At 70.2% G+C, this 55,023-nt stretch carries 59 protein-coding genes, 1 tRNA gene and 1 riboswitch (1 of these 61 only partly in view); of the genes, 27 read left to right on the plus strand and 33 right to left on the minus strand.

Going from position 1 to position 55,023, the window contains the following annotated elements:
- Together CEP50_RS12970 and CEP50_RS12975 are read left to right on the plus strand one after the other, a co-directional pair.
- On the plus strand, positions 1 to 1,800 hold a 1,800-nt coding region (locus CEP50_RS12970), incomplete at its 5' end, for a fumarate reductase/succinate dehydrogenase flavoprotein subunit (protein ID WP_106114216.1).
- 50 nt (positions 1,801 to 1,850) lie between these two features.
- Complete coding sequence (locus CEP50_RS12975) at positions 1,851 to 2,612, plus strand: succinate dehydrogenase/fumarate reductase iron-sulfur subunit (RefSeq protein ID WP_106114270.1); 762 nt, start codon at positions 1,851 to 1,853, stop codon at positions 2,610 to 2,612.
- Between the two features lie 38 nt (positions 2,613 to 2,650).
- Here the strand turns inward: CEP50_RS12975 and CEP50_RS12980 are convergent, their stop codons facing one another.
- The 3 genes from CEP50_RS12980 to CEP50_RS12990 all read right to left on the minus strand — a co-directional run bounded on the left by CEP50_RS12980 (position 2,651) and on the right by CEP50_RS12990 (position 5,284).
- Positions 2,651 to 3,526 (minus strand): SDR family oxidoreductase, encoded by an 876-nt coding sequence (locus tag CEP50_RS12980; RefSeq protein ID WP_219905465.1) that lies wholly within the window; start codon positions 3,524 to 3,526, stop codon positions 2,651 to 2,653.
- Between the two features lie 242 nt (positions 3,527 to 3,768).
- Positions 3,769 to 4,455, minus strand: coding sequence for an HAD family hydrolase (locus tag CEP50_RS12985; protein ID WP_106114271.1), 687 nt, complete (start codon positions 4,453 to 4,455; stop codon positions 3,769 to 3,771).
- A gap of 202 nt (positions 4,456 to 4,657) precedes the next feature.
- Complete coding sequence (locus CEP50_RS12990; RefSeq protein ID WP_106114218.1) at positions 4,658 to 5,284, minus strand: DUF305 domain-containing protein; 627 nt, start codon at positions 5,282 to 5,284, stop codon at positions 4,658 to 4,660.
- Positions 5,285 to 5,666: 382 nt separating this feature from the next.
- Between CEP50_RS12990 and ctaD the strand changes: the two genes are divergently transcribed.
- The 4 genes from ctaD to CEP50_RS13010 all read left to right on the plus strand — a co-directional run bounded on the left by ctaD (position 5,667) and on the right by CEP50_RS13010 (position 10,397).
- Entirely contained in the window at positions 5,667 to 7,430 is a 1,764-nt protein-coding gene (ctaD, locus tag CEP50_RS12995) for an aa3-type cytochrome oxidase subunit I (protein WP_106114219.1), read from the plus strand.
- Between the two features lie 168 nt (positions 7,431 to 7,598).
- Positions 7,599 to 8,834: a phosphoserine phosphatase SerB gene (serB, locus tag CEP50_RS13000; protein ID WP_019853367.1), complete on the plus strand. Its 1,236-nt coding sequence runs from the start codon at positions 7,599 to 7,601 to the stop codon at positions 8,832 to 8,834.
- Between the two features lie 17 nt (positions 8,835 to 8,851).
- A complete protein-coding gene (locus tag CEP50_RS13005) occupies positions 8,852 to 9,493 on the plus strand; it encodes a Pr6Pr family membrane protein (RefSeq protein ID WP_106114220.1) in 642 nt (213 codons plus the stop codon).
- 91 nt (positions 9,494 to 9,584) lie between these two features.
- A complete protein-coding gene (locus CEP50_RS13010) occupies positions 9,585 to 10,397 on the plus strand; it encodes a peptidyl-tRNA hydrolase (protein WP_106114221.1) in 813 nt (270 codons plus the stop codon).
- Positions 10,398 to 10,409: 12 nt separating this feature from the next.
- Here CEP50_RS13010 and CEP50_RS13015 read toward each other — a convergent pair whose 3' ends face one another.
- Entirely contained in the window at positions 10,410 to 11,210 is an 801-nt protein-coding gene (locus CEP50_RS13015; RefSeq protein ID WP_106114222.1) for an SDR family oxidoreductase, read from the minus strand.
- 121 nt (positions 11,211 to 11,331) lie between these two features.
- Positions 11,332 to 12,225, minus strand: coding sequence for a LysR family transcriptional regulator (locus CEP50_RS13020; RefSeq protein WP_106114223.1), 894 nt, complete (start codon positions 12,223 to 12,225; stop codon positions 11,332 to 11,334).
- A gap of 98 nt (positions 12,226 to 12,323) precedes the next feature.
- On the opposite strand from CEP50_RS13020, the gene CEP50_RS13025 reads away from it, so the two are divergent.
- On the plus strand, positions 12,324 to 13,337 hold the full coding sequence (locus CEP50_RS13025) for an aldo/keto reductase (RefSeq protein WP_106114224.1): 1,014 nt from the start codon (positions 12,324 to 12,326) through the stop codon (positions 13,335 to 13,337).
- A gap of 36 nt (positions 13,338 to 13,373) precedes the next feature.
- Here CEP50_RS13025 and CEP50_RS13030 read toward each other — a convergent pair whose 3' ends face one another.
- The 5 genes from CEP50_RS13030 to CEP50_RS13050 all read right to left on the minus strand — a co-directional run bounded on the left by CEP50_RS13030 (position 13,374) and on the right by CEP50_RS13050 (position 17,885).
- On the minus strand, positions 13,374 to 14,012 hold the full coding sequence (locus CEP50_RS13030; protein ID WP_106114225.1) for an energy-coupling factor transporter transmembrane component T family protein: 639 nt from the start codon (positions 14,010 to 14,012) through the stop codon (positions 13,374 to 13,376).
- The gene (locus tag CEP50_RS13035; protein WP_106114226.1) at positions 14,009 to 14,683 is read right to left on the minus strand and encodes an energy-coupling factor ABC transporter ATP-binding protein; all 675 of its coding nucleotides are present in this window, start codon (positions 14,681 to 14,683) and stop codon (positions 14,009 to 14,011) included. The genes CEP50_RS13030 and CEP50_RS13035 overlap by 4 nt, the downstream gene beginning before the upstream one ends.
- Before the next feature lie 72 nt (positions 14,684 to 14,755).
- Positions 14,756 to 15,892, minus strand: coding sequence for a thiolase family protein (locus CEP50_RS13040; RefSeq protein ID WP_106114227.1), 1,137 nt, complete (start codon positions 15,890 to 15,892; stop codon positions 14,756 to 14,758).
- The gene (locus CEP50_RS13045; RefSeq protein WP_106114228.1) at positions 15,889 to 17,292 is read right to left on the minus strand and encodes a class I adenylate-forming enzyme family protein; all 1,404 of its coding nucleotides are present in this window, start codon (positions 17,290 to 17,292) and stop codon (positions 15,889 to 15,891) included. Before CEP50_RS13045 ends, CEP50_RS13040 begins: the two co-directional genes overlap by 4 nt.
- A complete protein-coding gene (locus CEP50_RS13050) occupies positions 17,289 to 17,885 on the minus strand; it encodes a biotin transporter BioY (protein ID WP_106114229.1) in 597 nt (198 codons plus the stop codon). The genes CEP50_RS13045 and CEP50_RS13050 overlap by 4 nt, the downstream gene beginning before the upstream one ends.
- A gap of 331 nt (positions 17,886 to 18,216) precedes the next feature.
- Here CEP50_RS13050 and CEP50_RS13055 point away from each other — a divergent pair, with 331 nt between their 5' ends.
- Together CEP50_RS13055 and CEP50_RS13060 are read left to right on the plus strand one after the other, a co-directional pair.
- A complete protein-coding gene (locus CEP50_RS13055; protein ID WP_146134807.1) occupies positions 18,217 to 18,558 on the plus strand; it encodes a hypothetical protein in 342 nt (113 codons plus the stop codon).
- Positions 18,559 to 18,777: 219 nt separating this feature from the next.
- A complete protein-coding gene (locus tag CEP50_RS13060; protein WP_106114231.1) occupies positions 18,778 to 19,062 on the plus strand; it encodes a hypothetical protein in 285 nt (94 codons plus the stop codon).
- 73 nt (positions 19,063 to 19,135) lie between these two features.
- Here CEP50_RS13060 and CEP50_RS13065 read toward each other — a convergent pair whose 3' ends face one another.
- From CEP50_RS13065 to CEP50_RS13075, 3 genes are all read right to left on the minus strand, one after another.
- Entirely contained in the window at positions 19,136 to 21,076 is a 1,941-nt protein-coding gene (locus CEP50_RS13065; RefSeq protein ID WP_374957097.1) for an ATP-dependent DNA helicase, read from the minus strand.
- 303 nt (positions 21,077 to 21,379) lie between these two features.
- Positions 21,380 to 21,940 carry an isochorismatase family protein gene (locus CEP50_RS13070; protein WP_106114233.1) on the minus strand — a complete coding sequence of 187 codons (561 nt, stop codon included), beginning with the start codon at positions 21,938 to 21,940 and terminating at the stop codon, positions 21,380 to 21,382.
- Positions 21,941 to 22,021: 81 nt separating this feature from the next.
- Positions 22,022 to 23,323 (minus strand): nicotinate phosphoribosyltransferase, encoded by a 1,302-nt coding sequence (locus CEP50_RS13075; protein ID WP_106114234.1) that lies wholly within the window; start codon positions 23,321 to 23,323, stop codon positions 22,022 to 22,024.
- Positions 23,324 to 23,394: 71 nt separating this feature from the next.
- Here CEP50_RS13075 and clpS point away from each other — a divergent pair, with 71 nt between their 5' ends.
- The 12 genes from clpS (at position 23,395) to rdgB (ending at position 31,679) form a co-directional block, all read left to right on the plus strand.
- Positions 23,395 to 23,688 carry an ATP-dependent Clp protease adapter ClpS gene (clpS, locus tag CEP50_RS13080; RefSeq protein WP_019853383.1) on the plus strand — a complete coding sequence of 98 codons (294 nt, stop codon included), beginning with the start codon at positions 23,395 to 23,397 and terminating at the stop codon, positions 23,686 to 23,688.
- A 16-nt stretch (positions 23,689 to 23,704) separates the two neighbouring features.
- Complete coding sequence (locus tag CEP50_RS13085) at positions 23,705 to 24,268, plus strand: DUF2017 domain-containing protein (protein WP_106114235.1); 564 nt, start codon at positions 23,705 to 23,707, stop codon at positions 24,266 to 24,268.
- Between the two features lie 56 nt (positions 24,269 to 24,324).
- Positions 24,325 to 25,386 carry a P1 family peptidase gene (locus tag CEP50_RS13090; RefSeq protein WP_106114236.1) on the plus strand — a complete coding sequence of 354 codons (1,062 nt, stop codon included), beginning with the start codon at positions 24,325 to 24,327 and terminating at the stop codon, positions 25,384 to 25,386.
- An 83-nt stretch (positions 25,387 to 25,469) separates the two neighbouring features.
- A complete protein-coding gene (locus CEP50_RS13095) occupies positions 25,470 to 25,934 on the plus strand; it encodes a Mov34/MPN/PAD-1 family protein (protein ID WP_181188375.1) in 465 nt (154 codons plus the stop codon).
- A gap of 87 nt (positions 25,935 to 26,021) precedes the next feature.
- A complete protein-coding gene (locus tag CEP50_RS13100; RefSeq protein ID WP_106114237.1) occupies positions 26,022 to 26,300 on the plus strand; it encodes a MoaD/ThiS family protein in 279 nt (92 codons plus the stop codon).
- Between the two features lie 121 nt (positions 26,301 to 26,421).
- A complete protein-coding gene (locus tag CEP50_RS13105; RefSeq protein ID WP_106114238.1) occupies positions 26,422 to 27,372 on the plus strand; it encodes a PLP-dependent cysteine synthase family protein in 951 nt (316 codons plus the stop codon).
- A gap of 134 nt (positions 27,373 to 27,506) precedes the next feature.
- A complete protein-coding gene (locus CEP50_RS13110) occupies positions 27,507 to 28,145 on the plus strand; it encodes a rhomboid family intramembrane serine protease (protein WP_106114239.1) in 639 nt (212 codons plus the stop codon).
- The gene (gene murI, locus CEP50_RS13115; RefSeq protein WP_106114240.1) at positions 28,142 to 28,963 is read left to right on the plus strand and encodes a glutamate racemase; all 822 of its coding nucleotides are present in this window, start codon (positions 28,142 to 28,144) and stop codon (positions 28,961 to 28,963) included. The genes CEP50_RS13110 and murI overlap by 4 nt, the downstream gene beginning before the upstream one ends.
- Positions 28,960 to 29,730 (plus strand): MBL fold metallo-hydrolase, encoded by a 771-nt coding sequence (locus CEP50_RS13120; protein ID WP_106114241.1) that lies wholly within the window; start codon positions 28,960 to 28,962, stop codon positions 29,728 to 29,730. The genes murI and CEP50_RS13120 overlap by 4 nt, the downstream gene beginning before the upstream one ends.
- A gap of 44 nt (positions 29,731 to 29,774) precedes the next feature.
- Positions 29,775 to 30,266, plus strand: coding sequence for an Imm1 family immunity protein (locus CEP50_RS13125; protein ID WP_258175211.1), 492 nt, complete (start codon positions 29,775 to 29,777; stop codon positions 30,264 to 30,266).
- A gap of 55 nt (positions 30,267 to 30,321) precedes the next feature.
- Positions 30,322 to 31,077: a ribonuclease PH gene (gene rph / locus CEP50_RS13130; protein WP_106114242.1), complete on the plus strand. Its 756-nt coding sequence runs from the start codon at positions 30,322 to 30,324 to the stop codon at positions 31,075 to 31,077.
- The gene (rdgB, locus tag CEP50_RS13135; RefSeq protein WP_106114243.1) at positions 31,074 to 31,679 is read left to right on the plus strand and encodes an RdgB/HAM1 family non-canonical purine NTP pyrophosphatase; all 606 of its coding nucleotides are present in this window, start codon (positions 31,074 to 31,076) and stop codon (positions 31,677 to 31,679) included. The genes rph and rdgB overlap by 4 nt, the downstream gene beginning before the upstream one ends.
- A gap of 132 nt (positions 31,680 to 31,811) precedes the next feature.
- On the opposite strand, the gene CEP50_RS13140 is transcribed toward rdgB, so the two are convergent.
- Positions 31,812 to 32,255 (minus strand): hypothetical protein, encoded by a 444-nt coding sequence (locus CEP50_RS13140; protein ID WP_106114244.1) that lies wholly within the window; start codon positions 32,253 to 32,255, stop codon positions 31,812 to 31,814.
- 79 nt (positions 32,256 to 32,334) lie between these two features.
- Positions 32,335 to 32,730, minus strand: coding sequence for a YbaB/EbfC family nucleoid-associated protein (locus tag CEP50_RS13145; RefSeq protein ID WP_146134808.1), 396 nt, complete (start codon positions 32,728 to 32,730; stop codon positions 32,335 to 32,337).
- 134 nt (positions 32,731 to 32,864) lie between these two features.
- On the opposite strand from CEP50_RS13145, the gene CEP50_RS13150 reads away from it, so the two are divergent.
- Positions 32,865 to 33,623 (plus strand): sulfite exporter TauE/SafE family protein, encoded by a 759-nt coding sequence (locus CEP50_RS13150; protein WP_106114246.1) that lies wholly within the window; start codon positions 32,865 to 32,867, stop codon positions 33,621 to 33,623.
- A gap of 184 nt (positions 33,624 to 33,807) precedes the next feature.
- Here CEP50_RS13150 and bcp read toward each other — a convergent pair whose 3' ends face one another.
- Together bcp and CEP50_RS20155 are read right to left on the minus strand one after the other, a co-directional pair.
- Positions 33,808 to 34,275, minus strand: a complete 468-nt coding sequence (gene bcp, locus CEP50_RS13155) for a thioredoxin-dependent thiol peroxidase (protein ID WP_106114247.1) — start codon at positions 34,273 to 34,275, stop codon at positions 33,808 to 33,810.
- Between the two features lie 28 nt (positions 34,276 to 34,303).
- Positions 34,304 to 34,474 carry a hypothetical protein gene (locus CEP50_RS20155; protein ID WP_181188376.1) on the minus strand — a complete coding sequence of 57 codons (171 nt, stop codon included), beginning with the start codon at positions 34,472 to 34,474 and terminating at the stop codon, positions 34,304 to 34,306.
- 237 nt (positions 34,475 to 34,711) lie between these two features.
- Here CEP50_RS20155 and CEP50_RS13160 point away from each other — a divergent pair, with 237 nt between their 5' ends.
- From CEP50_RS13160 to CEP50_RS13170, 3 genes are all read left to right on the plus strand, one after another.
- On the plus strand, positions 34,712 to 36,445 hold the full coding sequence (locus tag CEP50_RS13160; RefSeq protein WP_106114248.1) for a pyruvate dehydrogenase: 1,734 nt from the start codon (positions 34,712 to 34,714) through the stop codon (positions 36,443 to 36,445).
- Between the two features lie 112 nt (positions 36,446 to 36,557).
- Positions 36,558 to 37,406 (plus strand): helix-turn-helix domain-containing protein, encoded by an 849-nt coding sequence (locus tag CEP50_RS13165; protein WP_181188377.1) that lies wholly within the window; start codon positions 36,558 to 36,560, stop codon positions 37,404 to 37,406.
- Entirely contained in the window at positions 37,407 to 37,625 is a 219-nt protein-coding gene (locus CEP50_RS13170) for a DUF397 domain-containing protein (RefSeq protein WP_106114250.1), read from the plus strand.
- A gap of 50 nt (positions 37,626 to 37,675) precedes the next feature.
- Here the strand turns inward: CEP50_RS13170 and CEP50_RS13175 are convergent, their stop codons facing one another.
- The 5 genes from CEP50_RS13175 to CEP50_RS13195 all read right to left on the minus strand — a co-directional run bounded on the left by CEP50_RS13175 (position 37,676) and on the right by CEP50_RS13195 (position 42,928).
- Entirely contained in the window at positions 37,676 to 39,313 is a 1,638-nt protein-coding gene (locus CEP50_RS13175; RefSeq protein ID WP_106114251.1) for a PH domain-containing protein, read from the minus strand.
- Positions 39,310 to 39,819, minus strand: coding sequence for a PH domain-containing protein (locus tag CEP50_RS13180; protein WP_106114252.1), 510 nt, complete (start codon positions 39,817 to 39,819; stop codon positions 39,310 to 39,312). Before CEP50_RS13180 ends, CEP50_RS13175 begins: the two co-directional genes overlap by 4 nt.
- 87 nt (positions 39,820 to 39,906) lie before the next feature.
- A complete protein-coding gene (locus CEP50_RS13185; protein WP_106114253.1) occupies positions 39,907 to 40,929 on the minus strand; it encodes an ABC transporter substrate-binding protein in 1,023 nt (340 codons plus the stop codon).
- Positions 40,926 to 41,720, minus strand: a complete 795-nt coding sequence (locus CEP50_RS13190; protein WP_106114254.1) for an ABC transporter ATP-binding protein — start codon at positions 41,718 to 41,720, stop codon at positions 40,926 to 40,928. The genes CEP50_RS13185 and CEP50_RS13190 overlap by 4 nt, the downstream gene beginning before the upstream one ends.
- Positions 41,720 to 42,928: a FecCD family ABC transporter permease gene (locus tag CEP50_RS13195; protein ID WP_106114255.1), complete on the minus strand. Its 1,209-nt coding sequence runs from the start codon at positions 42,926 to 42,928 to the stop codon at positions 41,720 to 41,722. The genes CEP50_RS13190 and CEP50_RS13195 overlap by 1 nt, the downstream gene beginning before the upstream one ends.
- A 115-nt stretch (positions 42,929 to 43,043) precedes the next feature.
- A riboswitch (cobalamin riboswitch) is annotated at positions 43,044 to 43,154 on the minus strand.
- 93 nt (positions 43,155 to 43,247) lie between these two features.
- On the opposite strand from CEP50_RS13195, the gene CEP50_RS13200 reads away from it, so the two are divergent.
- Positions 43,248 to 43,805, plus strand: coding sequence for a GNAT family N-acetyltransferase (locus CEP50_RS13200; RefSeq protein ID WP_106114256.1), 558 nt, complete (start codon positions 43,248 to 43,250; stop codon positions 43,803 to 43,805).
- A 112-nt stretch (positions 43,806 to 43,917) separates the two neighbouring features.
- Here the strand turns inward: CEP50_RS13200 and CEP50_RS13205 are convergent.
- A tRNA-Leu gene (locus CEP50_RS13205) sits at positions 43,918 to 43,991 on the minus strand.
- A gap of 215 nt (positions 43,992 to 44,206) precedes the next feature.
- Here CEP50_RS13205 and CEP50_RS13210 point away from each other — a divergent pair.
- The gene (locus tag CEP50_RS13210; RefSeq protein WP_026448855.1) at positions 44,207 to 44,428 is read left to right on the plus strand and encodes a DUF3618 domain-containing protein; all 222 of its coding nucleotides are present in this window, start codon (positions 44,207 to 44,209) and stop codon (positions 44,426 to 44,428) included.
- Between the two features lie 50 nt (positions 44,429 to 44,478).
- Here the strand turns inward: CEP50_RS13210 and CEP50_RS13215 are convergent, their stop codons facing one another.
- From CEP50_RS13215 to CEP50_RS13260, 10 genes are all read right to left on the minus strand, one after another.
- Positions 44,479 to 45,135, minus strand: coding sequence for a TetR/AcrR family transcriptional regulator (locus CEP50_RS13215; protein WP_106114257.1), 657 nt, complete (start codon positions 45,133 to 45,135; stop codon positions 44,479 to 44,481).
- 129 nt (positions 45,136 to 45,264) lie between these two features.
- Positions 45,265 to 45,594 (minus strand): hypothetical protein, encoded by a 330-nt coding sequence (locus tag CEP50_RS13220; protein WP_019853414.1) that lies wholly within the window; start codon positions 45,592 to 45,594, stop codon positions 45,265 to 45,267.
- A gap of 118 nt (positions 45,595 to 45,712) precedes the next feature.
- Positions 45,713 to 46,297 carry a nucleotidyltransferase family protein gene (locus CEP50_RS13225; protein ID WP_106114259.1) on the minus strand — a complete coding sequence of 195 codons (585 nt, stop codon included), beginning with the start codon at positions 46,295 to 46,297 and terminating at the stop codon, positions 45,713 to 45,715.
- The gene (locus CEP50_RS13230) at positions 46,290 to 47,402 is read right to left on the minus strand and encodes an XdhC family protein (RefSeq protein WP_106114260.1); all 1,113 of its coding nucleotides are present in this window, start codon (positions 47,400 to 47,402) and stop codon (positions 46,290 to 46,292) included. Before CEP50_RS13230 ends, CEP50_RS13225 begins: the two co-directional genes overlap by 8 nt.
- A 77-nt stretch (positions 47,403 to 47,479) precedes the next feature.
- Entirely contained in the window at positions 47,480 to 48,949 is a 1,470-nt protein-coding gene (locus tag CEP50_RS13235) for an NCS2 family permease (protein WP_106114261.1), read from the minus strand.
- A 361-nt stretch (positions 48,950 to 49,310) separates the two neighbouring features.
- Positions 49,311 to 49,811, minus strand: coding sequence for a nucleoside deaminase (locus CEP50_RS13240; protein WP_258175212.1), 501 nt, complete (start codon positions 49,809 to 49,811; stop codon positions 49,311 to 49,313).
- Between the two features lie 70 nt (positions 49,812 to 49,881).
- Entirely contained in the window at positions 49,882 to 52,203 is a 2,322-nt protein-coding gene (pucD, locus tag CEP50_RS13245) for a xanthine dehydrogenase subunit D (RefSeq protein WP_106114275.1), read from the minus strand.
- 62 nt (positions 52,204 to 52,265) lie between these two features.
- Entirely contained in the window at positions 52,266 to 53,675 is a 1,410-nt protein-coding gene (locus CEP50_RS13250; protein WP_106114262.1) for an 8-oxoguanine deaminase, read from the minus strand.
- The gene (locus tag CEP50_RS13255; RefSeq protein ID WP_106114263.1) at positions 53,672 to 54,163 is read right to left on the minus strand and encodes a (2Fe-2S)-binding protein; all 492 of its coding nucleotides are present in this window, start codon (positions 54,161 to 54,163) and stop codon (positions 53,672 to 53,674) included. The genes CEP50_RS13250 and CEP50_RS13255 overlap by 4 nt, the downstream gene beginning before the upstream one ends.
- Positions 54,154 to 55,023: the 3' portion of an FAD binding domain-containing protein gene (locus CEP50_RS13260; protein ID WP_106114264.1), read on the minus strand. It continues 39 nt past the right edge of the window; the window shows 870 of its 909 coding nt (coding positions 40–909); its start codon lies beyond the right edge, outside the window; the stop codon is at positions 54,154 to 54,156. Before CEP50_RS13260 ends, CEP50_RS13255 begins: the two co-directional genes overlap by 10 nt.

The raw sequence follows: 55,023 nt of genomic DNA on the forward strand, positions 1-55,023 counted from the left end.
GTGTTGTGCAAGTCGCTGTTCGGCAAGGCACACACCGTCATGGCCGAGGGCGGGATCGCCGCGGCCATGGGCAACGTCAACGCGGGTGACGACTGGCGGGTGCACTTCCGCGACACGATGCGCGGGGGCAAGTTCCTCAACAACTGGAGGATGGCCGAGCTGCACGCCCTTGAGGCACCCCAGCGGGTGTGGGAGCTGGAGACCTACGGCGCGCTGTTCGACCGCACCCCGGACGGACGAGTGAGCCAGCGTAACTTCGGCGGTCACGAGTACCCGCGCCTGGCGCACGTGGGGGACCGTACCGGGCTGGAACTGATCCGCACCCTGCAACAGCGGATCGTCTCGCTGCAACAGCGGGACCACGCCGAACACGGGGACTACGAGGCGGGGCTGCGGGTGTTCGCCGAGTTCACGGTCACCGACCTGCTCCGGGAGGGGGAGCGGGTGGCCGGGGTGGTCGGGTACTGGCGGGAGAGCGGCAGGTTCGCGGTGCTGCGGGCCCCCGCGGTCGTGTTGGCCACCGGAGGGATCGGCAAGTCCTTCAAGGTCACCTCCAACTCCTGGGAGTACACCGGGGACGGACACGCCCTGGCGCTGCGCGCCGGGGCACGGCTGATCAACATGGAGTTCGTCCAGTTCCACCCGACCGGGATGGTGTGGCCGCCCAGCGTGAAGGGGATCCTGGTCACCGAATCGGTGCGTGGCGACGGAGGTGTGCTGCGCGACGCGCACGGGCGGCGGTTCATGTTCGACTACGTCCCCGAGGTCTTCAAGGAGTCCTACGCGGACTCCCCCGAGGAGGCCGACCGCTGGTACACGGACCCGGACCGCAACCGCAGACCCCCCGAACTGTTGCCCCGCGACGAGGTCGCCCGCGCGATCAACAACGAGGTCAAGGAGGGCCGGGGCAGCCCGCACGGAGGGGTTTACCTGGACGTGGCCAGCAGGCTCTCCACGGAGGAGATACTGCGCAGGCTGCCCTCGATGCACCACCAGTTCAAGGAACTGGCCGATGTGGACATCACGGCCCGGAGCATGGAGGTGGGGCCCACCTGCCACTACGTGATGGGCGGGGTCGAGGTGGACCCCGACTCGGCCGCCTCGGCCGTGCCCGGCCTGTTCGCCGCAGGCGAGGTGGCCGGGGGGATGCACGGTTCCAACCGGTTGGGTGGGAACTCGCTGTCGGATCTGCTGGTCTTCGGCAGACGCGCCGGGATCGGGGCGGCCGAGTACGTCGTGGGACTGGTCCGACGTCCCGAGGTCTCCGCCGGGCAGGTGGACGAGGCCGTGCACACCGCCCTGGAGCCCTTCGACGCGGCGGGGGTCCGGGGCGGGGAGAACCCCTACGCCCTGCACGCGGAGTTGCAGCAGGTGATGAACCGGCTGGTCGGCATCATCCGGGACGGCGGGGAGATGTGCTCGGCCCTGGAGCAGCTGACCGAGATCCGGCAGCGCGCGGGCCGGATGACCGTCCCCGAGGGGAACCGACAGTTCAATCCCGGCTGGCACCTGGCCCTGGACGTGCGCAACATGCTGCTGGTCAGCGAGTGTGTCGCCGCGGCGGCCCTGCGGCGTACCGAGAGCAGGGGCGGGCACACCAGGGAGGACCATCCCCGGATGGACCCCAACTGGCGCAACCGACTGTTGAGCTGCGCGTTGCGCGGGGGTGAGCTGGAGCTCTCCGAGCAGCCGCAGGAACCGATGCGCCCGGACCTGATGCGTCTGTTCTCCCGGGAGGAACTGGAGAAGTACTTCACCGCCGAGGAGCTGGGCGTGCTCGGGGAACCGTCCCGACAGTGATGACAGCCACGGTCGGGAACGTGGAGTCGCTGCGTGGAAGGAACGGTGCGATGGGACAACGGGTGCGGCTGCGGGTCTGGCGCGGCAGCGGAGACGAGGGAGAGCTGCGGGACTACGAGGTGGAGGCCGAGGAGGGGGAGGTGGTGCTGGACCTGCTGCACCGCCTGCAGGCCACCCACTGCCCCGATCTCGCGGTGCGGTGGAACTGCAAGGCGGGCAAGTGCGGTTCGTGCTCGGCGGAGGTCAACGGCAGGCCCCGGCTGACCTGCATGACGAGGATGTCGCTGTTCGACCCGGAGGAGACCGTCACCGTCACTCCGATGCGGACCTTCCCGGTGATCAAGGACCTCGTCTGCGACGTCTCCTACAACTACGTGAAGGCCCGCGAGGTTCCGGGTTTCACCCCTCCGGCTGGGGTGGAACCCGGCCAGTACCGGATGTGGCAGCGGGACGTGGAGCGTTCCCAGGAGTTCCGCAAGTGCATCGAGTGCTTCCTGTGCCAGGACACCTGTCACGTGATCCGGGATCACGAGGAGAACAAGGAGGCCTTCTCCGGCCCCCGTTTCCTGATGCGGGTGGCCGAGCTGGAGATGCACCCGCTGGACGACCACGACGGGGACCGTGCTGAGGAGGCCCGTGGTGAGCACGGCCTGGGGCTCTGCAACATCACGAAGTGCTGCACCGAGGTGTGCCCGGAGCACATCCGGATCACCGACAACGCGCTGATCCCGCTCAAGGAGCGCCTGGCCGACAGGCGTTACGACCCGATCCCGTGGTTGTTCCGGCGCCGTGGACAGGACCCTCCCCGGTGAGAGGGCCCCGGGGCACGGTGACCCGACTTCCGCCGGGGTCAGTCTCCGGACTGGAGTTTCTGGTTGCGTGCGCTGAAGCCCCGCCCCAGCCGGGCCACTTCCTGCTCCATCTGGGGAAGCAGCCTGCGCACCACCGGCTTCATCAGCAGTTCGACCAGCCGGGAGGAGGGCAGGTTGCGCAGCCAGTGCATCAGCATGACCGAGCGGGGGACGTAGATCCGACGGGCCCGCCGTTCGATTCCCGCGGTGATCGCACGGGCGCAGTCCTCGACCGTGGTGGTCGAGTGCATCGGCCACGGCAACTTCGCCCGCATCGCGCGGAAGCTCGGCAGGTCGGCCGAGGCGTCGCGCACCAGGTCGGTGTCGATCCAGGAGGGATGGGCGCTTCCCACCGCGACCCCCAGGTGCGAGGTCTCGGAGCTGAGCGCGCTGGCCAGGGCCTCCGATCCGGCCTTGCTGGCCGTGTAGGCGGCCATCCCCCCGATGGGGGTGAAGGCGGACAGGGAGGAGATCACCAGCAGGTAGCCGTGGCGTTCGACCAGGTGGGGCATGGCCGCTTGGGCGGTGTGGAACACCCCGTTGAGGTTCACGTCGATGGTCTTGGTGAAGGCCTTCGGGTCGTGGTGGCGGACGGTGCCGAAGGGGGCGATTCCGGCGTTGGCGACCACCACGTCGATGCCGCCCAGCTGTTGTGCGGTCTTCTCGATCGCGGTGCCGATGGACTCCGGGTCGGTGACATCGGCCTCGAACCACACGTGCCCGTCGCCGAGTTCGGCGGCCACGGCGGCGAGTTCGTCCGGTTCCAGCCCGATGAGCGCCAGTCGCGCTCCTCGGCGGGCGAGTTCCCGGGCGGTCTGGGCGCCGATCCCCCGGGCTGCGCCCGTGATGGCAACGACTTTGCCGGACATCGACATGGGCATGGGCCCTCCCTGCACTCGGTGAGCTGGCTACGGCGGTGGCCGGACCGGCTACGGACCGGCTGGGTTACCCATAGTAGGTTACTGGCTCGTAAAGTAAAGGGGTGTGTCGGTGGTCACTTCGTGTGTCACCGCACGGGCCCAGCCCTGACAGGGCCGGAGGGCGACACCCTTCCCGAGGGCCCGGACCCGACGGCGCAAACCGAGAGCCCCGGAAACCGAGCCGGGCTGGGCCTCGCCTAGAAGTGCTCGCCGAGCTCGGCGAAACGTTCGACCACCCGGAACCCCTCCCGCCGCTCGGGAAGCTCGCGCCGCTCCAGCGACCAGGTCTGCGGATGCGGCACGAGCACCGCGTTCAGCCCCGCGTCCAGCGCGGGCCACACGTCCGAGCCCGGGGAGTTGCCGATCATCCAGGTGACCGTGGGGTCCAGGTCGTGCTCGACGACGAAGTGCTTGTAGGTCTCCGGTTCCTTCTCGGCGACGATCCCGACGCCGGTGAACAGCTCCCGCAGCCCGGAGGACTCGATCTTTCCGCTCTGCTCCGTGTGGTCACCCTTGGTGAGCAGGTACAGGTCGTGGCGGGTGGCCAGCTCCCGCAGGGTCTCGGCGACCCCGTCGATCAGCTCGACCCGCCGCTGTCGGATGGGGGCACAGGCCCTGCTCAGCTCGGCGCGGTCGAACTCGGTGACCCCCTGTCCGTCCCGCAGCCGCGCCAGGCACTCGACGAGACTGCGTTCGAAACTGTCCACCCCGTAACCGTGGATCCGGCAGTTCACCCGTTCCACCTCGTCCAAGTGGGAGCGCACCTGCTCGCGGGAGAGGGTCGGGTGGGCGAGGTGGTCGATGAAGGCTTCGACGGCACGTTCGAACAGGACGTTGTTCTCCCACAGCGTGTCGTCGGCGTCGAACACCAGACTCCGGCGCATCACCGCACATCCCATCAGGTTCGGGGACACGACCGCACGGAACCTACCGAGGAGGGCGGGGAGAAGGAAAGCGCCTCCGGGCGACTCTCGCCCGGAAGGCGGCACGCCCGGGACGTGGGGAATCCGGACGGCGAAAAACCGGGCGGCGCCGTTCACAGTGGAACGAACGCCGCCCGGTCCCGTCCGAGTTCCGTAGCGGAACTCACAGCTGCTCGCGCAGCTGCTTGAGCTCGTCCAGCTCCTGTTGCCTGGAGTCGCGGATCTGTCGGGCGATCGACCGCAGTTGCTGGTCGGAACCCCGTTCGATCTCGGTGTCGGTCATCTCGAGCACGGCGTCGTGGTGGTCGATCATGGCCTTGACCCAGAGCGTGGCGAACTCCCCGCGCGGGGCCTCCTCCAGCTCGGTGATCTCGCCGGCCACGTCGGCCTCCGGCATCCAGGTGTGCTGCTCCCCGGAGTCCGCTTCGCCCTCCTGCCGCTCGGCGAGCCACTCGTCGATCCGGTCGAGGTACTGCCCGTGCTCTTCGAGCTGCTCGGCGAACTCGGTGACACGCTGCTGAGCGGAGTTGTTCAGCGCGACCTCCACGAGCTGCTCCTCGGCACGGTGGTAGGCCTTCATCTGCCGGGCGAACTCCAGGTCGGTGTCGGCCTCGGCCTTCTCCGCGCCGTTGGCGGGGACGATCGCGCTCGGCGGCGGCGGAGTCCCCGGAGCTGGAGACTGCTCGCTGGCTTCTTCGTAGTTCGGCGAGCAGCCGGTCAGTGCCAGGACCGCGGCCCCCAGGACGCCGATGATCGTGCTTGTGCGCACCGTTGCTTCGCCTCCGGACATGCTGATCCTCCCCGGGCAGGTCGAGTGCCGGACACGTCGACACGCCTGCGGAGCCCTTCGTACCGCTGTTGCGTGCCACCGTCACGGGTGGTCCCAGTCAGCTTAAGGGGTCGCCTCGGCAGCGCCTGCCCGGGTGGTCGGGTGTCGGATGGATCTCAACGGGATGCTCGGCGAGTTCGTGATGAATAGGGTGACTACGGCCCGGACGTAGCGGAGCTGAACGACAGAGCTAATATCCGCAGATGGCAGTGGCTCAGTGGTGGGACGGCGAACCTCGCCGGCACCGTTGTGCTCCTGCCAACCAGGGTTAACCGGCCCGGGAGGGGCCGGGCGGTCCCGTGATCGGGGCCGACAACGTCTTCGAGGCAGTGCAGGAGGCACCGTGACGGCCGTCGCGCCAGAGCCGATCACTTCGCGCCCCTATCCGGTGCGAAAGACGTCCAAGGGATCCACACTGCTGGGACTGCTGCGCACCACCGATCCCAAGCAGCTCGGCATTCTCTATCTGACCACCTCGATAGGCTTCTTCCTGGTCGGCGGTCTGATGGCCATGCTGATCCGCGGCGAGCTCGCGGTGCCGGGCATGCAGTTCCTGTCGCAGGAGCAGTACAACCAGCTGTTCACCATGCACGGCACGATCATGCTGCTGCTGTACGCGACACCGGTGCTGTTCGGCTTCGCCAACTACATCCTGCCGCTGCAGATCGGCGCTCCCGACGTGGCCTTCCCCCGGCTGAACTCGTTCTCCTACTGGCTGTACCTCTTCGGTGGGCTGATCGTGGTCAGCGGGTTCCTCGCCCCCAACGGGGCCGCCGACTTCGGGTGGTTCGCCTACACCCCGCTGTCCAACCCGGTCCACTCCCCGGGCATCGGGGCGGACCTGTGGATCTCCGGGCTGCTCGTCTCCGGACTCGGCACCATCCTCGGCGGGGTCAACATGGTGACCACCGTGGTGTGCATGCGCGCCCCGGGCATGACCATGTGGCGGATGCCGATCTTCACCTGGAACATCCTGGTCACCAGCGTGCTGATCCTGATGGCCTTCCCGATCCTCACGGCCGCCCTGATGGGGCTGCTGGCCGACCGGCACATGGGCGCGCACGTGTTCGATCCCGCCAACGGCGGCGTGATCCTGTGGCAGCACCTGTTCTGGTTCTTCGGCCACCCCGAGGTCTACATCGTCGCGCTGCCCTTCTTCGGCATCGTCACCGAGATCTTCCCGGTGTTCTCCCGCAAGCCGCTGTTCGGCTACACCGGACTGGTCTACGCGACCATCGGCATCGCCGCGCTGTCGGTCGTGGTCTGGGCGCACCACATGTACGCCACCGGCGCGGTGCTGCTGCCGTTCTTCGCCTTCACCACCTTCCTGATCGCGGTGCCCACCGGGATGAAGTTCTTCAACTGGATCGGCACCATGTGGAAGGGCCAGATCACCTTCGAGACCCCGATGATCTTCAGCGTCGGGTTCCTGGTGACCTTCCTGTTCGGCGGGCTGACCGGTGTGCTGCTGGCCTCGCCTCCGATCGACTTCCACGTCTCGGACACCTACTTCGTGGTGGCCCACTTCCACTACGTGCTCTACGGCACGATCGTGTTCGCCACCTTCGCCGGCATCTACTTCTGGTTCCCGAAGATGACCGGCCGGATGATGGACGAGCGCCTGGGCAAGTTGCACTTCTGGCTGACCTTCATCGGCTTCCACGCCACGTTCCTGGTGCAGCACTGGCTCGGCAACGAGGGGATGCCCCGCCGCTACGCCGACTACCTGCCCGGTGACGGCTTCACCACGTTGAACACCATCTCCACGGCGGGAGCGTTCCTGCTCGGCGCGTCGATGCTGCCGTTCCTGTACAACGTGTTCAAGAGCTACCGCTACGGGGAGGTCGCCGAGGTCGACGACCCGTGGGGCCACGGCAACTCGCTGGAGTGGGCCACCTCCTGCCCGCCGCCGCGGCACAACTTCACCGAGCTGCCGCGCATCCGTTCCGAGCGGCCCGCCTTCGAGCTGCACTACCCGCACATGAGCGAGCGGATGAGGCTGGAGAGCCACGTGGGGCTGTCCGGCAAGCCGCTGGCGCACGCGGGCGCCGGCAACTCCTCCGAGGTGGAAGGCTCCTCGGCGGGGCACAACAGCGACGGGAAGTGACGTTCGACCTAACGACATCCTTCACGGGTGTGTCACGGTGAACCCGCTCGACGGGGAGCCCCGGCCGGTCGGCCGCCGACCGGTCCGGGGCTCTGTGTCGTTCGGGACGGTTTCCCGAACCCCGTAGGGTGGACCGTAGAGCCGAATATCGAGGGAGTGTCGTCAGTCGTGACCACGTCGAATCCCACCACCGTGCTGATGACCGTGACCGGCCAGGACCGGCCGGGCGTGACGTCGGTGCTGTTCGCGGCGCTGACCAGGCACGGGGTGGACGTGCTCGATGTCGAGCAGGTCGTGATCCGCGGACGACTGGTCCTCGGAGTACTCGTTTCCACCGAGCAGGATCCCGAGCAGCTCCAGGAGTCCATCGAGCAGGCGATGGCGACCGTGGGGATGGCTGTCGAGGTGGAGATCGACGCCGAGGACGGTCAGGCCGACAAACTCGGTTCGACCCACGTCGTCACGGTGCTCGGCCAGCCGGTCACCGCGCGCAGCTTCTCGGAAGTGGCCCGCAAACTGGCCGAGATCAACGTCAACATAGACTCCATCCAGCGGGTGGCCGACTACCCGGTCACCGGACTACAGCTGCACGTGACCTCGGAGGAGACGGGAGAACGGGCCGACGAGCGGCTCACCTCCGAGATGTCCGACCTGTCCGAGGACATCGGCGTCGACGTCGCCGTGGAACGCACCGGCTTGTCCCGCCGCGCCAAGCGACTCGTGGTGTTCGACGTCGACTCGACTCTGGTCCAGGGCGAGGTCATCGAGATGCTGGCCGCCAAGGCCGGGCGCGAGGAGGAGGTCCGCAGGGTCACCGAGCAGGCCATGCGCGGCGAGGTGGACTTCGCCGAGTCCCTGCGGCGCAGGGTGGCGGTGCTGGAGGGTCTGCCCGCCTCGGTGCTGGATGAGGTCGGCAAGGAGCTCCGCCTGACCCCCGGCGCGCGGACCACGGTGCGCACCCTGCGCAGGCTCGGATACCACACCGGTGTGGTCTCCGGCGGTTTCACCAGGATCATCGACTACCTCGTCGACGATCTCGGTCTCGACTTCAGCGCGGCCAACGACCTGGAGATCGTCGACGGTAAACTCACGGGCCGTGTCGTCGGCGAGATCGTCGACCGCGGAGGCAAGGCTCGTGCGTTGCGACGTTTCGCCGAGTCCTACAACGTGCCGCTCTCGCAGTGCGTGGCGGTCGGTGACGGTGCCAACGACATGGACATGCTCGCCACGGCCGGACTGGGCGTGGCGTTCAACGCCAAGCCCGCGCTGCGGGAGATCGCGGACACCGCGCTGTCCCACCCCTTCCTCGACGCGGTGCTGTTCGTGCTCGGGGTGACCAGGGCCGAGGTGGAGGCCGCCGACGCGGAGGACGGGTTCGTGGCGCGTGTGCCGCTGGAAACGTGACGTGAGGTGACCGGTAGATGGTGTCCAGCGGGGGCTGGTTCGTGCGCCTGGCGCGGGTGCTGCTCGGGGCGTTGGCGATCGTCGCCGTGGGCAGACAGTTCTTCGTCGAGGTGGGGTTGCCCGGTTTCTCGCCGGTGAACTTCTTCAGCTACTTCACGATCCTCAGCAACATCGCCGCCGGGCTGCTGCTGGTGCGGCTCGGAGTCGCGCCGGGCCTGGGCAACCGGGTCTGGCTGGAGTGGCTGCGCGGAGGCATGACCGTCTACATGGCGACCACCGGGATCGTGTTCGCCCTGCTGCTGGACGACGGGGACCTCGGGCTGACGTTGCCGTGGGTCAACACCGTGATGCACCGGGTGGTTCCCGTGGTGATGTTCCTGGACTGGCTGCTGGTCCGACCGCGTGCGCGGGTGGGCTACGGTCGGGCGCTGTCCTGGCTGTTCGTGCCCTTGGCCTACGTGACCTACGCGCTGGTGCGGGGCGCGGTGACCGGATGGTTCCCGTACCCCTTCCTGCGTCCGGAGGCGGTCGGCGGTATCGACGGGGTGCTGCTGCACCTGCTGTTCATGGCCCTGGGCATCGCCGCGGCGGCGGTGCTGGTGGCCTGGCTCGGCAACGTGCGCGTGGGCGAGCGCAGCGAGGAACGCGTGCCGGTCTGAGCGGCGGTGCGGGTTCCCTCCGGCGGTGCCGGTGCGGAACCCGCAGGCGGCCCGACGGCCTCGGTGGCGGGTGGTGCCGGACAATGGGGGCGTGAGTGATCCCGCCGCTGTGCTGCACCCGCTGACCGAGCGTTACGCCTCCTGGCTGGCGTTGCCGGACCACCTCACGGCCGACACCTCGGACGAGGACCCCGAGGACGTGGTGCTGATGCCGGTGGTGTTGCGCATCGAACGCGGCACCCCGCCGGCGCGCACCGCGTTGCTGGAGGCCGCCGCCGTCTCCGCGCTGTCCGTCTGTCTGGACGAGCGCAGCGCGCCGGAGGGTCCGTGGCACGCGGCCGTCTCCGAGTGGGTCGCCGGGCGGATCCGCAAGGTCACCCGCCGGGCCCGCGGGTCGCACTGGCGGGCGGTGGAGGACTTCGCCGGCGTCACGGTCTCCGTCGGTGGAGCCGAGGCACGTGCGCTGCTGCCCACCAGACTCTCCGAGATGCCCCGCGAGCTGACCAGGTTACAGATCTCGGGCAGCGAGTTGCCGCACGACGACCCCGGGGAACCGCCCGCCGGTGTCCCGGTGCTGTGGCTGAACCCCGAGGTCGACATGAGCGCGGGCAAGGCCGCGGCCCAGGTGGGACACGCGACGATGATCCTGGCCGCCCTGTTGCACGGCGACGTGTGCACCGGAGGGCAACGGTCCGCCCGGGCCGACCGGGAACTGCGCGGGTGGGTCGACGACGGCTTCCGCTGTGCGGTCCGCACCCCCTCACCGGAACAGTGGAGGGAACTCCTCCCCACGGAGGACCCGGCGACGGCGTGGCACCGGCGGGGAGTCGCGGCCGTGCGCGACGCGGGGTTCACCGAGATCGACCCCGGCACGGTCACCGTGCTCGCCCAGTGGCCCCGTTAGGAACAGCTCCCCTCAGTGCAGCACCTGCCCCACCTCGGGGTGGGGAATGTCGTGGCGGTAGGGCTGGACGGACTTGCCGCCGTCGACCACCAGCGTGGTTCCCGTGATCAACTTCGCCTCGTCCGAGGCCAGAAAAGCGATGGCACGCGCCACGTCCTCCGGGGCCGACTCACGTCCCAGGGGGTAGGAGGAGTCGATCCGTTCCCGGGGGATGCGTTGCAGATACGTGGCGAACTCGGTGTCCACGAAAGCCGGGGCCACGCTGTTGACCCGCACTCCGGGGGCGAGCTGGTCGGCCAGGCTGCGGCACAGTGACTCCAGGGCGGCCTTGGTCATCGAGTAGGCGGGCACACGGATGTTGGCGGAACCGGCCACGGAACTGAGCAGCACCACCGTGCCGCCGTGCTCCTCCATACTCGCCCGGTGGGCCAGCTTCACGTACTCCAGGGCGGAGATCACGTTCAGGTCGTACTCCTTGAGCATGACCTCGGGATCCAGGTCCAGGACCGGGGCGTTCTTGGAGACGTTGGTGGCGGTGTTGTGGACCAGCACGTCCAGTCTCCCGAACTCCGCCACGGCCCGGTCCACCGTGCTCTCGCGCTGTTCGGCCTTCCTGGCGTGTCCGGTCAGGGCGAGCACCTTCGCCCCGGTCCGCTCGCCGATCGTGCGGGCCGCCTGCTCCAGCGTGCTCTCGTCCCTGCCCGTGATCGCCACGTTGCCGCCCTCGCGGGCGAGCTGCTCTGCGGTGGCGTAGCCGATTCCCCGGGAACCCCCCACCACCAGTGCCGCCTTGTCCGTGAAGCGTCCGGTCACCGTTGCTCCCCCGTTCTTCTCGCTCGGGTCGGTTCAGCGCGGAAACTAGGTGACGGAACTGACACGGTGCTGACACGGGACTGACGCCGTGCCGTGGTGGGCTGTTCCGCGCGGAACCGGGTCAGTCGGTTCCGGACAGCAGCACGCGGCGGAACTCGGTGACCAGGGGGCGGAGGTCGATGTGGTGCCACGCCGCCCACAGCCGCACCGGGGAGGGGTGCCAGGCGATCTCGCGAAGTCTCACCTCGGGAGGGGCGCTGTCCCGCATGCTGCGCTGGATCAGCGCCAGGCCCAGGCCGGAGGCGACCAGCCCCAGCGCGGCGAGCGGTTCCGGGGCGGTGGTGCGGATGCGCGGGGTGAACCCGGCCGCCGCGCAGGAGGACAGGAAGCTCTCGGAGCCACCGGGCGGATCGCCGTCGGCCACGGTGATCCAGGACTGCCCGTCCACGTCCTCGGGGCGGATGTCGGTGCGCTCGGCCAGCGGATGCCGGTCCGGAACCGCCAGCATGAGCGGGTCCTCCAGCACCAGCGCTGATTCGAGCAGCGGGTCGTCGCTGTCCGGGGGCGTGTCCACCAGGGCGATGTCCAGACCGCGCCGCCGCAGTCCCTCCAGCTGTTCGGCCGGGGGCTGGTTGTACAGCGCCACGTGCACCTCCGGGCGCTCCTGGCGCAGGGAACGCAGTGCGCGGGGCAGTACCCCGGCGTGCAGGGCGTGGCCCACGTAGCCCAGGCACAGTCCTCCGGTCTCACCGCGCCCCAGACGTTGTCCGAGGGACTCCAGCCTCTCGGCGTGCCGCAGCAGCGCCTGGGCCTCGGTGCGGAACACCCGGCCGTCGGCGGTGAGACGGAGACGTTGCCGGTCGCGTTCGAACAGGGTGCAGCCCAGCTGTTTCTCCAGGTCCGCGATCCGGCGACTCAACGGGGACTGGGAGACGTGCAGTGCCTCGGCCGCCCGGCCCACGTGTTCGGTCTCGGCCACGGCCACGAAGTAGTGGAGTTGGCGCAGATCCAGCATGTTCAGACCTTCGTGGAAACACGTTTCGCCCAGCGAGTCTTAGACAGTCTCACGAACTCACCCTAGCGTCGTAGTGGACGACGTGGAGAGGAGTACGCATGAGCATCCGCTCGTTAGTGGCCGAGCACACCCTCGGTTTCGGCGCGGCCCCGCTGGGCAACATGTTCCGTGCCGTGCCGGAGGAGGACGCGCTGGCCACGGTCGAGACCGCCTGGAAGGAGGGTATCCGCTACTACGACACCGCACCGATCTACGGGGCGGGACTGTCCGAGAACAGGTTGGGGCAGGTGCTGTCCCAGTACCCCCGCTCCGACTACGTGCTCAGCACGAAGGTCGGCCGGGTGATCGAGGAGGGGACCGGGGAACCGGCCGAGTCGAACCCGGAGGGAGAGGGTCTGTTCGCGCACGGACTCCCGAACAGGGTCGTCGACGACTACACCTACGACGGGACCCTGCGGGCGGTCGAACAGTCCCTGCGGCGACTGCGCACCGACCACATCGACATCGCCTGGGTGCACGACGTCTCCCCGGACTTCCACGGCGACGACTGGATCGACGCCTTCGCCACCGCCCGCACCGGGGCGTTCCGCGCGTTGGAGAGTCTGCGTGAGCAGGGGGTCGTCCGAGCCTGGGGCCTGGGGGTGAACACGGTCGAGCCCTGCGAACTGGTGCTGGGGCTGGAGGAACCGCGTCCCGACGCGTTCCTGCTGGCCGGACGCTACACCCTGTTCGACCACGCCCACGCCGCCCAACGGCTGCTTCCCACCTGCGAGGAGCGCGGCGTCGACCTGGTGGTGGGCGGCCCCTTCAACTCCGGTGTGCTGGCCGGGGGCGAGCACTTCGAGTACCGGCAGGCCTCCGCGGAGGTGCTGGACCGGGTGCGGCGGCTGCGGGAGGTCGCCGAGAACCACGGGGTGGACCTGAAGGCGGCGGCCCTGAGGTTCCCCACGGCCCACCCGGCGGTGGCCGCCACGATCCCGGGCATGTCACGGCCCGAGCGCGTGAACGAGAACCTGGAGTTGTCCCGCACCCCGATCCCCGAGGGTCTCTGGCGTCAACTGCGGGAGGAACGACTGGTCTCCGCCGAGGTGCCGCTGCCGGCCGGGGACTGAGGATCCGAGCGGGGCCGGGCGCGGTCCCGGTCCCGTTCAGTCCCGGCGAGGCTCCGAGTGTTCCTCCCGCGCGTCGCCGACGCCGCGCGCGGCCAGGGCCTCGCCCAGTTCGTCGGCATGACGCAGCGTGCGTATCAGGAAGGGGACGGCGAAGGCGGACACGGAACGACTCGCGTCGCGGGCCCGCTGGGCCTCGCGGGTCTGGGCGGCGATGCTCGCCAACACCCCCACCGCCTGCACGGTCAGTCCCACCAGCAGCCCCAAGGTCTCGGGACGCAGTCCCAGCCGCCGGGTGGGTGCCAGCCCGCGTTCCACCGCCGAGACCAGGTCGTCGATCCTGGTGGTGAGGGTGAACAGGTTGGCCGCGCTGATCGCGGTGAGCAGCCGCAGGCACACCACGGACGCGCTTTTCGGGTCCAGCAGCCACGACTGCAACGCGAAGATCGCACCCAGCACCACCAGCAGCGTCCCCGTCATCCGCAGTACCCGGGCGGGGCGGATGCGGGCCGTGACGAACCCGGCCAGCACCGCCCCGGCCGCGACCGCGAGGGGAACCGGCTCGTCGAACAGCATCACCACAGTGGCGAAGACGAGCAGGCCGAGGAGCTTCCCGCCGGCCGGGGCGCGGTGCAGGGGGCTGTTGCCGGGCTGGTACAGGCCGAGTGGGCTACTCATGTCACGAGCTCCCGGTAGTGGTGCAGTGCCGCAGAGGGCTCGTCGTCGGCGACGACCCGCCCCTGGTCGAGCACCACGACGCGGTCGAAGTTCTCCAGCAGTTCCAGGTCGTGGGTGACCAGCACCACCTGTTGTTCGAGGCGTTGCAGCCTTTCCACGAAGAGTCGTTTGTTGCGCAGGTCGAGCAGGGTGGTGGGTTCGTCACAGACCAGCACGTCCGGTTCGAGCACCAGCATGGCGCACAGCGCGAGCAGTTGTTTCTGCCCTCCCGAGAGCTGTTGCGCCGGGTGTTGGGCGTAGCCCTCCAGCCCGTGTTCGGCCAGCGCGGCCTCGGCGCGGCGCTGCCTTTCCTGCTTGGACAGACCTTTTCCGCGCAGGGAGAAGGCCACGTCCTCACCGGCGGTGGGCATGACGATCTGTGAGTCGGGGTTGGTGAACACGAAGCCGACCCGGGAGCGGACGCGCTTGCCGTCGCGGACCGCGTCGAGCCCGTCCACCAGCACCCGTCCCCGGGTCGGGCGCACCAACCCGTTGATCGTTCTGGCCAGGGTGGACTTCCCGGACCCGTTGGCTCCGACGAACGCCACCCGTTTCTCCTCCAGACGCAGGTCGATCCGGTCGAGCACGGTGTGCTCGCCGTAGGAGTGGCCCACTCCGTCGAACTCGATCAACCGTCTTCCTTCCACGACGACGTGCGCGACACTGTTCCTCCGGGAGGGCGGAGTCAGTGCCTTCCGGTGGGATCAGTCGACCAGCTCCCACAGGGTGGCGACACCGAGTCCTCCTCCCGAGGACAACGCGGCCATCCCCAGCCGGTGCCCGTTCCGGGTCATCCGGTGGAACAACCGCACGAGCAGTATCGCCCCGGAGGCCCCCCACGGGTGACCGAGGGCGATGGCTCCCCCGTCCGGACTGACCGTCCCCTCGTCGATCCCGGAGGCGTCCGTGCAGGCCAGCACCTGCCCGGCGAACGCCTCGGTGAACTCGACCACCTCGGGAACACGTCCGGCCTCCTCCAGCACGGCACGCATCGCCGGCACCGCCGCCGTTCCCGGACGGTTGGGGTCGGCGCCGCTGGTGCGCCGGGCCGACAACCGGATCCCCGGCAGGCCCAGCCGAGCCCGACGACGTTCGCTGGTGACGGCGAGCACGGCCGCCCCGTCGGCGATGCCGCAGGAGTTGGCGGCGGTCGCGGTGCCCTGCGGGGTGAACGCGGGAGGGAACCGTGCCATGCGCCGTTCGTCGAGACCGGCCCGGGGACGTTCGTCGGCACCCACCCCGTTGACCGTGACGAGCTCGGCGGTGAACTCCCCGGACTCACGTGCCCGGACCGCCCGACGGTGGCTGCGGGCGGCGAACCGGTCCTGGCGTCGGCGGCTGATTCCCCCCTCGGCGGCGACCAGATCGGCGGCGGGTCCCATGTCGGGATCACCGATCTCGGGCGGGGCGAAGGGCGCGCGCTCGCGGAAGACGGGCGGTTCGGTGGGGGTGCGCGGCCGGTGGGCCCGCCAGGGGGCGGTGGAGGCGCTCTCCGCCCCACCCGCCAGGTAGTACTCGCCGGCCCCGGCGGTGACCAGGTCGGCGGCGAGCACGACCGCGCTCAGTCCGCTCGCGCACTGCCGGTCCACCGTGGTCCCCGGCACGGCGTGACCGAACCCGGCCCGCAGCGCGGCCACCCTGGCCGGATTGCCCCCAGGGCCCCGGGTGTTGCCGAGTAGCACGTCGTCGACGTGGGGGAAGCCACTGTCCTCCAGCACCGCGTGCAGCACGGGGGCGGTCAGCCGGTCGAGCTCGATGTCGCGCAGCGCTCCGCCCGCCGTGCCCACGGGGGTGCGCCGGGCGGCGGTGATCACGGGAGTGTTCGGGGGTGCTTCGGTCATCGTAGTGGTTCGGCGGCCAGGGTCCCGGCGGCGAGCCGTTCGGTGATCAGCCCGCGCGCGGGTTTGCCCGTGGAGGTGCGGGGAAGGGCCCCGGTGGTCAACCACCGGCGCGGACGCCGGTTGCCGTTCAGCTCCCGCCTGGCGACGCGGCGCAGCTCGGCCGCCTCGGGCGGGTGCGTGGGATCGGTTTCGATCACCGCCGTGACCAGGGAGCCGAACCTGGGATGCGGGGTGGCCGCGACCACCACGTCGCGAACACCGGGAACCGGGCGCAGCACGTGTTCCACGCTTTCGGCGGGCACGAGTTCCGCGCCGCTGTCGATGGTGCCGGAGCCGCGTCCCAGCACGGTGAACCCCCCACCGTCTCTGGGGACGGCGAGGTCGCCGACGGTGTGGAAGCCCTCGGGCAGCGGAACCAGCCGTCCGGCCTCCAGGTGGCCGGAGCAGGCCAGCGGCGAGCGTACCCACAGGGTTCCGGTCTCGCCCGGGGGCACGGAGCCCTCCCCGTCGCGGATGTCCGTCTCCACGGCGCGGGCGGGGTGCAGCACACCGTCGCTGCCGCGCAACGCGACCAGGGAGTGCTCGGCCGAGCCGTAGTACTCCACGAGTTCGCTGCCGGGCAGGGTCCGCTCCAGCTCCGCCCGCAGCCCGTCGTCCACGGCGGCGCCGCCGCAGACGAAACGCCGGACGCGGCAGTCCTCACGCAGCTGCGGATGCCGGGCCAGCACCGCCAGCAGGGCGGACAGCATCGACGGCACCACGTGGACCACGGTGGCCTCCCGGCAGGCCCGCGCGGCGGCGTGGGCCGACCAGCGCGGCAACAGCCGGAGCCCGGCACCGAGGTGCATGGCGTGCAGGGCCCCGAACAGGAACAGCGAGGAACCGACCGGGCCGGGAACCAGCACCGTGTCCCGTCCGGTGACTCCGACCTCGAAGGCCTCGAAACTGTGCCACCAGGAGGAACGGGTGCGGGCGAGCACCCGGGGCCGGGAGGTGCTGCCCGAGGTGGTGGGCAGGTAGAACAGGGAGCTTCCGTCGGCCTCCGGGAGGGTCGGAGGCGGGTGGCCGGGCCGGATCCGGCCTCCGACCACCACGTGGGGGGCCGCGTCGGCGAGGGTGCCTGCGCGCTCGGTGGTGCTCCAGTCGGGGTCGACGAGCAGGGTGGCGGCTCCGAGCAGGTCGGCACCGAGCATCCGGGCCAGCCGGGTGACCGGCTCGGTGTCGGCTTCCACGGCCACCCGGCTGCCGGGACCCACCCCGGCCGCGGCGAGCTCCGCCGCCGCGGAGTGCGCGTGGCTGAGCAGCTCCGCGCCGTCGAGCAGGCGGGTCCCGTCGTGGAGGCTCCGGGGGAGCCCGCCGGCCAGGACCGGGGGAACGCGCGGACGGGAGGTCGTGCTCATCGCCGGGGCCCTTTCCGGGGAACCGTGTTCGGGAAGGCCCGGAGCACGGCGGCGGCCACCAGGGAGACCAGCACCACCTTGGCGAGGTCACCGGGGACGAAGCCCAGGGAGAGGACCACGGCGCTGCGCACGTCCTCGAGGGCCCAGGCCATGAAGGGAACGCCGAACAGGTAGTCCACGGCGACCCCGGCGAGGTTGGCCAGCAACAGCACCGGCAGGGTGGGTCTGCGCACCGCGGAGACGATCAGTCCCACCACCAGGGCCGAGAATACCCATCCGATCAGAAAGCCACCGCTCTGCGAGAAGAACTGTCCTATTCCGCCGCGCCCGCCGGACAGCAGCGGCAGTCCCAGGGCGACCAGCGCCAGGAACAACAGCATCGAGGCGGCCCCGCGCCGGGCGCCGAGCACGCTGCCCGCCAGCAGCGGTCCCATGTTCTGCAGCACGATCGGCACCGCCGCCCCCGCCAGGTAGATGCCGGGGAAGGTGCCGAGCACCGCGGTGAACGCGGCGAAGACCACGATGCGGGCCAGATCCGCCGCCGGCTGCGCGGAACCGGAGTTCCGCTCCGGGGACTGCACGGGGTCGGTCACGCTGTTCTCCTGAGTACCTGAGTAACGGTCGGGGAGGGCACCCGAGCGGGTGAGTTCACCCGGGCTCGGGAGGTCGCCCGGCCGTCCGGCCGGAGCGCCGCGCACAACCTAACCGTGATCGCCCCGGATACAGAAAAAAGCGGACACGGTTGTGGAAACCCCACAACACGGCGGGTGCTCGTTCCGCGACTCGCCGTCCCGGCAGGGGCGGCGAGGGGGCATCGGGCGGCCGTTATCCGGGAGGGGAGTGCCGCCGCGTGCCACCCGGTCGGTGGAACGTTTCCGCGGACACCACTGTGCACGAGAGGGAATCGTGCCGAAACTGTGGGTGATGAACGAACAACGAGGTCCCGAGTGGACGGCGATGCGCAGCGGTCACGAACTCGCCAGGGAGGTCCTGGCGCGCGGTGGCCGCACGGAGCTCGGCGAGGACACCGAACACGCCGAGATCTTCTGGATCAGGGCCGAGGGCGACTCCCGCCAGCACGCCAGCACGGTTCCCCCGCCCCCGGAAGGGGGGCCGGTCCCGAGTCTCGGCGGACACGGGGAGGTGCTGGTCTCCTCGAGCGAAGAGACGGACTCCCCCTCGACGGAGGCGTCCGGGGGTTTCTGCGAGGAGTGCTTCGCCGCCTACGTGGCCGTGCCCGTCGCACGTCCCCGATGGAGCAGGTGAGCCTCGTTCGCGGGGGCCGTGCCGCCTCCCCGACGGGGTGGGGGAACCGTCCGGGTGGTTCGAGGGCCGCCCGGACGGTTCCGCTCGTCACGGCACGCACGGGAGCCGGGTGTCGGTCGCTTGCGGGTTTACCGGGAACCGAGTGGGAAATCCTCGGGGAGACCGTGAGAAACGCCGGACCCTCTCGGGCGGCGACGTGATCGGAAAGGGTGTGGGTCCATGCTGTCGTTGCTGCGCAAATACGGAATGGATTCGGACAAGATGTTCGGGGCGGGGATGGCCTCGATCCTGTTCTCGGTGGTCTCCTGGGCGGCCTCCCGAGGGCTGCAGGGAGAGAGTCTGGCCCGTGCGGACCGCTGGGGCATCTTCGTGGGGGAGTGGGCACCCACCTTCTTCGTCCTCGGGGTGGCTCTGCGGCTGGAGGAACAGGCGCGCCCGGACATGCCGGAGCAGTCGGCCCGCCGTCACGAGAGCGACCGGACCGCCTCCGGCGTCGGACAGTGACCGGCTCCGAGACCCCGTTCCCCTCGGGAACCCGTGGGAGCGGTCGTCGCGTGCCACAGTGGCTCGGGCGGTCTCAACGCTCGGAGGCCGCCGCGTCCAGGCGGCGCAGCGCCCCGCGCACCACCTGGGGATCGTAGGTGTTCCAGAAGGGGGGCAGCGAAGCCCGCAGGAAACCGGCGTAGCGCGCGGTGGCCAGCCGCGGGTCGAGCACGGCCACCACCCCCCGGTCGGCGGAGGACCGCAGCAGCCGCCCCGCCCCCTGGGCCAGCAGCAGGGCGGCGTGGGTGCCGGCCACGGTGATGAAGCCGTTGCCGCCGTGCGCCGAGATCGCCCGCTGTCGGGCCGAAGCCAACGGATCGTCCGGGCGGGGGAACGGGATGCGGTCCATCACCACCAGTTGTAGTGACTCCCCGGGCACGTCGACCCCCTGCCACAGCGACAGGGTGCCGAACAGGCTGGTGCGCGGATCGCCGGCGAAGGACTCGACCAACTGTGAGGTGCTGTCCTCACCCTGGCACAACACCGGGGTGGACAGGCGCTGCCGCAGTTCGTCGCAGGCCTGCCGGGCCGCGCGCATCGAGGAGAACAGTCCTAGGGTGCGGCCGCCCGCGGCCGTGACCAACTCGGCCAGCTCGTCCAGATAGGACTCCGGAAGCCCGTCCCGCCCCGGCGGGGGCAGATGACGTGCCACGTAGAGGATGCCGCTGCGCGGGTAGTCGAACGGGGACCCCACGTCGACCCCCACCCAGCTCGGCGCGGCACCCTCGGAGGGCGGCTCCGCGCCGGTGGCGGTGTCGGGAGCCGGATCCGCCGAACGCTGCGGCGGAAGCCCCCACTGAGCGGCCAACGTGTCGAAGGAGCCCCCCAGGGCCAGCGTCGCCGAGGTCAACACGGTGGTGCGCTGCTCGAACAACCGCTGACGCAGCAGTCCCCCCACCCCCAGCGGGGCCACCTTCAACGAAGGCGCCCGCCCGCCGTCCGCTCCGATCCAGACCACGTCGCGCCGCTCGCCCTCCGGCTCGTCGAAGGCGTCGAGCAGCCGTACCGCCGTGTCGTGGACCTCCTGGGTGGGGGCCAGTGCGAGTTTGCGGACGCTGCCCGTCTCCGCGTCCTCCCGGTGTTCCGGGCCCAGCGCGGTCACGCAGGCCGCGGCCGCGTCGCGCACCCCGGCCAGGGCCGCGGAGAGTTCGGCGGAGAGTTCGTCCACCTTGCCCACCGGGGACTCGCCGAGCACGAACTCCAGGCCCTCCCCGGCCTCGTTCAACCGGTCTGCCACGTCCTCGTCCACGGCACGACCGCACCGCCGGGCCGCCTGCTTCACCGCCGAGGCGGACAGCTCCCCACCGGCGGCCGAGGTCACCCGGTCCACCAGGTCGTGGGCCTCGTCGATCACCACCACGTCGTGTTCCGGCAGCACCGGTCGGTCGTCCAACGCGTCGATGGCCAGCAACGCGTGGTTGGTGACCACGACGTCCGCCCGTCCCGCCTCGCCCCGGGCCCGTTCGGCGAAACAGTCCGCCCCCACCGGGCAGCGGTGGGCCCCCAGACACTCGTTGGCGCTCACCGACAGCTGGCGCCACGCGCGTTCCGACACCCCGGGTGCCAGCTCGTCGCGGTCGCCGGTGTCGGTCTCCGAGGCCCACTCGCGCAGCCGCCGCACCTCGCGCTCCAGGGCGGAGGCGGCAGAGCGGTCGAACAGCGCCTCCTCCGGCTCCTCGGGGGCGTTGCCGTGCACCCGGTTCAGACACAGGTAGTTGCGCCGTCCCTTGAGAATGGCGAAGGTCGGCCTCCGGCCCAGAGCCTCGGTCAGCGCCGTGGCCAACCGGGGCAGGTCACGGTTGACCAGCTGTTGTTGCAGGGCGATGGTGGCGGTGGAGACGACCACGGTGGTGTGGGCGGCCACCGCGTGCCGCAGCGCGGGGACCAGGTAGGCCAGGGACTTGCCGGTGCCGGTGCCGGCCTGCACGGCGAGGTGCTCGCCGGTCTCGATGGCGTTGCCGACCGCCTCGGCCATCGCCCGCTGTCCGTCGCGTTCCGCTCCCCCCACGGCCCGCACGGCCACCGCCAACAGGGTGGCCAGATCCGCCGGTTCCACGTCCTGCCGCGCACGCTCGGCCGTTCCGGTCGCCACGGGATCCGCCCGTGGTTCCCGCTTGGTCTCGGCGGCCAGTTCCGGGGGCAGCGACTCGGAACCGTCGGGTTCGAACACGTCGGGAGTGGACCAGTGGGGAGCGGAAGCCGACACGTCCGCCGACGTTACCGCAGCCCCCGCCCGCCGGGGCGGCGTCCTCCCGGGGCGGAGATCGCCCCGGTGGACTCACCCCGACCGGACCACGGGTTGCCCGGACAGGCTCACCCCGGCGGTGCGCAGCTCCTCCAGCGCACGTTCCACCGTCGTGCTCGCCACCCCCGCCGTGAGATCCAGCAGAACCCGGGTGTCGAAACCGGCCGCCGCCGCGTCCAACGCCGTGGCCCGCACACAGTGGTCGGTGGCCAGTCCCACCACGTCCACCGAACGCACGTTCCCGGCCGACAGCCACTCGGCCAGTCCGTTGCCCTCGAAACCCGAGTAGCCGTGGCTGTACTGGCCCTTGGAGAACACCGCCTGGATCGGTGCCACGTCCAGTTCGGGGTGGAAGGCCGCCCCGGCGCTGCCGGCCACGCAGTGCACCGGCCAGGAGGTCACGAAGTCCGGGTGCTCGGAGAAGTGCTCACCGGGATCGATGTGATAGTCCCGCGTGGCCACCACGTGGTCGTAGTCGGTGGAGGCGAGATACCGCGAGATCTGCGAGGCGATCTCCGCCCCGCCCTCCACGGCCAGCGCACCGCCTTCACAGAAGTCGTTCTGCACGTCCACGACGATCAGGGCCTCGGCCATCGCCACACACCTCCCGTGGGACCTCGTCGACTCGCGGCCGCCACCGCGCCCGGTCACCCGTCCCGCCGAACCGGCTCGTCCTCAGCGGTTCTCGAACACCGTGGGCACGGCCGGTTCGCCGGCGGAGAGCTTGAGCCCCTCCCAGGGCAGGCTCACCAGCGCGTGCCGGAGTCGCTGCCGATTGTCCTCCAGACCGGGAAGATCCTCGACCCGTTCACCGTCGCGGATCAGCGGGATCTGCACGAACCGGTCGTGCGGTCCCGCCGGTGGCGGCTCGCAGCCGGGACCGTTGCGGAAGACCACTTCCTCCAGGGCGGTGCCCGTCGACTTGTGCCTGCGCAGCGCAGCCTTGCTGCCGCCGCGGGACTCCTTGTGCGAGCTGCGCTTGGCCACCGGCCTGCCGTCGACCTCGGCCAGCTTGTACACCATCCCCGCCGTGGGGGCACCCGAGCCCACCACCAGGGAGGTGCCCACCCCGTACACGTCCACCGGCTCGGCCCGTAGCCCCGCTATGGCGAACTCGTCGAGATCGCCGGAGACCACGATCCGCGTGCCCGTCGCACCGAGCGCGTCGAGCTGTTCCCGCGCCTGCCGGGCCAGCACCCCCACGTCCCCGGAGTCGATGCGCACCGCGCCGAGTTCGGTGCCCGCCACGTCCACGGCGGTGCGGATCCCCTCGGTGATGTCGTAGGTGTCCACCAGCAGTGTGGTGTTGGCCCCCAGCGTGCCCACCTGGGCCTCGAAGGCCTCCCGCTCGCTGTCGTGCAGCAGGGTGAACGAGTGCGCCGAGGTTCCGGCCGTGGGAATCCCGTAGCGCGCCCCCGCCTCCAGGTTCGAGGTGGCGGTGAACCCGGCGAGGTAGGCGATGCGGGCGCAGGCCACCGCCGACTCCTCGTGGGTGCGCCGCGAACCCATCTCGATGATCCGCCTGCCGTTGGCGGCCGAGGACATCCGCGCCGCCGCGGCCGCCACGGCGCTGTCGTGGTTGAGGATCGACAGCACCACCGTCTCCAGCAGCACCGCCTCGGCGAAACTTCCCCGCACGGTGAGTACCGGAGAACCGGGGAAGTACAGCTCCCCCTCCGGGTAGCCGTCGACGTCACCGGTGAACCGGAAGTTCCGCAGCCACTCCAGGGTGCGTTCGTCGCAGACCCGCTCGCGTTCCAGGGCCTCCAGCGTCGGCTCGTCGAAACGGAAGTTCTCCACGGCCTCCAGGACCCGTTCGACGCCGCCGACCACCCCGTAGCGGCGGCCGTCCGGCAGTCGCCTGGTGAAGACCTCGAACACGCACTCGCGCTCGGCGGTGCCGTCGCGCAGCGCGCCGCTCAGCATGGTCAGTTCGTAGTGGTCGGTGCGCAGCGCGGTACTGGCTGGATCGCTCATACGGCGAGATTACGTGTCCGAGGGGGACGTGTGGACACCAACGGGCGGCGGGGACGTGTGAGAATGGAGGCATGACCACCCCCGCCGAAGTGGAGAACACCCAGGTCGAACCGGAGGAGACCGCCGCGTCCGAGCGCCCGTGGGTGACCATCGTGTGGAACGACCCGGTCAACCTGATGTCGTACGTGACCTACGTGTTGCAGAAGATCTTCGGTTACAGCCAGGAGCACGCCACCAAGCTCATGCTGGACGTGCACCACAAGGGCAGGGCGGTGGTCTCCTCGGGCTCCAGGGAGAAAGTGGAGGGCGACGTGGCGAAACTGCACGCCGCGGGCCTCTGGGCGACCATGCAGCACGACTCGTGAACGGACAGCGAACCCAGTGCAGGATTGGACACGCGACAACGGCCGGCTGGTGAGTGAACTCGAACCGAACGAGGCCGCGGTGATCCGCGGACTCGTCGGGGAGATCAGGGACATGCTCGCCGGGCGGGCACAACAGGCTCCCCAGGACGAGCTGGCGGAACTGACCGGCATGCGCACCGGACCGAGCACGCCGCCGGAGGAGGGTGTGCTGGCCAGACTGCTTCCGGACTTCATCCACCCCGACAGGGACACGTTCGAGCCGGAGGCCGGGGAGGCCGACACCGCGGGGGCGCTGCGTTCGCTGCACGAGCCCGAGCTGATCGACCACAAGAGCGGAGTGGCGACCACGGTGCTGGAGACCTGCCCCGAGCGGGGCGGGACGGTCTCGCTGACCGAGGACCAGGCCGACAGCTGGCTCACCGCGATCAATGACGTACGGCTCGCGCTCGGCACGGCCCTGGGGATCTCCGAGGAGTCCCCGGACGAGCCCCCGCAGGACGAGCTGCAGCGCGAGCACTACTACGTGTACCAGTGGCTCACCTGGGTGCAGGACAGCATGATCCAGGCCCTGACCTCCTGAACAGCTCCGGAGACCGGCGGACCCGGAGACCACGAGAGCCCGATGGGGTGGCAGTCATGGCCGATTCACCCCCGCCCGGTGCGGGACCGCGCAACGCCATCACCGACGTGCCCGGGGTGACGGTGGGCCACCGCCACCGTCTCGACGAGCGCTGGGCCACCGGAAGCACGGTGGTGCTCACTCCCGAGGGCGCGGCGGCGGGGGTCGACGTCCGGGGAGCCGGGCCCGGAACGCGGGAGACCGACGTGCTCGACCCGGATCACCTGGTCCAGCGGGTCCACGGGGTGCTGCTCGGCGGAGGCAGCGCCTACGGACTCTCCGCCGCCGACGGGGTGATGCGCTGGCTGGCCGAGCGGGGGCACGGGCTGCGGGTGGGCACCACACCGCACGAGGTGGTGCCGATCGTGCCCGCGGCCGTGCTGTTCGACCTGCCCATGGGCGACTGGGGACGGCGGCCGGACGCCACCTTCGGATACGCCGCCTGCCGGGCGCGGACCTCGGAGAAACCGGCGGAGGGCAACGTCGGTGCCGGTGCCGGTGCGGTGGCGGGAGCCCTCAAGGGCGGAGTGGGGACCGCCAGTGTCGTGCTCGCCGATGGGACCAGGGTGGCGGCGCTGACCGCCGTGAACTCCTCCGGAAGCACGGTCTGCCCGGACACCGGGCTGCCGTGGGCGCTGTCCAGTGGTCTGCCCGGCGAGTTCGACCTGGCCGCACCCTCGACGGAACGGATCGAGGCGGCGCGGGGACACGACGTCCGCACCGACAGGTCCGGCACCGGCGTCTCCCCGTTGAACACGACGATCGGTGTGGTGGCCACCGACGCGGGGTTCGGCAAACCCGAGTGCCGCCGGATCGCCGTGGCCGCCCACGACGGGGTGGCCCGGGCGGTGCGCCCCGCCCACGGCATGACCGACGGGGACACCGTGTTCGCCCTGGACACCGGGCAGAGCGCCGGAACGCCGGCGGCGGGTGAGGCCGGTTGGGTGAAGAAACTGGACGCGGTGTGCACGGCCGCCGCCGAGGTCACCGCCCGTTCCGTCGTGCACGCGGTACTGGCGGCGGAGTCGGTGGCGGCGGTGCCCTGTTACGGACGCCTTTACCATCCCGAACGGGAATGAATCACGGTCGAGGGACGTTTCGACCCGTGAAAGGACCGCTCGCCGGGTTCACATGATGGGACCACGGTGACTCACCCCGTAGGATGGTGGCTGTGCTGGTGATCCGACGCGACCTCGTGGATGCGATGGTTGCGCATGCTCGACGGGACCACCCGGACGAAGCGTGTGGTGTGGTGGCGGGCCCCGAGGGGTCAGATCGCCCCGAGCGGGTGATCGAGATGACCAACGCCGAACGTTCGCCGACGTTCTACCGTTTCGACTCCACCGAGCAACTGCAGGTCTGGCGGGCGATGGACGCCGCCGACGAGGAGCCGGTGGTGATCTACCACTCCCACACCGCCACGGAGGCGTACCCCTCGCGGACCGACGTCTCCTACGCCTCCGAACCCAACGCGCACTACGTGCTCGTGTCCACCAGGGACCCGCACGAATACGAGCTGCGTTCCTACCGCATCGTCGACGGCGTCGTCACCGAGGAGCCGGTGGAGGTCGTCGAGTCCTACATGTTCGCCCACACCGGCAGCGACGACGTCCCCGACCGAGGCTGAACTCCCACCACACCGCGCTGAAGGGCGCGCGGTCGTGGTCGTCGGGTGGATGTCGCGAAATCAGTGTGGTTCACAGGAGGTTGCGCCATGGCAGTCAGTGTTTCGATTCCGACTATTCTGCGTAGTCACACCGGGGGGCAGAAGTCGGTGGAGGCCGACGGAAGCACCGTGGCCGAGGTCATCAACGACCTGGACTCCAGGCACTCGGGTCTCAAGGACCGGCTGGTCAAGGACGGCGGTCTGCACCGCTTCGTGAACGTCTACGTCAACGACGAGGACGTGCGTTTCGTCGGTGGACTCGACGCCACGGTCTCCGACGGGGACAACCTGACCATCCTGCCCGCCGTCGCGGGCGGTATGCGCTGAACGGTTCCGTCCGGGGACGCCCGTGCGGGCGCCGGTGCCGTGGCGGTCACCACCGGGGCTCCGCCCGGGCGTCCCCGGTGGAGTTCGCACGAACCCGTACCTCGCGGGAGAGGGGATCGACGTGGCCCGCTACGACTCGCTGCTGGACACCCTCGGGGACACGCCGTTGGTCGGCCTGCCCCGGTTGTCACCGTCGTCCGACGTGCGGTTGTGGGCGAAACTGGAGGACCGCAACCCGACCGGCTCGGTCAAGGACCGCCCGGCACTGGCCATGATCGAGGCGGCGGAGAAGGAGGGCACCCTCACCCAGGGGTGCACGATCCTCGAACCCACCTCGGGCAACACCGGCATCTCCCTGGCCATGGCCGCCTCGCTGAAGGGGTACGGGCTGGTGTGCGTGATGCCGGAGAACACCTCCGAGGAACGCAGGCAGATCCTGCAGGCCTACGGGGCCCGCATCATCTCCTCCCCGGCCGAGGGCGGTTCCAACCAGGCCGTGGCCGTGGCCAAACAGCTCGCCGAGGAGAACCCGGACTGGGTGATGCTGTACCAGTACGGGAACTCGGCCAACATCGACGCGCACTACCGGGGGACCGGCCCGGAGATCCTGCGTGACCTGCCCGGGGTGACGCACTTCGTCGCCGGGCTCGGCACCACGGGAACACTGGTGGGGGTGGGGCGTCGGCTGCGCGAGCACAACCCCGACACCCAGGTCGTCGCCGCCGAACCCCGCTACGGCGAGCTCGTCTACGGGCTGCGCAACCTCGACGAGGGCTTCGTTCCCGAGCTCTACGACCCCGACGTGCTCAGCAGGCGGTTCTCCGTGGGGTCCTACGACGCCCTGCGGCGCACCCGTCAGCTGCTGGAGCAGGAGGGCATCTTCGCCGGTATCTCCACCGGGGCGGTGCTGCACGCCGCGCTGACGGTGGGCGAGCGGGCCGTGGCCGCCGGGGAGTCGGCCGAGATCGTGTTCCTGGTGGCCGACGCGGGATGGAAGTACCTGTCCACCGGGGCCTACGGCGGCACGCTGGACGAGGCCGCACAGCGGCTGGACGGCCAGCTCTGGGCCTGACCTCCGACCGTGAACCGTGACGTGATCGACCGCGCTCCGGTGTTTCCCGATCTGGTCGCCGTTTCGCCGCCCGGCGTAGGCTCGGCGGTGTGAGTTCGGCCTCCGCGCATCCCGCTCCGCGACGGAAACCCCGGGTGATTCCGCCGCGCCCCGGCAGGGCGGCCCTGGTGGTGTGCTCCTTCGTGGCCCTGCTGTACCTGCTGGAGCTGGTCGACCAGCTGTTCTTCCAGGTGGGCCCGCCCACGCCGCGGGTGGACGGACTGGACGCCAACGGCATCCAACCCCGTGACGTGGACGGGCTGGACGGCATCCTCTGGGCCCCGCTGTTGCACGCCGGCTGGGGGCACCTGATCGGCAACACGCTGCCGCTGCTGGTGCTGGGCTGGTTGTGCATGGCCGGAGGGACGCGCCAGTTCGTGGCGGTCACCGCGGTGATCTGGTTGGTCGGTGGGCTCGGAACCTGGCTGTTCGGCGGGGAGACCACCACGCACCTGGGCGCCTCCGGCATCGCCTTCGGGTGGCTGATGTTCCTGCTGGTGCGCGGCTTCTTCACCGGCAGCCCGGGGCAGATCCTGGTGGCGGTGGTGCTGTTCTTCTACTGGGGCGGCATGCTCTGGGGAGTGCTTCCCGGCCAGCAGGGGATCTCCTGGCAGGCGCACCTGTTCGGGGTGCTCGGAGGGGTGCTGGCCGCCTGGCTGGTGGCCCGTGGTGACCGTCGACACACCGCCGGTGTGGAGCGTCCCGGCAACCCACCCGGCAGACTGGGAACGTGACCCAAGCACCGATCGGGATCTTCGACTCCGGCGTGGGGGGTCTGACCGTGGCCCGCGCGATCATGGACCAACTACCCGCCGAACGGGTGCGCTACGTGGGCGACACCGCCCACGGTCCCTACGGTCCGCTGCCGATCGACCAGGTGCGGCGGCATGCCCTCGCGGTGGCCGACTCCCTCGTGGAGGAGGGGGTGAAGATGCTGGTCGTCGCCTGCAACACCGCCTCGGCGGCCTGCCTGCGGGACGCGCGGGAGCGCTACGACATCCCCGTGGTGGAGGTGGTGCTGCCCGCCGCCCGCCGCGCCGCCGCCACCACCCGCAACGGGAACGTGGGGGTGATCGGCACGAGTGCCACCGTGCGCTCCCGTGCCTACGAGGACGCCCTCGCCGCGGTGCCGGGAGTGCGGCCGCACACCGTGGCCTGTCCGCGGTTCGTGGACTTCGTGGAGCGCGGAACCACCTCGGGCCGCCAGATCCTCGGTCTGGTGCAGGCGTACCTGGAGCCGTTGCAGCGCGCCGACGTCGACACCCTGGTGCTGGGCTGCACCCACTACCCGCTGCTGAGCGGAGTGCTGCAGATCGTCATGGGCGAGCAGGTGACGCTGGTCTCCAGCGCGGAGGAGACCGCCAAGGACGTGGTGCGCGTGCTCACCGAGCGGGACCTGCTGGCCGAGCCGGACGCCGCCGAGCCGCCGAGACACGAGTTCCGGGCCACCGGATCGGCCGAGCCCTTCGCCCGCCTCGCCCGGCGTTTTCTCGGGCCGTCCGTCACATCCGATGTTGCGTTGCCGGCGGACGTGTCACGCTCGGCCGTGTGAAGCTGACGATCCTCGGTTGTTCCGGCAGCATCCCGGGCCCCACCACTCCCGCCTCGGGGTACCTGGTGGAGTCCGGTGACACCGGTGTGCTGCTGGACCTGGGCAACGGCACGCTGGGGACGCTGCAGCGGTTCGTCGACCCCTTCCGGCCGGAGGCGCTGCTGCTGTCCCACCTGCACCCCGACCACTGTGCGGACTTCGGCGCGCTGACCGTGCTGCGCCGCTATCATCCCGCCCCTCCGTACGATCCGCGTGAGCGACGGCTGCCCGTGTTCGCTCCCCCGGAGGCCCCGGACCGGCTGGCCGCCCTGTACGCCCCGAACGCGGCCGAGCGCGCCACCACCGACCTCTCGGACGTGTTCGACTTCCGGCCGGTTCCGGAGGTCCCCGTACGGGTCGGGCCGTTCGAGATCACGGCGTTCCCGCTGGAGCACGTCTGCCCCAGCTGGGGATTCCGGGTGGCCGCCGAGGGCAGGGTGCTGGCCTACACCGCCGACACCGGCCCCTGCGGGAAGCTCGACGAGCTGGTCGACGGCGCGGACGTGCTGTTGGCCGAGGCATCCTGGCCGGACTCCCCGGAACACCCGGACGGGCTGCACCTGTCCGGCAGGCAGGCCGCCGAGGTGGCCGAGAAGGGTGCGGTGGGGCGGTTGCTGCTGACCCACCTGCAACCCTGGTCGGACGGGGAGGCGATCCACGCCGAGGCCCGGGAGCACACCTCTGTGCCGGTCGACGTGGTGGCGGCGGGCGAGACGTACCGGGTGTGAGCCCGCGCCGCGACACCCGTGGCCGCGCAGGCGGAGCTCGCCGGGTGGGACACTTGTCCTCCCGGCGCGGGCGGCGCGAGGACAGTGACGATCCGAGGGATCCTGGTGGGGGCATGATGACGATCACGGCGGTGTGGCCGATCGACTCTCCGGACGACCCGAACGACGGTGACGGTCTGACCCTGACCGAGCCGGAGGAGGTGGACGGGCTGGTCTCCCGGCTGGCCGAGCCCGTTGCGGGAGCGGCCACGGTGTGGCACGAACGGAGGGAGCCCGTCGAGGAGGGCAGCGAGATGCTCGACCACGACGTGTGCGTGCTCGTCCGCGAGGGCTACGGTTATCTGAGTTACATCGACGTGGAGCACGACCTGGCCGTACCCGTCGGGGAGCCCGAGTCCCCGGCCGTCTCCGAGTCGGACGTGGCCTTTCCCGCCGGAAGCGGGCTACGACCGGAGGCGCTGACCGAGGCGCTGCGGGAGTTCCTGACCACGGGACGACGCCCCTCCTCGCTCGAATGGGTGGCGGTGGAGGAGTGAACCGGACCCTCCGCCGGTGTCCGGCGTGACCGGGCCACGTTCTAGGGTGGGGCGCGTGGCTAGAGCTGACGGCAGGAGCGACGACGAACTCAGGGACGTGCGCATCACCCGTGGATACCAGGACTGGCCCGCCGGGTCGGTACTGGTGGAGTTCGGCCGCACGCGGGTGCTGTGTGCGGCCAGTGTGCAGGAGGGAGTGCCGCGCTGGCGCGCCGGCTCCGGTCTGGGCTGGGTGACGGCCGAGTACGCGATGCTGCCTTCCGCGACGAACACGCGTGGGGTGCGCGAGTCGGTCCAGGGAAAGATCGGGGGACGCACACACGAGATCAGCAGGTTGATCGGGCGTTCGCTGCGCAGCTGCATCGACATGAGCGCGCTGGGGGAGAACACCGTCACGCTGGACTGCGACGTGATCCAGGCCGACGGGGGGACGCGCACGGCCGCGATCACCGGGGCCTACGTGGCGCTGGCCGACGCGGTCACCTGGTTGCGGGCCGCCAAACGGCTGTCTGACCCGAAACCGCTGTCCTGCGCGGTCTCGGCCGTCAGCGTGGGGGTCGTCGACGGTCGGGTGCGGCTGGACCTGCCCTACGAGGAGGACTCCCGGGCCGAGGTGGACATGAACGTGGTGGCCACCGATCACGGAACCTTCGTGGAGGTGCAGGGCACCGGCGAGGGGGCGACCTTCCCGCGTTCCACGCTGGACCGGATGCTGGACGTGGCGCTGGCCGGTTCCACCCGGTTGTGCGAGTTGCAGGCCGAGGCGCTGGCCGAGCCGTACCCGGGACAGCTGCCGGGGAGTGCCGCATGAGCAGGTTGTTGTTGGCCACCCGCAACACGAAGAAGCTGGTCGAGCTGCGCCGCATCCTCGAGGACGCCGGGGTGGGCGACGTCGAGGTGGTGGGCCTCGACGACGTGCCGGAGTTCCCGGAGGCCCCCGAGACCGGGGCCACTTTCGAGGAGAACGCGCTGGCCAAGGCCACCGACGCGGTCCGGGCCACCGGACTGCCCGCCGTGGCCGACGACTCGGGGCTGAGCGTGGACGCGCTCAACGGGATGCCCGGGGTGCTGTCGGCCCGCTGGGCGGGCGGACACGGCGACGACCGGGCCAATCTGGAGCTGGTGCTGGGGCAGCTGCGGGACGTGCCCGACGAGCGGCGCGGCGCGGCCTTCGTGGCCGCGGCCGCCCTGGTCACCCCGGATGGCTCGGAGACCGTGGTGCGCGGTACCTGGCCGGGTCGCATCGTGCGCGAACCCCGTGGAACCAACGGTTTCGGCTATGATCCGATCTTCGTGCCCGAGGGGGAGAGCCGCACCTCGGCCGAGTTGTCCTCGGCGGAGAAGGACGCGGACTCGCACCGGGGACGCGCGCTGCGCGAGCTGCTGCCGCACCTGCGTCAGTTGGTCTCGTAACACTCGGTTCGTGGCCGGTGGTGCCACGAACCTCGGTGCGATGACAGGTGATCCGCGGTGGTCTCGGGCGCGGCCTGCCCGATGTGTTCGTGTCCGCCGACCAACCGGGTGTGGTTCCGCTCCGTGCGTTCCTTATCGACCGGGCGGGCCGACAGGCTGTCCCGAGGATCCGTACTCGGCGAGGAGCTTGCGGGACGGCGGGAAGAGCCGAAGTCCCACGGCGGCGTTGGTCACGCTCATGAGTGCCGCAACCATCGTGACCGTACCCGCCACCGTCAGCAGGGGGAGCGGTTCCTCTGTCGCCGTCGTCGCCATCGCGATACCGAACCCGGTGAGCACGGCGAAAACGATCGTGAACACCGTGAACGCCACTGTCAGGTTGCGGATCTGACGTGCCAGGGTGAGGTTGACGTGTTCCGTGGACACGCAGCTCCTGCCGCAGGCCAGACCCACACCGGACACGAGCAGTCCCAGCACGCAGGCGCCTCCGCTGTAGACGACGAAGGTCAGTTCCGCCGACAGGACGAGCAACACCCCCGCGAACGCCACTGCCGTCAGCACCGACACGAGACCCATTCGCAGCGATGTGCCACGAATCTGACTCTCCAACGCCGGTGGGACCCGGATGAACCGCAGGTAGGGAAATGGCCCACCGTCATTCACGAGTCGACCTCCCAGTTCGAGCGATCACCGTCGCGAGTGGTCGAGTCGGAGAGATCCGCGCTCCGTCGGTCGTCCGGGAGTCGGTGCCCTTTGTCGGTTCCTGCCCGCCCGCGGCTTCGATCTGTTCGGCCAGCGCCCGTGTGGTGGCCGCGTTGGTAGCGGAGAGCACCCTGTGCCCCAGTTCGGAAGCCGTGACGGTGTCCCGCCACGCTCGCGCGAGTTCGACCGAAACGACCTCCGCTTCGGTCGTCACCGAAACCGTGACCACACCGTCCTCGTCCACCCCGGTAAGAATGTCCGGAGCGGAGTTTTCTGCGATGGTGTCGGTCGCTTCGGTCAAGGACGCTTCCCGGTCCTCCTCGTTGGGGATCCATCCCTCGTTCCGCATGCGGCGGACAGTAGCAGCCGGGCTGCCCGGTGGAGGCTGTTCGAGCGGACAGCCCGGTGAGACCCGAGCGGCCCATGAGTGCCGAATATCTCCCCGTGCTGAGGAGCGCGGGGAGGAACGGCTAGGTTTCCGCCGTGCTGGGTGAATGGCTGGAACTGGGACTGCTCGCGCTCGCCGGGTTCGTGTCCGGCTGTGTCAACGCCGTCGCCGGAGGCGGCTCACTGCTGGTGTTCCCGGCGCTGCTCGGCACGGGACTGCCTCCGCTGGCGGCGAACGTCACCAACGCGGTGGCCCAGTTCCCCGGGTTCGTGGGCGCCGTGTTCAGTCAACGGGGCGATCTTCGCGCCAACGGCCGTCGACTGGTTCCGATCTCCGTGGCGGCCCTGCTCGGTTCCCTCGGAGGATGCGCCCTGCTGCTCAGCCTGCCCGGCGCGGTGTTCGACGCCGTGGTTCCCGCGCTCGTGGGGCTGTCGGCCGTGTTGATGGCCTTCCAGCACCGCATCCGCCGGTGGATCGGCAACCCCGACCAACACGGCCCGGACAGGAGCGTGCTGCTCACCGCCGGGATCTTCCTCGCCTCGGTGTACGGGGGGTACTTCGGCGGGGCGCGCAGCATCATCCTCGTGGTGATCCTGGTGCTGACCGCCAACGCGGCCCTGAGCACGCTCAACGCGGCCAAGAACCTGCTGGGGCTGCTCGGCAGTCTGGTCACCGTCGTGGTCTACGCGTTGCTCGCTCCGGTGGACTGGGCGGCCGTCGCGGCGCTGGTGCCCACCACCTTGCTCGGGGGGATGCTCGGGGGGAGGCTCGCCCGGCGTCTTCCCGCCGCGGCCCTGCGCTGGACGGTGGTGGTGATCGCGGCGGCTGTGGCGCTCTACATGGCGCTGGACTAGTCGTCGTCCGGGCGGAGTGCCCGTTTTCCGTGCGGAGCGGCGGGGACGGGGGAGAGATCCCGTGAGGCCGCCGGACGGGCTGCTTCGGGGAACCCGGTCACCGTGCCGGGTGAGGAGAACCGGGCGCGCGTCGGGCCCGCGCCGGGAACGGGCCCCGCTGCGAAACCGGAGGTCGAACGGCTCGTCAGACCCCGATCTCACGACGCAACCGGTCGACGTGGCCGGTCGCCTTGACGTTGTACATCGCCTGCTGGACGCGGCCCTCGGCGTCGACCACGAACGTCGAGCGGATCACGCCCTGCACGACCTTGCCGTAGTTGTTCTTCTCGCCGTAGGCCCCCCACCGGGTCATGACCGTGTGGTCCGGATCGGACAGCAGGGGGAAGGTGAGCCCCTCGGAGTCGCGGAACTCGGCGAGCTTGGCCGGTTTGTCCGGCGAGACACCGAGCACCGCGAAACCGGCCCCCTCCAGGTCGGCGAGATTGTCCCGGAAGTCGCAGGCCTCCGTGGTGCAACCGGGGGTTCCGGCGGCCGGGTAGAAGTACACGACCACCGGAGTACCCCGGTAGCTGGACAGGGTCACGGGGTTGTCGTCGGCGTCGGACAGGGTGAAATCCGGGGCGAGGTCGCCCGGGGAGAGTTTTTCCGTCATGCCCCGACGCTAGCCCATGACGCTGCAGTCACGGTGTGGGTCCCCGCGCCCCGGAGACCACCGCCGCTTCGGGGGCTGGATCGGAACCGGCACGTTCCGCGTCGAAATCGGTGGTGGCGAGAACGGCTCCGAACCACAACCCCGCAGCGGCGGAGAGCGTCACCGCTATGGCGGACAACGTGTAAACGCGGACGTTCACCGCAGGTCCCTTCGCGTGATCGTTTTTCGTCTTTCGACGACAAGATCGTCGAACGGTTCGGAATCGTTACCGTCCATCCCTCGATAGGAGGAATGGTGGAAGCGGGCTCGCCGCGAGGTCCTTCTCGAGTTGCGCCCCCGCGCCGCTGCGGCGACGGTCACCAACCGGAGCCTTCGTCGAAGACCTCGACGGGCCCACCAGCCGAGTGCCAACAGGATCCTCGTCGTGGGAGCAGCGATGCCGACAGTGGCCGACCAGTTCATCGAGATACTCGTCGAAGCAGGGGTGCGGCGGATCTACGGCATCGTGGGGGACAGCCTCAACCCCGTCGTGGACGCTGTCAGACGCACCGACGGCATCGAGTGGGTGCACGTGCGCCACGAGGAGGCCGCGGCCTTCGCCGCCGCGGCGGAGGCCCAGATCACCGGAAGGCTGGCGGTGTGCGCGGGAAGCTGCGGACCGGGCAACCTGCACCTGATCAACGGCCTGTTCGACGCGCACCGCAGCGGCGCGCCCGTGCTGGCACTGGCCTCGCAGATCCCCTCGGCCCAGATAGGAACCGGTTTCTTCCAGGAAACCCACCCGGAGCGGATGTTCAACGAGTGCAGTCATCTGTGCGAGGTGCTCTCCCACCCGGAGCAGATGCCGCGCCTGCTGCGCAGCGCGCTACAGACCGCGGCGGGCAGGCGCGGGGTGTCGGTGCTGGTCATGCCGGGGGACGTGGCGGAACGCTCCACGGCGAACCCCACCGGAGAGGGAAGGGTCCACTGTGAGCCCCCGAGCGTGGTCCCACCGGAGTCACAGGTGCTGCAACTGGCCCGGGCACTGAACTCCGCCGACCGGGTGATGTTGTTCTGCGGGGCGGGGGCTGGCAGGGCCCACGACGAGGTGATGCGACTGGCCGAGACCCTCAAGGCCCCGGTGGGGCACGCGCTGCGCGGCAAGGAGTGGATCCAGTACGACAACCCGTTCGACGTGGGCATGAGCGGCCTGCTCGGCTACGGCGCGTGTCACGAGGCCATGCACCGGGCCGACCTGGTGGTGCTGCTCGGAACGGACTTCCCCTACGACAACTTCCTGCCCCAGGCCAACACCGTTCAGGTGGACATCGAACCGGCGCACCTGGCGCGGCGCACCGTGCTGGACTTCGCGGTGCAGGGTGACGTGGCCGAGACCGTGCGTGCCGTGCTGCCGCACCTGAACACCAAGACCGACCGGGAGTTCCTGGACAGGATGCTGCGCGAACACGCCGAGATCCTCGAACGGGTGGTGGAGGCCTACACCAGGGACGTGGAGACCCAGGTTCCCATCCATCCGGAGTATGTGGCCGACGTCCTCGACGACGTGGCGGCCGAGGACGCCGTGTTCACCGTGGACACCGGGATGTGCAACGTCTGGTCCGCGCGCTACGTCACCCCGAACGGTCGGCGCAGGATGATCGGCTCGTTCATCCACGGTTCGATGGCCAACGCCCTGCCCCACGCCATCGGGGCGCAGTTCGCCGACCGCGACCGGCAGGTGGTGGCCATGGCCGGGGACGGCGGACTGTCCATGCTGCTCGGCGAGCTGCTGACCCTGCGCACGCACGAGCTGCCGGTCAAGGTGGTGCTGTTCAACAACGCCTCGCTGGGCATGGTGAAGCTGGAGATGCTGGTGGACGGGATGCCCGACCACGGCACCGACCACGAACCGGTGGACTTCGCCGCCCTGGCCGGGGCGTTGGGGCTGTACTCGGTGCGGGTCAGCCGTCCGGACGAGGTGCGGGTGGCCCTGCACGACGCCTTCTCCCACCCGGGGCCGGCGGTGGTGGACGTGGTGACCGATCCGAACGCCCTGTCCCTGCCGCCGCACATCACCGGAGCCCAGGTCAAGGGTTTCGCGTTGGCCGTGAGCAGGACGGTGCTCTCCGGTGGGGTGGGCAAGATGATCCGTCTGGCGCGCAGCAACCTGCGCAACATTCCCGGCCGCTGAGGGGCCCGGGCCCTCCCCGTCGGTGGCTCGTCGGCCGAGCGCGTCGGTTTCGTCCTGTTCGACCGGTAACAGTGTGGTGACGTTGTGCTGTGCACATGAGCAGACTGGGGACATGACAGGGAGCCCGACAGTCCGGCGCCGCAGACTCGCGGCGGAGTTGAGAAAACTGCGTACCTCGCGGGGGGTCACCCAGCAGCAGGCAGCCGAACACCTGGGATGCACCCAGGCCAAGATCGGACGGTTCGAAACGGCGAAACGGTCCCCGACGGTCGACGACGTGACCAGACTGCTGGATTTCTACGGGGTGGAGGAGCACGTCAAACCGGAGTTGCTCGAACTGGCGCGGGACGCGCGGAAACGAGGTTGGTGGCAGTCCTACAGCGACATCCTCCCCGAATGGTACGAGACCTACGTGGGGCTGGAGGCCGAGGCCTCGGCGTTGTACACCTACGAGTTGGAGGCAGTTCCCGGTCTGCTGCAAACCGAGGAATACGCCTACTCGATCACGAAGGAAACCCTGATCGACGCCTCGGAGGAGGAGATTCGTCGCAGGGCGGAACTGCGGATACGGAGGCAGCACAGAATCACCGGAACCGATCCGCTCGAACTGTGGGCGGTGGTCGGAGAGACCGCCCTGCGGAGGAGGGTGGGAGGTGCGTCGGTGCTGCGTTCCCAGCTGCACCACGTGCTGGAGCTGGCCGAGTACCCGAACATCACCGTCCAGGTCATGCCGTTGGAGGCGGGGGCTCATCCCGCCCAGATAGGACCGTTCGTCATTCTGCGTTACCCCGAGAGTGTGGACCCGGACATCGTCTACCTCGAAACACACGCGGGCGGTCTGTACCTCGAAAGTGAGAAGGATCTGTCGAACTACAACGCCATGATGGATCATTTACGCAAACACGCCTTCGACCCGCGGGAGTCGCTGGACGTGATCAGAGGAAGACTAGGAGAACTGTAAATGTTCGAATTCTTTTCATGGCGTCGTAGCAGTCGCACTCAGGGGCAGGGTCAGTGCGTCGAAGTGGGATTCTCGGAGAGTCGGATAGGCCTTCGGGACAGCAAGAACCGTCCCGCCGGTCAGCTGACCGTGGGCCGCCCCCAGTGGAAAGCATTTCTGGACATGATCAAAAGAATTCCCGGACGGGTCGGAAGGAGCCAACCCTCCCACCGGCGGTGAGGTCCTCCACTCGGGTGTGGGGCGGGTGCTGTTCCGTCCCACACGGACGGTCACTCCTCCGAGGGGGTGGTCCTCTCGTCCTCGGTGGGTGTCGTGTCCTCGGAGTCCCGCCTCTCCAGGAACGAGGCGAGCAACCCCGGCACGGCCCGTTCGGCGAACTCCACCCCGCGGGCGCCGTCCACATCGCGGATCGCGTACCACCCGTTGCCGGCCGCCGTGGTGGCGGCGAGCGTCAACACCCCGGAGAGTCGTTGCAGCGGCGACTGTCGGAGACGCCACCCGATGATCGCGTCACGTTGCAACAGCACCGTCCTGCGCACCCCGGTACCCCAGCGTGTGACCAGGAACTCTCCACACAGCGCGTGTCCGAGACTCCGGTAGGCGTCCCGGGCGAACAACACGGCCGGCACGGCCGCGAGGGCCGCCGTCACCGGCGGGAACCACCACGGCAGCGGGCCGAGGAGAGGCGCCGTGGTGGCCGCCGCCAGCACCCCGCCCACCACGAGCCCCGCCCGTGCCATCCTCCGGCGCAACGCCGCCCGGGGGTGTTTCCGCAGCCGTTCGGAGGGCGGAAACCCGACCCTGCCGTCGAGCACCTCGGCACCGATCCGTGTCGCCACCCGGCGCGGAGCGGGCGGCAGCAGCGCCTTGTTGTCCCCGTTGGCCGAAGCACCCGATTCCAGGCCGGTGGCCACCGCGCCGAGCCTGCCCCCGCCGGCGGCACGGAGCAGCAACGGCTCGGCCAGCTCCACGCCACGGAGCCTGCGTTTCTCCAGCGACACCGCCCGTGTGGTCAGCAGTCCCCGCCGGACCCGCAGCGTGTGCTCGTTCTCCAGGGTGAGCCGGAATCCCCACCACATCTCCACCGAGATCACCAGAGCTCCGAGCCATCCGCCGAGCAGCAGCACCAGCAGCAGCACGAGCACTCCCACCCACAGCGTGCCCCCGGCGAGTGCCTGCTCCGTCGTGGTGGGCAGCCGTTCCAGCACCCAGGAGGTGGCTCCGAACGCCCGCAACAGGTCGCTCAGACTGCTCAGTGCCGAGGCGAGGGCGGCCCAGGTGACCAGCAGCAGCGAGGCGGTCAGGGTGCTGTAGCCGTACCAGCTGGGCCGCATCGTGGCCAGTTCGATCCCGTTTCGTGCCCCGGCGTGGTGGGCCGCTCCCGTGCCCTCCGTGTCGGAGGTGCCCGGTTCTTTCCGCAGCAGCAGTTCACGCAGCAGCTCGGCCTGCGGGGTGGACAGGGCGTCCAGGCGAAGCTCGGAGTCCCCCTCGGACCGTTGTCCGGTACCGATGCGCACCACGGACAGTCCCAACACCCGGTGCAGCACCGGGGCGGTCAGGTCGACACTGCGGATGCGTTCCCGGGGGATCGACCGGAAACTGCGGGCCACATTGCCCTGACGCAGTTCGAAACGCTGCTCGGTGACCCGGAAACGCGTGAAGAACCACCGCCACCAGGCGGACGCCACCACCAGAACCGCCACCGCCAGCAGGCCGGCGGCCTCGAACAGTCCGCGCGTCGGATCCTCGGAGGTGGACACCCGCAACACGAGCGCTGTCACCAGCGGCACCGCCAGCATCCCGGACGAGGCGAGCACGCTTCGCGGGGACAGCCGCTGCCACCGGGAGAGGTCCTGCCGACCGGGGTGCTCCTCGTGTTCGGCGCGGTCGGTCTCGGGCCCGCTCACGTGGCGTCCCCCGGAGTGGCCTGGGTGGTTCTGGTCAGCAGTTCGGCCAGTTCGGCGGCCACCCGGTGGTCGAGCCCGTCGATGCTCAGCGGCCCCGCGGCCGAGGCGGTCGTGACGGTCACACTGGACAGCCCGAAGACGCGTTGCAAGGGTCCGCGTGCGGTGTCCACGGTCTGGATCCTGGACATCGGGGCCACCCGCCATTCACGGCTGATCCACCCACTGGCGGTGTACACGGCGGACTCGGTGGTCTCCCACCGGTGCACCCGGTAGCGCCACCACGGCATGACCACCACATAGCAGCATCCGAGGACGGCGACCACCAGCAGCGGGAGGAACAGCTCCCGCCACAGCGAGAACCACCACGCCGCCAGCAGCATCCCGGCCAGCACGACCAGTACCTCTCCCGCGGCGCGACAGCCCCACCAGGGGAGAGCGCGTCGGTTGACCCGGTGACGGGGCGGCCGCAGCCGCACCGCACCGCCGGTACTGCCGGTGTCGATCATCGTCCCTCCGAACCCGCGGTGTCGCGGCCACATTCTGGCAGGACCTCACCCACGGGAACCCCGGTGTCCCCCGGCCGGCCCGGACCGTCACCGCTGATCGTCCTCCGGGACGGTGTCCAGGAACTCGGCCGTCCTCCGCACCGCCGAGGGGTTGCGGGGGCCTTCCACGAGCGCCGCGTAGGGCAGGGTGAGGAACCTGTTCTCGCGGACGGCCTCGATCTTGGAGAAGGTGGGGTGGTTGCGCAGGAACTCGATCTTCTCCCGGGACGTTTTGTCCCCGTAGTCGTTGATCAGGATGGCGTCCGGGTCGGCGCGCAGTACGGTTTCCCAGCTGACCGTGGTCCAGCTGTCGTCGAGGTCGTGGAAGACGTTCCTGCCCCCGGCCTTCTCGATGATCTGGTCGGCCGCGCCGCCGTTGCCCGAGGTGACCGGTTCGCTGCGTCCCGAGTCGTACAGGAAGACGGTGGGGCGTTGCCCGTCCGTGTCCTTCCGTGCCCGCTCGACCGTGGTCTCGTACTCGGAGACGAGCCTCTCCGCCCGTTCCCGCACCCCGAACAGCTCGCCCAGGTTGCGGATGTCGGTGTACAACGCCTCCAGCGGAGGCATGATGCCGCGCTCGTCCCCGGAACCGGTGCGGCAGGACTCGCTGAGCACGTAGGCGTCGATCCCCTCGCCGCTCAACCTCTCCGGGGTGAAACGCGCCGTCTCCCCGAACCCGTAGTTCCAGCCGGCGAAGACCATGTCCGCGTTCGCCGCGCGGACTCCCTCCATGTCGATCTCCTCGCCCAGGTGGGGGACCTTCTCGAAACTCTCCGACCACGGTGAGCTCCGCACTCCGGAGCGCTGGCCGTCGGACAGGAAGTAACCGGCCATGCGGTCCTCCAGTCCCAGGGCGAACATGATCTCGGTGATTCCGATGTCGTTGGTGACCACCTTCTCCGGGGGCCGCTCGTAGGTGCGTTCGCGTTCGCAGTTGGTCAGTGTGACGGGGAAGCGTTCCGGAACCTCTCCCGAGGAACGTTCGGCCACTTGGGCCCCACACCCCCCGAGCAGCGTTCCCGCCATCAGCAGACAGACTCCCCGCGCCAGGGAGTTCCGGAGCACGGTCATGGCCTCTGGTGTCCTTTCGACGGATCGGTCCCCGACTCGACGGGGGAGAACAGCAGCTGGGGAGCACGTGTCTCCGGGTGGTCGACCACGTGCACCCGGACCCCGAAGACCTCGCCGATGATCTCCGGGGTGAGCACCTCGGTGGGTGGGCCGCCCGCCACCACGCGCCCCTGGCAGAGCACGTAGACGTGGTCGCACCAGGCCGCGGCCAGATTCAGGTCGTGCAGCGCGGTCAGGGTGGTCAGGCGCAGTCTGCGCACCAGGGAGAGCATCTCCAGCTGGTGGCGCACGTCCAGGTGGTTCGTCGGTTCGTCCAGCACCAGCAGTTCCGGGCGTTGCACCAGCGCCCGGGCGATGAGCACCCGCTGTTTCTCGCCGCCGGACAGCGAGAGCACGCTGCGGTGTTCCAGGTGCGCGCATCCCACGGCGCGCAGCGCCGCGCCGCGCCCGCGTGCCCGGTCGGACCTTTCGGAAACACGGTGGGGGGTGTTTCCCATGTCGACGACCTCGCCGACGGTGAAGTCGAACTCCGACTGGGACTCCTGGGTGAGCGCGGCGATGCGGCGGGCGCTCTCCCGCAGCGACATCGCGGTCACGTTCTCCCCGCCGAGCCGCACCTCACCCCGGTCGGGACTCAGGGAGCGGTACACGCACCGCAGGGTGGTGGACTTACCGCTGCCGTTGGGACCGACCAGACCGACGAGACTTCCCTCGCCGACGTGCACGTCCACGTCCCGCACGAGCCGTTTGTCCGCCACGGACACGCCGAGACCCGCCAGTTCCAGTTCCATCAGCGACCTCCCAACGTGGCCTTGCGGCGGTGCATCAGCAGCAGGAAGCAGGGCACGCCGATCGCCGCGGTGATCACACCGAGGGGGAGTTGTTCGGGAGCGGCCACCGTCCTGGCGAGCAGGTCCGTCCACACCAGGAACACCGCTCCGGCCAGCGGGGCCAGCAGCAGGACCCGGCGATGGTCGGCTCCCACCATCAGCCGTGCCAGGTGGGGCAGCATCAGCCCGACGAAACCGACCGCCCCGCTGATGGCGACCAGCACCCCGGTGACCGCCGCGGCCAGCACGAACAGCTCACGCCGGAACCGCCCCGGATCCACCCCCAGAGTCGTGGCCGTCTCGTCGCCCATGGCCAGCGCGTTGAGACGTTCGGCCGACAGCAGCAGGTAGCACAGTCCACAGGCGAGGACCACCGTGGCCACGGGCAACGAGTTCCAGGTGACCCCGCCGAGACTGCCGAGCAGCCAGAACATCGTGGCCTTGGCCGCGTTGCCGTTCGGTGACTGGAACACCAGCAGGGTGGTGACGGCCGAGAACCCGTAGGACATCGCCGTTCCGGTCAGGATCAACCGCAGTGGGGTGAGCCCCTCGGCGGTGCGGGCGATCAGATAGACCAGCACGGTGGCCACCAGCGCCCCGAGGAAGGCGGCCGTGGACAGGGCGTACAGCCCCAGCGCTCCCAGCACTCCGTACAGTGCCACGGCACTGGCTCCCACGGAGGCTCCCGAGGAGATCCCCAGCACGAAGGGATCGGCCAGGGCGTTGCGCACCATCGCCTGGGTGGCCACGCCCACGGCGCTGAGTCCGGCTCCGACCACGGCGGCCAGCAGCACCCTGGGCAGCCGCACGTCCCAGATGATGTAGTACACGCCCGCGTCCTCGGCCGGGATCACGCCCCCGCGCAGCGCCTGCCAGAGCAGCTCGACCGTTTTGCCGAGCGGGACACTCGTCGGGCCGAGGGCCACGCCGCAGACCACCGAGACCACCAGCAGCACCGTCAGCAGAGAGCACAGCAGCGGCAGTCGTGTCCGCTCCCTGTCTTCCCCGGCCCCCGGTCGTGGCCGTTCCCCGGCGGGCGCTTCCCGTCCGGTCGGGTTCCCGGCCGCCGGAGCGGTGAGTACGCTCAGCGGTGTCCGGTCCTCCGTGTCCTCCGGTGAATCGGACTCCGCCGGGGACGGGGGAGGGGACGAGTCGGAGTGGTGTCGCACAACGCCGGTGCCTTTCTGTGCTGGTTGGACCGCGTTTGGGGTGCCCAGCACGCGTGCTCCGGCGCACTCAGGGGCGTCGTGCTCGGGCTCCCGGCCGCGGTCCTCGACGGTCGTGGAGCTTGCCGCGACAGCGCCGGGTTCTCGGGCTCGCTCACAGGAGCTCACCGTTGCGGGTCAGCGCCGGATTCGCACCGGACTTCCCCCGAACGCTGTCGTTTGATTCTTTCGGATGATTTTCTGCAAAAAGGTTGCGATTGTCCATGCCCTGTGGGTGTACCCACAGGGCGCCCCGGTTCTCTCCGGAGAGAGAACGATCCGCGTGAGTGATGTCGAGTTCCACCGTGTGCCCGCCGAGGAAGCGGGCGAGCTCCGCCACGAGCTGGGGGAGGTGTACCGCGAGGTCTTCTCGGAACCACCCTACGAGTACGGGGAGGAGCACGTCCGGCTGTTCGAAGACCGATTCGAGGCACAACGTCAGCGGCCGGGAGCCGGTCTGGTCATCGCCCGTGACCCGGCTGAGAACATGGCCGGCTTCGGTCTCACCACGCCCCCGTCCGCTTCCTGGTGGACAGACCTCACGACCGATGTTGAACCGGCAGTCACCGACGGGCCACCGGGGCGAACGTTCGTTCTGGTCGAACTGCTCGTGCGGCGGCCCTGGCGTGGCAGCGGAGTCGCCGCACGGTTGCACGACCTTCTCCGGGAGGACCGCCGCGAGGAACGTGCGACGCTGACCGTGCGCCCCGACGCGGATGCCGCCCAACACGCCTACGCGAGCTGGGGGTGGCTCAAGGTCGCCCGGAAGCGCAACCCACTTCCCGGGTCACCGATCCACGACGTGCTGGTCAGGGATCTCCGCCCGCCACGGACACGGTGAGCGTGAAGGTCGGGTCGACCATCGGGAAAACGAGGACGTCGTCGTGGATGCCTCTCGCCGTGTTCGCGGTGTGGTGCGTCGGACGTTCCCCACACCCGAGAGAACGAAGGGGTGAGGCCGGCGGGATTCGAACCCGCACTGGCTAGGACCTAAACCTAGTGCCTCTGCCAATTGGGCTACGGCCCCGTGACGGCCAGAATAACGGTAGGATCCCGGCGGGTACGGAAGCGGCCCGGATTCGTGACGACTTCGCGACACGGTCGGTGTGGCCGCCCCGCTCAGCCCGGTGTGCTCTACGGTGGGCACAGCCGGGAGTCCGCACCGGGGACGGCCGAGCCGGACGTCCGGTGCCCCGAGCAGACCAGGCCGACCACGACCCCGGGAAGTACGAGGAGGAACAGGTGGCCCGCGATCCCGACGCCATCCAGCGTGACATCGAGAAGGCACGTGACGCCCTGGCGGCCTCGCTGGACGAACTGGAGACCAAAGCCAACCCCACCCGGGCGGTCGAAGCGGGCAAGGCCACTCTGAGGGAGAAACTGGAGGACCCGCGGATCCGCTACGCGCTGATCGGTGTCGGCGCGTTGACGGCCGCGCTCGTGCTCCGCAAACTGCTGCGCTGAGCCCACGGGCAAGCCGGACACCGGACCGGCTTGCCGCCCGTACTGCCCAGTCACCGCAGCAGCGGCAGCAGTGCCTCGTGCAGCAACCTGTTCACGAACCGCTGGTCCAACGGATCCCCGGTCAGCATGAGTCTGTGGATCAGCGCGGCCCCCGCCAGTTCCACGACGGTGTCCACCGGAGCGTCGGCGCGGATCTCCCCACGTTCCCCGCCCCGGTCGATGATCTCGCGCAGCACGTCCCGCTGCGGCAGCAGGAACGAGTCGCGAAAGGCCTCGGCCAGTTCGGGCTCGTGCGGAAGTTCTCCCACGAGCGCCTGGGCGGCCTTGCCCACCGGTCCACTGAGGAACTCGGCGAAGGCGCTGAGGAACTCACCGAGATCCTGTTCGATCGTCCCGTTGTCCGGACGGGGGATGTTGCGCTGCACCAACTGGGTGCAGGTGTCGATGACCAGCTCCAGCTTGGATTCCCAGCGCCGGTAGATGGTCGCCTTGCCCGCTCGCGCCTGCGCGGCCACGGCGTCCATGGTGAGCGCGCGATAGCCCACTTCGGCCAGCACTTCCAGCGCGGCGGTCCGGAGGGCGGCGTCCCTGGTGGCGTCCCGAGGGCGTCCTCTGCCGGAGGTCGAGCCCGTGGACGAGCCCCGTGAGGTGGTTGCGGTCCGGGAGTCCTCCCGGTCACGGCCGATCGGTGCGTTCACAGCCGACATCGTAGAACGAGCCTTCCTCGGCGGGAGCCGTTCCCGCGCCGTGTGCCTCGACTCGGTTCGTCCGCCGGGGACGCGGGTGCCGTGTCCGGCGGACCCCACCGAGATGGGGAGCACGGCGGACGGAACGGTTCAGCGTAAACCACCCAGCGGGTTCGGAGGGTTCTGCTGTGCCGCCGCGGCAGCGGCCTGCTGGGCGGCGGCACGGGTGGTCTCGTCGGACAGCCCGTGCCTGGCCTGGAGGTAGGCCGTGCTGAACGCGAAACCGTCCCCGTCGAGCAGGTGGATCACCACTCGACCGGCCGAATTCGGAACGAGCTGCTCGACGAGCTGCTCGGCCGCGTCCCTGGCCGAGATCAGACCGGGCGCCTGTGCGGTGCGGGTTTCCGATCCCGCCGTGACGGTGACCGTCCAGTCGTTTCCGTCGGGCAGATAGTTGACGGTTACGTGCCCCTGAGCCATGGTGCCTCCGCGTCCAGCGTGCTCGGTCGTCGCCGTGACATCGCGCGTTCCGGCCGGAACTCGGCCGATTCGGAAAGGATAGGCGCGGTCACTCACGCGTGGTCACCGACTCTACGGGTTATCCCCCGTCCAGGTCTGCGGGGCGGTCCACGTCCTCCCCCGAGGCGACGTCCTCGCAGGGCACGAGAGTCACGGTCCGCTCACGGAGGTAGTCGCGCGCCCCCCGGTCCCCGAGGGCGCGCTCGGCGACACCGTCCCAGTGCCGCCGTCCGAGCAGCACCGGATGACCGCGTTCACCTCCGTAACAGGCGGCCGCCAGCGCATCCGGCGCTGCGTGGGCGGCCACCCGTCGCACCGCCGCCGCGGTCATCCCGGGCATGTCCACCGGAAGGATCAGCGCCGCCGAGGTCCCCTCCGTGGGTGTCTCGTTCAGACGGCGCAGGCCGAGACGCAGCGAGGAACCCATCCCGGTGGGCCACTGCTCGTTGTGGACGGTTCGTGCCCCGTTGAGGTCGGCGCGTTCGAGAACGGTCTCCGCGGCGGCTCCCAGCACCACCACGACGGGAGCGCAGCCGCCGGAGCGCAGCACGTCCACGGCGTGTTCGACGAACAACGAGCCGCCGCGCCGCAGCAGCGCCTTGGGCCGCCCGAAGCGACGGCCCGCCCCCGCGGCCAGCACCAGCCCCGCCACCCCGTCAGCCATGGGCGTGGATGGGGCCGCTGGTGTGGGTCAACGGGGCCGCGCTGCCGCCGTGCCGGAGGGCGACGATCTCCGCCGCGATGGACACGGCCGTCTCCTCCGGGGTGTGCCCACCCAGGTCGAGCCCGATCGGGGCCCGCAACCGCTCCAGCTCCCGGTCGGTGACCCCTTCCTTCCGCAGCCGTTCCACCCGGTCGGCGTGGGTGCGGCGGGAGCCGAGGGCCCCGATGTAGGCGGCCGGGCCGCGCAGCGCCTCCCGCAGGACGGGGACGTCGAACTTCGGGTCGTGGGTGAGGACGCAGACCACGGTGCGGCCGTCGGTCTCCACCGTGGACAGATAGTCGTGCGGCCAGCGGACCACCACCTCGTCGGCGGCGGGGAAACGCCGCTCGGTGGCGAACACCGCGCGGGCGTCGCACACGGTGACGTGGTATCCGAGGAACTTGCCCATCCGGGCCAGCGCGGCGGCGTGGTCCACCGCCCCGAACACCAGCATGCGTGCCGGGGTGGTCCACGCCTCGACGAACACGGTGCGCTCCCGGTCCGGCTCTCCGGGAACGCACAGGTGACGCAGGCCCGAGCCCCCCTGTTCGAGCATCGCTCTGGCCTCGGCCCGCACCGACTCGTCGAGGGCGTCCTCGCCGGTGCTGCCGAGGTGTTCCTCCGGCCACACCGCCACGGTCGCGCCGGTCTCGACCAGCCGGGCGAGTGCCACCGGGCGACCGGATCCGGCCGAACGCAGCGCCGCGGCGAGCACCTCGGACGTGTCGGCCGTGCCCCGTTCCCCGGGTGTGGTGGGGTGAACGGGGTGCAGCAGCACCTCCAGATTCCCTCCACAGGTCAGGCCGACCGCGAAGGGGTCGTTCGGGTCGTACTCGAACGAGGTCCGACGGGGGCGTCGTTCGGACAGGGCCTCCAGGGCCAGCGCGTGTACCGACCCCTCCACACAACCGCCGGAGAGACTTCCCGCGATGGTGCCGTCGCCCCTGATGGCGGCGGCGGCACCGACGCCGCGCGGGGCGCTGCCGTGGACCTCGACGATCGAGGCGACGACGAACGGCTCGCCCGCTTCGGTCCAGCGCAGCAGGTCATCCGCGATCTCACGCATGTGTGCCTCCTTTCACCATCGAACCGAGCGGGAGAGCCCTCCGTCCTCCGGCGGTCCGTGCCCGTGGCCGCCGAGGGTCACGAGACGCCGAACACGGCCTTGATCCCCTCGATCCCGAAGTAGAGGGCGAACACCAGGGCCAGGACGCTCAGCAGCCACCCCAGTTCCCGGACACGCCCCTTGCAGATCTTGATCGCACAGTAGGAGATCAGCCCCGCCCCGACACCGTTGGTGATCGAGTAGGTGAACGGGATGATCGCCACGGTCAGGAACACCGGAACCACGAAGTCCTCGTCCTGCCACGGGATGTTGCGCACCTGCGCCATCATCATGCCCCCGACCAGCACGAGCGCCGGTGCCGCCGCCTGGGCGGGCACCACGGCCGCCAGAGGGGTGAACAACATGGTGGCCGCGAACAGGACCCCGGTGACCACGCTGGCCAGGCCGGTACGGGCTCCCTCGGCGACCCCGGCCGCGGATTCGAGGAAGACCGTGTTCGGTGACGAACCGGTGAAACCGCCGGCCATGGCCCCGGCCCCGTCGACGAGCAGGATCCGGCCCATTCCCCGGACCTTGCCCTGGGAGTCGGTCAGCCCGGCCTCGCTGCTGACACTGGTGATCGTTCCCATCGCGTCGAAGAAACCGGACAGCACGAGGGTGAACAGGAACACGGTCGCGGCGATCACTCCCGCGTTCGCGAACCCGCCGAACAGGTCGACGTCGCCGAACAGCCCGAAGTCGGGGCTGGCGACCAGGCTGGACGGCAGGTCCGGGGTGGTGCGGCCCCACTGTCCGGCCGGCACGTCGAAGACGGCGTTGACGACCACCGACAGCACCGTGCCGGAGACGATGCTGATCAGGATCGCTCCCGGAACCTTCCTGGCCACGAGAACGATCATCAACAACAGGGTCAGACAGAACAAACCAAGAGGCCACCCGATCAGGTGGCCGTTCGGGCCGAGCTGCACCGGAACGTCGGTGTCGGCCGCGTCGGGCTGCCTGCTCACGAACCCGGCGCTGACCATCCCGACCAGTGCGATGTACAGCCCGATCCCCACGGTCAGTGCCGTCTTCAGTGGCAGTGGGATGGCGTTGATGATTCGCTCGCGGACACCGCTGACCGCCATCAGCACGATGCAGACGCCCTCGAGCACCACCAGCCCCATGGCCTGGGCCCAGGTCATCTCCGGGGCCACCGTGAAAGCCACCACCGGGATCACGCCGAGTCCCGCCGCCATCGCCAGTGGCGCGTGGCCCACGACTCCCATGAGCACGGTCATCACGCCCGCGCACAGCGCCGTGGCCGTGGTCAGTTCCGCGTTGCCCAGACTGGCCCCGGTGACGTCCGTGGAGGACCCCAGAATGAGGGGGTTGAGCAGCACGATGTAGGACATCGCCACGAAGGTGGTGATGCCGCCGCGCAGTTCCCGCGACAGTGTCGAGCCCCGTGCGGTGATGTGGAAATAACGATCCAGCGGCGAGCTCGTCCGCTCGTCCCGGTCTGGCACCGGTGCCTCCTCGGAGGAGTCCGGTCTGAGCTGGGTCATGTGTCCTCCCCTGCCGGTGGGCGCCCCCGGCCGTACCCGGTACCGGCCGGACTTCTCCTCGGGAACGGGCAGCACGTGGCCCGGCCCGATTAGGGGCGTTTGAATCTGCTGGTTTCGTGAGCGCGACGATCGTCGTGCTCCGGGGCGGGAGGAGGATGTGTCGCACCATCGGTTCCCTGCCCCGCGGCGCCGTCCGACCCGGTCGTCGCGACCGGCGCCGCCGTGTACGGCACTGACAGCCTAAGGAGTCCTTCCCCGAGGACGTGTCGGGGCTGCCCACGCGCTCCGCGTGGTCCGGGCACCCGGTGGCCCGCGGGAACCCACCGTTCCGCGGGCCCCGGGGAGTTCCGCCCGGCGGGTGTCAGTACTCGACGCGGTCCGGTTTGTTCCGCCAGGCGTCGAAGGGCGCGGTGCGGTTGTCGACCCCGACGGGTCGCACCGGGGTCGGCCACACCGCGTTCGGATCGGTGAACAGCTCGTAGAAAGCACGGTCGTCGAACCCGGCGGCCGCCGCGTCGTCCCGGTCGGCGGCGTAGACGATCTCGTCCAGCCGGGCCCACAACGCCGAGGCCATGCACATGGGACACGGTTCGCACGAGGTGACCAGCACACAGCCGTCCAACCTGAAGGAGTCCAGCTCCTGGCACGCGTTGCGTATGGCGGTCACCTCGGCGTGGGCCGTCGGGTCCAGGTTCGTGGTGACCATGTTCGTTCCCGTGGCCACCACTTCGTCACCACGGCCGATCACGGCCCCGAAAGGGCCTCCTCCCGAGGCGACGCTGTCTGTGGCCAGCGCTATCGCCCGCTGCATCCAGGCCTCCAGGTGCTGGGGGGCGACAACGGTTTCCGATCTCGTGGACACGGTGATCCTTTCGTGTTCCGGCCCGGGCACCGCTGAGGAGCGGTTCGGGCCGTTCGCGGACGGGTGAGCCTCACTCGACGATGTGTTCCGGTCCCACCGGAACGTGGTCCAGCGCCTTGCCCGTGGCCGCGCGGATCGCGGCCACGATGGCGGGGGTGGAGGAGATGGTCGGGGGTTCTCCCACGCCGCGCACCCCGTAGGGGGCGTTGGGGTCCCCGCGTTCGATGACGTCCACGTTCATCGGCGGCATGTCGAGGATCGTGGGGATGAGGTAGTCGGTGAAGGAGGGGTTGCGGATGCGACCGCCGTCGACCTGGATCTCCTCCATGACGGCCAGCCCCAGCCCCTGGGCCGAGCCGCCCTGTATCTGCCCCACCACGGCGTCCGGGTTGACGGCCTTGCCCACGTCCTGGGAGCAGTCCAGCTGTACCACCTTGACGAGCCCCAGCTCGGTGTCCACGTCCACCACGGCGCGGTGGGCGGAGAAGGCGTGCTGGACCTGGGCCCGCTCGCTGTGGCCCTGTTCGTCCAGGGGGAAGGTCTCGCGGTGGTGGTACTCCCTGGTGGCCTCGACCACCTCGGAACCGAGGACCTCGGCCAGGTCCGCCAGCACCCCGGAGGTCTCGGAGACCACCTTCCCCCCGGACATCGACAACCTCTCCACCGGATCCCCGCAGCGTTGTGCGACCCGCTCCAGAACCTGTTCCCGCACCGCGCGGCAGGCGGACTGCACCGCTCCGCCGGTGACGTAGGTCTGGCGGGAGGCCGAGCTGGATCCGGCGGGTCCCACGGAGGTGTCGTTCGGGTGGATGTTGACCCGTTCCACACCGAGTTCGGTGCGGGCTATCTGCTGCTGGACGGTGACCAGGCCCTGCCCCACCTCGGCGGCGGCGGTGTGCACCACGGCGATCGGCTCACCGGCCACCACCTGTAGTCGGACCCGCGCGGTGGAGAAGTCGTCGGCTCCCTCGGCGTAGCAGATGTTCTTGATGCACACCCCGTAGCCGACTCCGCGCACCACCCCTTCACCGTGGGTGGTGTTGGAGGCACCGCCCGGCAGGTCACGAATGTCCGGGTTCGCGCTGTTCGCGGCGGACTCCCGGGGGAGCGGAAGTTCCCGGACCCGCTGCAGCAGCTCGGCGACCGGGGCGGGGTAGTCCAGTACCTGGCCGCTGGGGGTGGAGTCGCCGCGGGAGATGGCGTTGCGGATCCGCAATCCCACCGGGTCCATACCCAGTTCCTCGGCCAGTCGGTCCATCTGTGACTCGTAGGCGAAGGCGGGTTGGACCGCGCCGAGACCGCGCATCGCCCCGCACGGCGGGTTGTTGGTGTACATCCCCCAGCCTTCGATCCGCACGTTCGGGACCGAGTACGGGCCCACGCCGAGCGTGGTTCCGTTGCCCACCACCACCGGCGTCTTGGAGGCGTAGGCTCCGCCGTCGAAGTACAGCCGTGCCCGGACGAACACCAGGTCCCCGTCCTTGGTCGCCCCGTGCTCGTAGTACATGGTCGCCGGATGACGGTGGACGTGGCCGAAGAAGGACTCCTCCCGGTTGTAGACCATCTTGACCGGCCTGCCGGTGTGCAGCGCCAACATGCAGACGTGCACCTGCACCGACAGGTCCTCCCGCCCGCCGAAGGCACCGCCGACACCGGACATGGTCATCCGGACCTGCTCGGGGTCCAGTCCCAGCGCCGCCGCGGTCTGCTTGCGGTCGGTGTGCAGGTCCTGCGTCGCCAGGTACAGCTCCACACCACCGTCCTCGGCGGGCACGGCCAGCCCCGCCTCCGGGCCGAGGAACGCCTGGTCCTGCATCCCCACCGTGTAGGTGCCGGAGACGACCACGTCCGCCTCGGCGTCCGGGTCCCCCTTCACGATCGGCTGGTACCGGACCGTGTTCCCTCCCGGGTGTACCCGGGGCAGTGAGTCGTCGTGCGCGGCCCGTTCCGCGTCGAGCACCGGCTCCAGCACCTCGTAGTCGACCTCGACGAGGTCGAGGGCCCGCCGTGCCGTCTCCGGGTGGTCGGCGGCGACCAGGGCCACGGCCTCGCCCCGGTAGCGGACCACGTCCTCGGCGAGCACGGGCTGGTCGACGTCCTTGAGCCCGTAGAGGTTGCGTCCCGGCACGTCCTCGGCGGTGAGCACCGCGCGGACCCCGTCCGCGCGGAGGGCGGGGCCGACGTCGATCGAGCGGATCCGGGCCGAGGGGTGCGGGCTGCGCAACGTCGCTCCCCAGAGCATGTTCTCGGCCCACAGGTCGGAGGCGTAGGCGAAGTCGCCGCGCACCTTCAACGAACCGTCCGGGCGCTGGGGGGACTCGCCGACACCGCCCGCGATCTCCTCGTCGAGGTGTTGGGGACGGTGGGTCGGGGTGGTGTGCGTGTTACTCATCGGGGCACCTCTCTCGCGGGTGTGTGCGTGGTTCGCCGTGGGTGCGGTGGAGGAGGGCGGGCTCATCCGGTTCCTCCCTCCGCGATCCGGGCGCACGCCCGCCGCAGCTCCGTGGTGAGGTCCCGTTCCGACTCCCGGACCAGGCGGTCGTCCTCGACGACCGTCTCCCCACCGCGCAGCAGCCTGCGCAGCGGCGGCAGCGGACCCAACGCCAACGCGGCCACCGGATCGGTGATGCCCGCGTGGCCGAGCCCGTCCACGTCCCACAGCGCCAGGTCGGCGAGCTTGCCCACCTCCAGCGAACCGAGTTCGGACTCGCGGCCCAGGCAGCGCGCCCCTCCCCGGGTGCCCATCCACAGGGCGTCGCGCACCGACAGCGCGTCCGGCCCGTAGCGGGCCCGTCCGAGCAGCAACGCTTGCCTCAGCTCGTCACCGAGCCGTCCGGACTCGTTGGAGGCCACGCCGTCCACTCCCAGGCCGACCGGGGCACGTGCGTCCAACAGCGAACGCACCGGGGCCGTTCCGGCTCCCAACCGACCGTTGGAACTGGGGCAGTGGGCCACCCCGGTTCCCGTGGTCCCGAGACGGCGGACCGCCGTCTCGGACAGGTGCACCCCGTGGGCCAGCCAGACGTCCTCGCCCAGCCAGCCCGTCCGCTCGGCGTACTCCACCGGGTCGCAGCCGAACTCCGCGGCGCACCGGTCCAGTTCGTCCCGGGTCTCGGCGAGATGGGTGTGCATCCCCACCCCGTGTTCCCGGGCGAACTCGGCCGAACGGGTCATCAGCTCGGTGCTGACCGAGAAGGGGGAACAGGGGCCCACCGCCACCCGCACCCGGGCGCCGAAGGAGGGGTCGTGGAACCTGCGCACGGCACGCTCCGTCGCCTCCAACGCGGACTCGGTGTCCTCGACAACCGAGTCCGGGGGCAGCCCCCCGGCGGACTGCCCCCGGTCCATGGAGCCGCGCACCGCGTGCAGGCGCACGCCGACGCGTCCGGCTCCCGAGACCACGGCACCGAGCACGTCACCACCCGTGTTCGGGAACACGTAGTGGTGGTCGGCGACCGTGGTACATCCCGACAACGCCGTCCAGCCCAGTCCTGCGGTGGCGGCCGCGTGGACGAGGGTCTCGTCGATGCCCGCCCACACGGGGTAGAGCTCGGTGAGCCAGCCGAACAGCGTCGAGTCGACCGCGTAACCCCGGGTGGCCCACTGGTAGAGATGGTGGTGGGTGTTGACCAGCCCCGGGGTGAGCAGGCATCCGCTTCCGTCGATCCGCCGCACCGGTTCCTCCTGCGGAGGGGGCGGCCCGGGTCCCACGGCGCGGATGAGCCCGTCCTCCACGACCACGTGCCCCTCGGCGTACTCGTGTCCGAGGGAGGAGAGGCCGGGATCGGGGGCGTCGACGGTGACCACCGCCGCCCTCTCGATCACGGTTCTCGCCGGGGACGCTCCGGTGTCGGTGTCGCTCATCGCCGGCCCCCTTCGGAGGAGCTCCCCGTCTTCTCCGCGGCGGCCTCGCGCACAGCCTCCATGATCTTCTCGTAGCCGGTGCAGCGGCACAGGTTCCCGGCCAGGGCCTCCCGGATCTCGGCGTCGGAGGGATCCGGAACACGGTTGATCAGGTCGTCGGCGGCCACCAGCAGTCCCGGGGTGCAGAACCCGCACTGCACGGCGCCGGCGTCCACGAAGGCCCGCTGCACCGGCGAGAGCTCCTCCTCGTCGGCGAGGCCCTCCACGGTGCCGACCTCACGGTCCTGGGCCTGGCCGGCGGCGACGAGGCAGGCACACACCGGGACCCCCTCCAGGTACACGGTGCAGGATCCGCACTCGCCCTGCTCGCAGGCGTTCTTCGAACCGGGCAGACCGAGTCGTTCGCGGAGCACGTACAGCAGGCTCTCGCCCTCCCACACGTCGTCGGCGGTCATGGGGCGACCGTTGACGGTCAGATTCAGGCGCATCCTTGCCTCCCGGCGGTCTCGGCGCTGTTGCGGTACTCCTCCCAGGCCCAGCCCAGGGTTCGCCGGGCCAGCACGCCCAGGGCGTGGGTGCGGTAGCGGGCCGTGCCACGCACGTCGTCGATCGGGGCCGTCGCGTTCACGACCAGCTCGGCGAACCGGTCGACCACCGACTCGGGCAGCGGGGTGGGACGTCGCCACTGGTCCCGTTCGGCCAGCTCCGCGGCGAGGAACTCCTCGGCCTCGGAGACCGCCCGTGGGGTCGGTGCGGCCGAACCGATCCCGGTTCCGACGGTTTCCCGTCGCGGGTGCAGCGCGACGGCGAAGGTGCACACGGCTATGACCATCGCGTTCCGGGTGCCGATCTTGGAGAACTGCTGAGGTCCGGTGGCCTCGGGAACACGGATCGCCGCGACGAGTTCGTCCTCGGCGAGGACGGTCTTCTTGACGCCGGTGAAGAACTCGGCGACCGGCACGGTGCGGCTCGCCCGCACCGACTCCACCTCGACCTCCGCGCCCGAGGCGATCAACGGTGGATGACCGTCTCCGGCGGGGGAGGCCGAAACCAGGTTCCCGCCCAGCGTCCCCCTGTTGCGGATCTGCGGGGAACCCACCGTGCGGGCGGCCATGGCCAGGCCGGGCAGGGCCGTGCCCACCTCGTCGATCAGTCGGGAGTAGGGCACTCCGGCTCCGAGGCGCAGCACCCCGCCCTGGGCTTCCGGCAGGCGGGACCACTGCCGGAGCTGTTCCACCCGGCTCAGGTCGAGCAGGATCTCGGGACGTCGGTGGTCGAAGTTCAGCTCCACCATGACGTCCGTGCCGCCGGCGATCGGTGTCGCCTCCGGATGCTTGGCCTTGGCTTC

It is taken from the genome of Actinopolyspora mortivallis (genome assembly GCF_003001495.1).
GTDB lineage: Bacteria > Actinomycetota > Actinomycetes > Mycobacteriales > Pseudonocardiaceae > Actinopolyspora > Actinopolyspora mortivallis_A.

What these genes read in the sequence shown, in the direction of transcription:
- CEP50_RS12975 (WP_106114270.1), top strand. Translation starts at nt 1,851, where the DNA reads ATGGGACAACGGGTGCGGCTGCGGGTCTGGCGCGGCAGCGGAGACGAG.
- CEP50_RS12980 (WP_219905465.1), bottom strand. Translation starts at nt 3,526, where the DNA reads ATGTCGATGTCCGGCAAAGTCGTTGCCATCACGGGCGCAGCCCGGGGG.
- CEP50_RS12985 (WP_106114271.1), bottom strand. Translation starts at nt 4,455, where the DNA reads ATGCGCCGGAGTCTGGTGTTCGACGCCGACGACACGCTGTGGGAGAAC.
- CEP50_RS12990 (WP_106114218.1), bottom strand. Translation starts at nt 5,284, where the DNA reads ATGTCCGGAGGCGAAGCAACGGTGCGCACAAGCACGATCATCGGCGTC.
- CEP50_RS13005 (WP_106114220.1), top strand. Translation starts at nt 8,852, where the DNA reads ATGGTGTCCAGCGGGGGCTGGTTCGTGCGCCTGGCGCGGGTGCTGCTC.
- CEP50_RS13020 (WP_106114223.1), bottom strand. Translation starts at nt 12,225, where the DNA reads ATGCTGGATCTGCGCCAACTCCACTACTTCGTGGCCGTGGCCGAGACC.
- CEP50_RS13025 (WP_106114224.1), top strand. Translation starts at nt 12,324, where the DNA reads ATGAGCATCCGCTCGTTAGTGGCCGAGCACACCCTCGGTTTCGGCGCG.
- CEP50_RS13030 (WP_106114225.1), bottom strand. Translation starts at nt 14,012, where the DNA reads ATGAGTAGCCCACTCGGCCTGTACCAGCCCGGCAACAGCCCCCTGCAC.
- CEP50_RS13040 (WP_106114227.1), bottom strand. Translation starts at nt 15,892, where the DNA reads ATGACCGAAGCACCCCCGAACACTCCCGTGATCACCGCCGCCCGGCGC.
- CEP50_RS13045 (WP_106114228.1), bottom strand. Translation starts at nt 17,292, where the DNA reads ATGAGCACGACCTCCCGTCCGCGCGTTCCCCCGGTCCTGGCCGGCGGG.
- CEP50_RS13055 (WP_146134807.1), top strand. Translation starts at nt 18,217, where the DNA reads ATGAACGAACAACGAGGTCCCGAGTGGACGGCGATGCGCAGCGGTCAC.
- CEP50_RS13060 (WP_106114231.1), top strand. Translation starts at nt 18,778, where the DNA reads ATGCTGTCGTTGCTGCGCAAATACGGAATGGATTCGGACAAGATGTTC.
- CEP50_RS13065 (WP_374957097.1), bottom strand. Translation starts at nt 21,076, where the DNA reads ATGGCCGAGGCGGTCGGCAACGCCATCGAGACCGGCGAGCACCTCGCC.
- CEP50_RS13070 (WP_106114233.1), bottom strand. Translation starts at nt 21,940, where the DNA reads ATGGCCGAGGCCCTGATCGTCGTGGACGTGCAGAACGACTTCTGTGAA.
- CEP50_RS13075 (WP_106114234.1), bottom strand. Translation starts at nt 23,323, where the DNA reads ATGAGCGATCCAGCCAGTACCGCGCTGCGCACCGACCACTACGAACTG.
- clpS (WP_019853383.1), top strand. Translation starts at nt 23,395, where the DNA reads ATGACCACCCCCGCCGAAGTGGAGAACACCCAGGTCGAACCGGAGGAG.
- CEP50_RS13090 (WP_106114236.1), top strand. Translation starts at nt 24,325, where the DNA reads ATGGCCGATTCACCCCCGCCCGGTGCGGGACCGCGCAACGCCATCACC.
- CEP50_RS13095 (WP_181188375.1), top strand. Translation starts at nt 25,470, where the DNA reads ATGGTGGCTGTGCTGGTGATCCGACGCGACCTCGTGGATGCGATGGTT.
- CEP50_RS13100 (WP_106114237.1), top strand. Translation starts at nt 26,022, where the DNA reads ATGGCAGTCAGTGTTTCGATTCCGACTATTCTGCGTAGTCACACCGGG.
- rdgB (WP_106114243.1), top strand. Translation starts at nt 31,074, where the DNA reads ATGAGCAGGTTGTTGTTGGCCACCCGCAACACGAAGAAGCTGGTCGAG.
- CEP50_RS13140 (WP_106114244.1), bottom strand. Translation starts at nt 32,255, where the DNA reads ATGGGTCTCGTGTCGGTGCTGACGGCAGTGGCGTTCGCGGGGGTGTTG.
- CEP50_RS13145 (WP_146134808.1), bottom strand. Translation starts at nt 32,730, where the DNA reads ATGCGGAACGAGGGATGGATCCCCAACGAGGAGGACCGGGAAGCGTCC.
- bcp (WP_106114247.1), bottom strand. Translation starts at nt 34,275, where the DNA reads ATGACGGAAAAACTCTCCCCGGGCGACCTCGCCCCGGATTTCACCCTG.
- CEP50_RS13160 (WP_106114248.1), top strand. Translation starts at nt 34,712, where the DNA reads ATGCCGACAGTGGCCGACCAGTTCATCGAGATACTCGTCGAAGCAGGG.
- CEP50_RS13165 (WP_181188377.1), top strand. Translation starts at nt 36,558, where the DNA reads ATGACAGGGAGCCCGACAGTCCGGCGCCGCAGACTCGCGGCGGAGTTG.
- CEP50_RS13170 (WP_106114250.1), top strand. Translation starts at nt 37,407, where the DNA reads ATGTTCGAATTCTTTTCATGGCGTCGTAGCAGTCGCACTCAGGGGCAG.
- CEP50_RS13180 (WP_106114252.1), bottom strand. Translation starts at nt 39,819, where the DNA reads ATGATCGACACCGGCAGTACCGGCGGTGCGGTGCGGCTGCGGCCGCCC.
- CEP50_RS13185 (WP_106114253.1), bottom strand. Translation starts at nt 40,929, where the DNA reads ATGACCGTGCTCCGGAACTCCCTGGCGCGGGGAGTCTGTCTGCTGATG.
- CEP50_RS13190 (WP_106114254.1), bottom strand. Translation starts at nt 41,720, where the DNA reads ATGGAACTGGAACTGGCGGGTCTCGGCGTGTCCGTGGCGGACAAACGG.
- CEP50_RS13215 (WP_106114257.1), bottom strand. Translation starts at nt 45,135, where the DNA reads ATGTCGGCTGTGAACGCACCGATCGGCCGTGACCGGGAGGACTCCCGG.
- CEP50_RS13220 (WP_019853414.1), bottom strand. Translation starts at nt 45,594, where the DNA reads ATGGCTCAGGGGCACGTAACCGTCAACTATCTGCCCGACGGAAACGAC.
- CEP50_RS13225 (WP_106114259.1), bottom strand. Translation starts at nt 46,297, where the DNA reads ATGGCTGACGGGGTGGCGGGGCTGGTGCTGGCCGCGGGGGCGGGCCGT.
- CEP50_RS13230 (WP_106114260.1), bottom strand. Translation starts at nt 47,402, where the DNA reads ATGCGTGAGATCGCGGATGACCTGCTGCGCTGGACCGAAGCGGGCGAG.
- CEP50_RS13235 (WP_106114261.1), bottom strand. Translation starts at nt 48,949, where the DNA reads ATGACCCAGCTCAGACCGGACTCCTCCGAGGAGGCACCGGTGCCAGAC.
- pucD (WP_106114275.1), bottom strand. Translation starts at nt 52,203, where the DNA reads ATGAGTAACACGCACACCACCCCGACCCACCGTCCCCAACACCTCGAC.
- CEP50_RS13250 (WP_106114262.1), bottom strand. Translation starts at nt 53,675, where the DNA reads ATGAGCGACACCGACACCGGAGCGTCCCCGGCGAGAACCGTGATCGAG.
- CEP50_RS13255 (WP_106114263.1), bottom strand. Translation starts at nt 54,163, where the DNA reads ATGCGCCTGAATCTGACCGTCAACGGTCGCCCCATGACCGCCGACGAC.